A 56,633-nucleotide genomic window follows, 5' to 3' on the forward strand; every position below is an offset into this window, starting at 1 on the left:
GCGGTCGCCGGCCGGCGGCGCTGCTCCGCCGTACGCCTTGTCGCCGAAGTCGTTGCGGACGTGGAATGCCCCTGCGGGCAGGTCCGTCCCGTCGCCGGCTCCTTCGGGCAGCGACGTCACGTCGGCGGGGATCCCGAGCAGCAGCCAGTGCCAGAAGCCGGACGGTGTCGGCGCGTCCGGGTCGAAACAGGTCACGACGTAACCGGCGGTGCCCTCCGGAGCATTACTCCAGGACAGCTGGGGTGACTTGTTGCCACCGGTGAATCCCCAGTCGTTGTAGACCTGTTGGTCCGGCAGCGGGTCGCCGTCGGCGAAGGATTCACTGGTCACCGTCAGCGACGGGACGCTCGGCAACAGCGAGTAGGGGTCGGGGGCTTCGGGGCGTTCCAGATTCATGGTCCCCAAGTTACCCGGCAGCGCGAGCAGCCTCCATGATGAGCGTGTATGACGCCCGCCGCTCGGACGGGTCGTGCACGTTGGTGGTGATCATCAACTCGTCCGCACCGCAGGCCTCCGCTCGGGCCTTGATCCCTGCGTACACCTCCGCGCCGGTGCCCGCCGTCACGAAACGTCCGAGTCCGTCGACGAGGTGCTGTTCTGCCGCGGTCCACTCGTGGGCGGCGGCTTCCTCCGGCGTCGGGAGCGGGCCCGGACGGTTCTGCCGGAGCCGGACCGTCGACAACGCTGCCGCGCGCTCGAGCTCGGTTGCCCGTTGGCGACTTTCGGCCGCGATCGCCGACACGGCAAGCATGCTGTGCGGTTCGGCGGGACTGTCCGGACGACCGTTCGGCTGGAACGAGTTGCGGTAGGCGTCGAACGCGTCCCTGGGATCGACGCTGCCGAAATGGCCCGCGAAGGCGAAATTCGTGCCGAGCAGCCCCGCCGCCTGGGCGCCATACATGCTGGACCCGAGGATCCAGATCGGCGGCAACGGCACGTCGGCAGGCTGCGCGCTGATCGGCGCGAACGGATGGTCGTGGGGGAATCCGTCGACATACGCACGCAATTCGGCGTACTGCTGTGGGAAGTCGTCCGCGATCAGCGCCTCCTTGCTGCGGCGCAACGCGAAAGCGGTGAGCTGGTCGGTGCCCGGCGCACGGCCCAGGCCGAGATCGATGCGACCGGGGTGCAGCGCTTCCAGCACCCGGAACGTTTCGGCCACCTGGAGCGGCGCGTGGTTCGGCAGCATGATGCCGCCGGCGCCCACCCGGATGCGGTGGGTGGCGGCGGCAACCGTGGCGATCATCACGACCGGCGAGGAGCTTGCGACGCTCGGCAGGTTGTGATGCTCGGCGACCCAGAACCGTTGATAGCCGAGTGATTCGGTGTGTCGGGCGAGGGCGATGGTCTCCTGCAGCGCGCTGGCGGCCGAGCGCCCGGCGGCGATGGGGGAGAGGTCGAGCACGGACAGCGGTATCGCGGCATCAGTCACGGCACCTGCAACGTCCCCGCCGGTGGCCGGCATTCCGGACGAGTCCGGCCCCCTACCGGCCGGTACTGTTCGCGCATGGAACCGATCTACTCCGGCGTCATCACCTTCGCGCGCGGTGTCTTCGCCGTGCAGGGACTGAGGTTCGAACGCACCGGGTCCGACCTCATTCCGCGCACCGGCGGCGCGGTGATCGCAATGAATCACATCGGCTACTTCGACTTCGCGTATGCCGGTTACTCCGCGCTGGATGTCGGTCGCAAGGTGCGCTTCATGGCCAAGAAAGACGTGTTCGAGCATCGGGTGTCGGGTCCGCTGATGCGCGGCATGAAGCACATCCCGGTCGACCGGTCGGCGGGCGCCGACGCCTACCGGGCAGCCGTGGAGGCGCTGCGGGCCGGCGAGCTGATCGGGGTGTTCCCGGAGACGACGATCTCGCAGTCCTTCGAGTTGCGGCCGTTCAAGTCGGGCGCGGTGCGGATGGCCCAGGAGGCCGGAGTACCGGTGATCCCGATGGTGCTGTGGGGTTCGCAGCGGGTCTGGACCAAGCGTCTGCCGCGGAAGCTGTGGCGGCCCAAGGTCCCGATCCGGATCGACGTCGGCGCACCGATGCCGATCGCTCGGGACGCGGACGTCGAGGCAGAGACCGTCGCCCTGCGCACGCGGATGGAACAGATGCTGCACGCCGTGCAGGAGACCTACGAGCCACTGACCGGCGCCGACCTGAAATACCTGCCGGCCCGCCTCGGTGGCACCGCGCCGGCTCCCGAGGACGTCGAGCGTCGTGCCAGCGTCGAAGGAAATCGGCCTGACCGACGGCGTTGTCGGTGCCCACTCGCAGACTGACACCATGACCTCCGTGGCAGCTCCGACGATCGAATCCGTCGCCGACGACGTGCTCGCCGTGCTGGCCGGGCCCGGTGCCCGACTGCGCGACGGGCAGCTGGACGCGTTACGCGCCCTGGCGCAACCAGGCTCGCGCGTGCTGGTGGTCCAGGCCACCGGGTGGGGAAAATCGGCGGTCTACTGGATCGCGACGTCCTGGCTGCGCGCACAAGGCCGCGGGCCGACGCTGGTCATCTCGCCGCTGCTCTCGCTGATGCGCGACCAGGTGGCCGCTGCCGCGCGCGCCGGGTTGCGTGCGGCAACGCTCAACAGCTCCAACATCGGTGACTGGCAGGACATCGAGGCGGAGCTCGCCGCGGGCGACCTCGACGTGCTGCTGGTCTCGCCGGAGCGGCTGGCCAACCCCACCTTCGGCGCTCGGGTGATGGAGTCGCTCACCGGCGCACTCGGCCTCGTCGTGGTCGACGAGGCGCACTCGGTGTCCGATTGGGGCCACGACTTCCGGCCGGATTACCGCCGGGTCACCGACGTGCTGCGTCGGCTCAACCCGGACACCCCCGTGCTGGCCACCACCGCGACGGCCAACGCACGTGTCGTCGAGGACATCGCCGCACAGTTCGGTGACGGCACCCTCGTGCTGCGCGGCCCGCTCGCCCGGGCAAGCCTGCAACTCGCGGTGCTGCCCCAGCTGGACCCGCTGCAGCGCTTCGCCTGGGTCGTCGACCGCCTGCCGCGGTTGCCCGGCTCGGGCATCGTCTACACGCTGACGGTCGCCGACGCCCAGCGGCTCGCCGAGGCGTTGCGCAGCCGGTATGGCGAGCAGCTGCCGGTCGCCGCCTACACCGGCCAGCTCGACTCCGACACGCGGGAGGAGCTGGAGGAGAGCCTCCGCGCCAACCGGGTGAAGGCACTGGTCGCGACCTCGGCGCTCGGGATGGGCTACGACAAGCCGGACCTCGGATTCGTCATACACGTCGGTGCGCCGCCGTCGCCGGTGTCCTACTACCAGCAGGTCGGCCGCGCCGGCCGGGCGATCGACCACGCGCTCGTGGCGTTGCTGCCGTCGGCCGGTGATGACGGAGTCTGGGACTACTTCGCCACGGCGACCATCCCGAAGGAGCCGCAGGTCCGGCGGCTGCTGGAGGTGCTGAGCGCCGCCGACGACGCGATGTCGGTCCCGCAGCTCGAGGCGGAGACCGGTCTGCGGCGCACCAAGGTCGACCTGCTGCTCAAACAGCTCGCGGTCGACGGCATCACCGAGCGCACAGCGTCGGGATGGAGCGCCACAGGGGCGCCGTGGAGCTACGACCAGGAGCACTACGACAGCGTGCTGGCCGTGCGACAACGCGAGGCCGACATCATGCGGCGCTACATCCGCGGGGAGCAATGCCTGATGCAGTTGCTGCAGCAGTCCCTGGACGACCCGCAGGCGCAACCCTGCGGCCGCTGTTCCGTGTGCCTGGGCCGGTTGCCGGAGCCGCTCGGTCCTACGGCGTCACCGGAGACCGTCGCGCAGGTCCGCCACGTGCTGCGCACCGAGCAGCATGTGCTGGAGCCGCGAAAGATGTGGCCCGGCGGCGAGTTCGGGCGTCGCGGGCGCATCCCACCCGCAGCGGCCGCCGAGGAGGGCCGGGTGATCGTCCATGCCGACGCCGTCGAGTGGGCCGACCTGCTCGCGGGCCCCTTGCGCGAGGACGGTCCGCCGCCGCCGGACCTTCTCGAGGCATGTGTGCGCACGCTTGCGCAGTGGTCCTGGCCCAGCCGGCCGGATGTCATCGCCGGACTGAGCGTCGCCGGGCACCCCCGGCTGGTCGACGGCGTCGTGGCGGCGCTGGGCGCTGCCGGCCGGCTTCCGTCCGTGGGCTGGCAGGTACGGGGGACGCCACCGGACGACGCCACCTCTGTCGACGAGGCGATCCACTGGCGGGATGCGATCGCGGACAGTGCGCTCCCCGAGGTCGAAGGTGCCGCCGTGCTGCTGGTCGTCGACCGCTCGTCGTCCGGGTGGGCCGTCACACTGGCAGCGGCTGCGTTGCGGGCTGCCGGCGCCCGCATGGTGCTGCCGCTGCTGCTGCACCGCTCGATCGGCTGACGCCTGCACTCCACCGGGCGTTCGCCGGCGCCTCACCGACGTCCGGTAGCTTCGCTGCATGCGAGCTCTCACCGTCATCCCGGGACATGCCGACAGCCTGAGCGTGCAGGACGTTCCAGAGCCGGAGGAGGCCCTGGGCGACGTGCTCGTCGACGGCCTGGCCGTGGGTGTCTGTGGGACCGACCACGAGCTGGCCGAGGGCCTGTACGGCTGGGCGCCGGAGGGCGCGGACCGGTTGATCATCGGGCACGAGTCGCTCGGCCGGGTGCGCGAGGCACCGGCCGACAGCGGCTTCGCTGCCGGCGACCTCATCGTCGGTGTCGTCCGTATGCCGGACCCGGTGCCGTGCGGTGCCTGCGCCCATGGCGAGTGGGACATGTGCCGCAACGGTCAATACACCGAGCACGGGATCAAGCAGCTGGACGGCTTCGCCGCCGAGCGCTGGCGGGTGCACGCCGCGCACGCCGTCAAGCTGGACGCGGCGCTGGAGCCGGTCGGCATGCTGATGGAGCCCACGACCATCGTCGCGAAGGCCTGGGAGCAGGTGGACCGCATCGGCGGCCGCGGATGGTTCGATCCGAAATCGGTCCTCATCACCGGTGCCGGTCCGGTCGGTCTGCTCGCCGCGCTCATCGGGAGGCAACGCGGTCTCGACGTGCACGTGCTCGACCGGGTTGCCGACGGTCCCAAGCCGCAGCTGGTGCGGGACCTCGGCGCCACCTATCACAGCGGCCCGCCGACGGACGTGGTTGCGCAGCTTGCCCCGGACGTCGTCATCGAGGGCACCGGGGCAGTGCCGGTGATCGAGGCGGCGATCGCCAACGCCAAGCCCTACGCGATCACCGTGCTGACCGGCATCTCCAATCCCGGCACGACGGAAGCGGTCGACCTGGGCGCGATCAACCGCGCAGCCGTCCTCGGCAACACCGTCGTCGTCGGCTCGGTCAACGCGAACCTGCGTCACTACCAGGCGGCCGCGCACTGCCTCGCAGCCGCCGACCTCACGTGGCTGGAGCGCCTCGTCGCCCGCCGGGTGCCGCTGGAGCAGTATGCCGATGCGTTCGCGCCCCAGCCGGACGACGTGAAGGTCGCGCTGACCCTTTGCTGACGCCCTGGCGCCGAGTGTCACAGCCGTCCGGAACAATGGCCCGGTGCGTTCCACGGCCAGCATCATGCATCTGGACCTCGACGCATTCTTCGCGGCAGTCGAGCAGCGCGACAAGCCGTCGCTGCGCGGTAAACCGGTGTGTGTCGGGGGAGTCGGCGCGCGAGGTGTCGTCGCCACCGCGTCATACGAGGCCCGACGCTTCGGCGCCCGTTCGGCGATGCCGACCGCGGAGGCCCGTCGGCGCTGTCCGCCTGGCACCGCCTTCCTCCATCCGCGCGGCGACGCCTACCGGGCGTCGAGCCGGGTCGTCATGGACCTCTTGCGGCAGCTGTCGCCGTTGGTGGAGCAGGTCAGTGTCGACGAGGCGTACGTCGACCTCGCGGCCGGTGACGGCATCGACCTGAGCACCGAGGGAGTGCGCGGTGCGGTCAGCGCGTTGCTGGCCGAGATCACCGTGGCCACTGGCGGGTTGACCGCGTCGGCCGGCATCGCCAGCTCGAAGATGCTCGCGAAGATCGGCTCGGATCTGGAGAAGCCCGCGGGGCTGGTGGTCGTGCCGCCCGGACACGAGTTGGAACTCCTGGGGCCGCTCTCGGTCCGGGTGGTGAGCGGCATCGGCCCGGCGACCGAGGCCCGGCTGCGCAGCTTCGGCGTGGAGACGGTGGCCGACCTGCAGCGAATGGAGCGGGCCGACCTGGTCAGCATCTTCGGTGCCGCGCACGGTGGCAGCCTCTACGAGCTGGCGCGCGCTCGCGACGACCGTGAGGTGGTCGTCGAGCGGGAGGCGAAGAGCGTGTCGGCGGAGGAGACCTTCGAGCACGACGTCGTCGATCGTGCTGTGCTCGACGCGGAGTTGGCGAGCCTCGCACGTCGCGCCGCGGCCCGGCTCGGCAAGTCGGCGGCCTTCGCGCGGACCGTCACGATCAAGGTGCGGCAGCACGATTTCGCCACCTCGACGCGCTCGGAGACGTTGCTGCACCCCACGGGCGACGCCGGGGTGATCCTCGATGTCGCCCGGCGGCTGCTCGAGGGCGTGGACGTCTCGAACGGCTTGCGATTGCTCGGTGTCGGCGTTTCCGGGCTCAGCGCTCACGCGCAGGAACAGCTGCACTTCGAAGGGTCCGGCGACTTCACAGCCGCCCAGCTTGCCGTGGACGCAGCGGACAGCCCGGACGACGACGTTCCTGCCACCCCGGCCGGTGACGTTCGCCGTACCCCCGGTCCCGCGGCATACCCGACCGAGCCGGCACCGGAGTGGTGGCCGGGGCAGGACGTCGAACACGCCCAGCACGGCGCGGGTTGGGTGTGGGGCAGCGGACTCGGCCGGGTCACCGTCCGGTTCGAGGGCCCGACCACTGGCCCGGGGCCGGTGCGCACCTTCCGGACCGACGACCCGGAGCTGCGGAAGACCGATCCGCCGCGCTGGTGAGCGGCCGGCGAATTCCGGTTGACCGGGACGGCAGCATGGAGCCATGCGTTCGTATGACGAGCTGATCGACGAAGCGACTGCCGTCGACGTGTCGGGGTGGGACTTCTCCTGGCTGGACGGCCGAGCCACCGAGGAGCGACCCGGGTGGGGCTACGCCCGCCTGCTGGCCAGCACGCTCGGGCAGGTCAACAGTGCGCTCGACCTGCAGACCGGCGGCGGAGAGGTGCTGGACGCCGCGCCGCAGCTGCCGCCGCGGATGGCCGTCACCGAGGGCTGGCCGCCGAATGTGCACGTCGCGCGGAATCGCCTGGAGCGCAAAGGAGTCGAGGTCGTCGAGGTCGGCGTCGACGGCCCATTGCCCTGGCCGGACGACAGTTTCGAGCTGGTGTCGTCGCGCCACCCGGTGAGCACGCCGTGGCCGGAGATCGCCCGCGTCCTGCGTCCCGGTGGGCGCTATCTCGCCCAGCACGTCGGGCCGAGTTCGGCATTCGAACTCATCGAATGGTTCCTCGGACCACTGCCCGCAGCGGTGCACGACGGCCGGCACCCGCGACACGATCGCGCAGGCGCGCGCGCCGCAGGCCTCGTTGTGGACGAGATCCGCAGCGCCCGCTGCCGGATGGAGTTCTTCGACGTCGGAGCGGTCGTCTACATCCTCCGCAAGTGCGTGTGGTGGGTCCCGGACTTCACGCCCGCGCGGTATGACGCCCACCTGCGTGAGCTGGATGTTCGCATCCGCCGGGAGGGGTCGTTCGTCGCGCACTCCACCCGGCTGCTCGTGCGGGCGCATCTCCCCGGCTGAGCCGGCAGCGTACACAAGTCACGACGGTTGCGAGTTGGGTGCAGGTTTGCGCCGGCGAGCGTACACAAGTCGCGACGGTCGCGGGTTGTGTGCAGGTGCACCTCAGGCTGACGTCGGCGATGCGTCCAGGAACCAGCCGCGCACCATGCCGTCCGGGCGGCCACGCTCCAGGAAGTATTCGGTGCCGAACGCCGACGCGAAGACCTCCGGCGGCATCGCCATGAACATGCCGATGTCGGACACCTGGCTGCTGTGTGACTGCATGGCTGCCCGGATGCGGTCCAGATAGTCCGAAACGTCGACAGCCCAGTGAAGTTCGGCCTCCGGCAGCCCCATCGGGTTGCCGTCGTCCATCGGTCCGTCCGGGTCGAACGGCACCTCCATGCCGGTGTCCCGGGCTGCCTGGAGCTGCGCTCGCATGACGTCGCGGTTCATCGTCTCCTCGAGCACGCGCGGGGGGCGTGCGGCCAGCTCTGCGGCGGCGTAGGTCACCGCGTGCACCTTCACGTGGTCCGGATGCCCGTAACTGCCGTGCCAGTCGTAGCCGACGAGCACGTCGGCGTCCTCCTCGTCCAGGATCGCGGCCAGCCGCGCGGCCGCTTCGTCGACGGGCGCCTGGTGGAAGGACTGCGGGTCGGAGTTCTGCTCCCAGCCGGTCATGCCGGAGTCGTGGTAGCCGAGCCAGGCGACCCGCGAGGTGCCGGTGATCTTCGCCGAGGCCTCCGCCTCGGCCCGGCGCCGGTCGGCCAGCGTCTCGCCGGCCGCGAGGTCGGCCGGCAGCTCGCCGTGCTCACCGCCGGTCGCGTAGACGACGACCACGCGGTGGCCCTCGTCGGAGGCACGGGACATCGAGCCAGCGGTCTGCGAGCTCTCGTCGTCGGGGTGCGCGTGAAAGAAGACGATGGTCGCCATTCGACGAATTTTGGCAGGAGGCACCGACAGCCGGTACAAGAGGTGAGTGATCACCCCACGAAGTTCTCCCCCGCTTCGCTCCTCCGATACTTCGCGGGGGCCCCGATGACCGACGCGCATCCGATGACCGGGCAGCACTTCGAGTCGCCGGTGCCGCCCGGGAGTGGGTGGCCGGGTGACCGGGCGACCGGCGAGACGCCTGTGGCCCATACCGCTGCCGGGGTGCGTCGACTCGCGCGGTCGGCGCAGACGATCGACGCACTGGACGCCCTGGTGTCGGTGTGCCGGGCCTGCCCGCGTCTGGTGGCGTGGCGCGAAGAAGTTGCGACCAGCGGCCGGCGCCGATCGTTCGCGGGCGAGCCCTACTGGGGACGTCCGGTGCCGGCGTTCGGCGATCCTGCCGCGACGCGGCTGATCGTCGGTCTTGCTCCGGCGGCGAACGGGGCGAACCGCACGGGGCGAATGTTCACCGGAGATCGGTCCGGAGACTGGCTCTACGCGGCGCTCTACCGGATGGGTTTCGCCACCCGGGGGATTGCCGTGTCGGCCGGAGACGGCCTGCAGCTGCACGGCATTCGCATCACCGCACCGGTCCATTGCGCTCCGCCGGCGAACAAGCCGACGACCGCCGAAAAGGTGACCTGCGCCCCCTGGCTGGAGCGCGAGCTGCAGCTGTCCGAGGGAACGGTGCGCGTCATACTCACCCTCGGCGGAATCGGTTGGGACGCCACGATTTCCACCGCCCGGTCGCTCGGTTGGGAGATCCCGCGGCCCAAGCCGAAGTTCGGCCACGGCGCACGTGCGACCCTGCAGTCGCCGGGCGGTCCGGTGGAGCTGGTCGGCTGCTACCACGTCAGCCAGCAGAACACCTTCACCGGACGTCTCACCGAGCCGATGCTCGACGAGGTGCTGGCGACGGTGCGCGAGCTCGGCTGAGAGGCGTTACCGCGCCGGTAAGACGTCGGCGAAGACGAAACCGTCCCGGGTCACCACCTCGCCGACCTCGACGTCGATCGGGCGGGCGAAGCCCGGCGCGTCCCAGACGAAGGTGTGGAACTCGCCGTGCTCACCGCACGGGTCGACGCCGGCGGGCAGGTCCCGCAGGAGAGCTTCGTCGAAGGACCGGCCCACGAACGACGGGTCGAGCTGCGCCGGGTCGACGCAGGTGAGGACCGCACGCAGGCCGGCGGCAACCATGTCGTGTGCCAGCTGCTCGGTCGGCCTGCCCCAGAGCGGGAACAGCGGCTCGATCCCGGTCCCCGCCATCGCGTGCTCCCGGTAGGCGCGGACGTCGGCCAGGAAGAGGTCTCCGAACACGACCGCTTCCACCTGGTCCGCGCGCGCCGCGGCAAGCGCCTCGGACATCTTCGTCTCGTAGACGTCGTTGGGACAGGGCGACGGGATCTCCACGACGTGCACCGGCAGGCCGATGCGCTCGGCCTGGGCGTGGAGCAACGACCGGCGTACGGCGTGCATGGCGACCCGGTCCGCCGCGGCGTTGACCGTCACCAGCAGGCCCACCACCTCGATCTCCGGGTCGGCTCGCACGACCTCGAGCGCCGTCGCGCTGTCCTTGCCGCTGCTCCAGCTCAGCCATGCGCGTTTCGTCACGGGGTCGAGACTAGGGCGCGACCATCAGGCAGAACTCGGTGCCGTCCGGACCCGACGCCGTGCTCGGCGAGGGGGCCGACCACGCGGCCGTCGTCCCGCCATACGTCGAGCAACACCTCGACCGCGGCGTGACAAGCCGCATCGGACCCCGGTGCGGCCCCGTACGGCGAGTCGTGCAGCAGGACGGTGCCACCCCGACCGCCGCCATCGCGCAGCCGGCTGACGATCAGCGATGGTTCGGGTGCTTCCCAGTCGCGCGCCCACGCGGTCCACAAGACGGGTCGCAGGCCGGCCCGGCGGGACGCCCAGAGCGCGGTCCCGCTGAGGGCGCCGTACGGCGGGCGGAACCACAACGGCCGATGCCCGGTCAGCTCCCGGAGGAGCGCCGCAGTGTACTCAACCTCCTGCGCCGCAGCAGCGGGAGTGAGCCGGAGGAAGTCGATGTGCGACCAGCCGTGCACCGCGAGTTCATGTCCTTCCGAATGAATTTCGTCGATGAGTCCGGGGTGGCGCCGTGCTCGTTCACCGACCACGAAGAACGTTGCGTGCACACCGTGCGCGCCGAGGAGTTCGAGCAACGCCGGCGTCGTGGCCGGGTCCGGACCGTCGTCGATGGTCAGCGCCACGTGCTCGGGGATGCCGCGCCCCGCGAGAGCCGGGAAGAGGCGCCGGACCGTGGGCAGCCAGGTCGCCGCGGGCAGCGCCTGCGCGAGCCCGAGCGCCACCGGCATGGCCAGTGCCGCTGTTGTATGACGGGCCGCTCCCGAAGGCATGGGATCCATGACGTCCGGGTACCCACATTTCCGTGACGCACATCTTGGTGCTGACCGCGAGCATGGGCGGCGGTCACAACGGAGTCGCCGGGGAGTTGGCACGACGGCTCCGGGACGACGGACACGACGTCGACGTGGTCGACCTGCTCACCGTCTTCCCGTGGCGCCTCGGGCATGGCATGCGGGCCGGCTACCGCGGCATGCTGCAGGTCGCGCCCTGGCTCTACGAAGCGATCTACCGCGGGTTCTTCGTGCCTCGTGACGGAGCCGGTCCCGACGCGTCACCGGCCGTGCATCTTGCGGCGAACGGGCTGCGGTCGGTCGTCGCGGCGGATCCGCCGGACGTCGTGGTGAGCACGTTCCACCTCGCCGGGCAGGCCGCGAACCAGTTGCGCCGCGAGGGCAGTTTGCAGGCGCCGAGTGTCGTTCTGGTGACCGAGGCCGAGGCGCATGCCATGTGGCGCGACCCGACAACCGACCTCTACCTGTGCGTCTACCCGGGTCAGGCCGACCAGTTGCGCCGCGAGCTCGGCGTCGATGCGCGCCACGTGCAGCCCGTGGTGCGGCCGGAGTTCCGGCGCGGCGCGTTGCACAGTCGTCCGTGGTCGATCGCCGGGCGGGACCGGTCCCGAGTATTGGTCTCGACCGGTTCGTGGGGTGTCGGCCACCCGGGGCGCGTCGCGCACATTCTGGCCAGCACGGGTCGTTACCGGCCGGCGGTGCTCTGTGGTCACAACGACCACCTTCGACGTCGGTTGACGCGCGATCTCCGGGACTGCGAGGTGCTCGGCTGGGTCACCGACATGGCGTCCCTGATGGCCCAGTCATCGGTGCTGGTGGAGAACGCCGGCGGGGGGCTGACCTGCTGGGAGGCTTTCGCGGACGGCCTTCCTGTCGTGACGTTCGATCCGATTGCCGGGCACGGGCGAGTCGGCGCGGCGCGATTGCAGGAGGCCGGACTGTCCGTATTGGCTTCTGCTCCTTCGGAACTCGTGTCGGTGCTCGATCAACTGAACTCGTCGGCTGCCGGAACGCGGCAACGGCTCTGTGCAGCCGGGGCGGCGATGTTCGACGACGGAAGTCCGCACGCCGCGGAGGTCGTGGCCGAGCTGGCACGGTCGCACGCGCACAGCACGCCCGGCTGAGCCGGTCGACGGTCAGGGCTGATCCGGGTCGTCGTCACCGGCGACCAGGGGCGAGCGGGCGAGTTCGACACTGCCGGCGACGATGGCGGCGACGCCGAACACCTCGAGCACCAGCCACACGCCGAGCCGGACTTGCTCGTGGAAGAGCAGGACGCCCAGGACGACGCCGGTCACCGGATCCGTGAAGGTCACCGCCGGCTGCGCCGCGACGAGGGTGCCGCTCTGCAGCGCGTTCTGCAGCAGGAAGAGACTGAACACACCGGCGGCGACCATCACCCACAGCTGCCAGGAGGCGAAGACCGCACCGAGACCTTGGGGGAGGTACGCCGTTGCCGACTTCATCAACGCGGCCGTCATACCGAAGCCGAGGCCGGCGGCCGCACCCAGGAGGCAGGCACCGGTCGCCCCTCCGACCCGGCTCAGCACGATCAGCGTCAGGGTGACCGCGACAGCTGCGGCGCCGGCGATGACCCAGCGGATCCAGTGCACCTGGGCGGTGCCCGACGCCGGCGCCAGGCCGATGAGGAACGCCGCCAGGCCGGCCGCCATCACGACGGCGCCCAGTCGTGCTCGTCCGCCGGTCGGCCGGTGGAACACCCGGCCGGCGATGATCAGCGTCAGCGGAAGTTCCACCGCGAGCACCGGCTGCACGATGGCAAGGTCACCCCCGCTGAGCGCGGCCGCCTGGAAGCCGAACCCGGCGATCAGCGCGCCGATCCCGGCGAGCCAGACCGGTCGGCGGACCAGGTCAAGCACCAGCGCGAACCGGAATCGTTCCGTGGCCGGCGCTTCTCGTGCGGCCCGGCGTTGCAGGACAGTGGCCACCGCGTTGCTGACCGCCGCGCAGAGCGCGAGCACCACCGTGATCATGACCCTCCCTCCTGGTCCTCGGTAGGTCGTTCGCCGACCGCCTGCGCGAGCAGGTCCGACGTCGCGATCACATAGACACCGGCGACCATGGCCACCAGGCCGCCCAGCTCCAGTGCCACCGCCCAGGGCGCCGCACGGATGTGGTCGCCGAGCGCGACGATGCCGAAGACGACGCCCGCGATCGGCTCGCCCACTGTCACCGCGGGAAGCGTGTCACGCAGCGGCGCGACCTCGAAGGCGCTCTGCTGCAACAGGATCACCACCACGGCGACGGCCACGACGGCATACGGCTCCCAGGCGTGGACCGCTCCTGGCAGCCCGTGCTGGAGACGCAGCACCGACATCCGGGTCAGGCCGTCCTGCAGCCCAGCAAGACACCCGGCGGCGCCGGCCAGGAGCGTGCCCTCTTGCAACTTCGGCTGTCCCCGCCCGACCGCGACGAGCACGCCCGCGACGGCGCAAATCCCGCCGACCGCGCTCCAGCGGCGCGGACCGGCAAGCCAACCGCTGCCGGCGGCGGGGGCCCCCGCCGCGAGGAACGCGGCGAGCCCGGAGCCCAGCACGAGGCAGCCGAGCCAGTCGGTGCGGCGCAGGCGCGACCGGGTCACCGCACTGGAGAGCAGCAGCGCGATCAGCAGGTTGGTGGCGAGCAGCGGCTCGACGATCGAGATACTGGCCTGGCCGAGCGCGATCGCACTGACGATCTGGCCGCAGACCATCGACGCCATACCGCCCAGCCACTGTCGCGAATGCGCAAGATCCCAGAGCAGCCGCAACTTCAGCACGTCTGCCTGCGGTGCCCGTGATGCAGCCCGTTGTTGCAGCACGAAGCCCACGCCCAGCAAGAAGGCGGCGACGAGGGGGAGAGCGATGACCATGTCTCCCACTCAGTACCCTGCGAAGGTGAACTTGCCACACGACGACATCGACCCGGACGGCCTGCTGGAGTATTCGGTCGTCTTCACCGACCGCTCGCTCAACCACATGTCGCAACGTTTCGTGCGGGTGATGCAGGACATCATCGACGTGCTGCGCACCACCTACAGCGCCCACACCGTGGCGATCGTCCCCGGCGGCGGTTCCTACGGGATGGAGGCGATCGCCCGGCAGCTCGCCAACGGCAAACGGGCCCTCGTCATCCGCAATGGCGCCTTCTCCTATCGCTGGTCGCAGATCTTCGACGCCGGGCACATCACCGACGACATCACGATCTGTGCTGCCCGCCCGCTGACTGACGAGCACCAGGCGCCGTGGCAGCCGGCGCCCGTCGACGACGTTGTCGCCGAGATCCGTGCGAACCGACCGGAATTCGTGTTCGCCCCGCACGTCGAGACGGCGTCGGGGATCGTCCTGCCGGACGACTACGTGCGTGCGGTGGCGGCCGCGGTGCACGAGGTGGGCGGCCTGTTCGTGCTCGACTGCGTGGCCTCCGGTGCGTTGTGGGTCGACATGACCGACCTGGGCGTCGACGTGCTCCTCACCGCGCCGCAGAAGGGCTGGAGCGGCACCCCCTGCGCCGGCTACGTGATGCTCAACGAGGCGGCCCGTGCCGCGGTCGAGGCGAGCACGTCGACCAGCTTCGCGATGGATCTGAAGAAGTGGCTCTTCATCACCGAGTCGTATGTCGAGGGCCAGACGCCCTACCACGCGACCATGCCGACCGACGGTCTCGCGCACAACGCCGAGCTGATGCTCGAGGCCCGCGAGATCGGACTGGACACCTTGCGCGCGGCGCAGCTCGACCTCGGGACGAACGTCCGCGCCGCTCTGGCGGAGGCCGGGTTCCGGTCGGTCGCGGCGGACGAATTCGCCTCTTCCAGCGTGGTTGTCGTGTACACCGACGATCCGGAGCTGAAGACGGGTGCGAAGTTCAAGCAGGTCGGTCTGCAGGTCGCGGCGGGTGTGCCGTTGTACTGCGGCGAGCCGTCCGACTTCTCGTCGTTCCGGATCGGACTGTTCGGGCTGGACAAGCTCACCGACGTGGACGGCACCGTCGAGCGCTTCACAGCCGCTCTCGACAAACTGGGTGCCTGAGATCCGGTGGCTCGGATCGGGCGCCGGAGCAGGAACAGCCGTAGTTGTAGCAGTTGATCGATGCGGCGGTGACCCCGCGACCCGCGACAACCCGCGCGACGCAGTCAGGCCGGCAGAGAGCCGGTGAGATGCACGACGCTGCCCATCACGATCGTTGCGACGACGGGTGCTGCTGCCAGCTCGTCCGGGTCCGCGGACAGCGGGTCGACCGCGAACGCCGTCAGCGAGGCGCGTGAACCTGGAGCGATGACGCCGGCGACGCCCTGCTCGCCCCGGGTGATGGCGGGCTGGGTGGTGTAGCCCCCCAGCGCCATACGGGCGGACAGTGCTTGGTCGGGCAGGATCGGTGTTTCCTCCGGGTGACCGGCACGGCGGCGCAACCGGGCTGCCGCGAGGATCGCCCGCGGATCGTATGGCGCAACCGGCCAGTCAGAGCCGAGGACGACCACTCCGCCCGCGCGCCGGATGTCGCCGAACCGGAAAGCTCGTGCCGCCCGGACCGGACCGAGCCGCTGGGACCATGCGTCCGAGCCGTCCGCAGCGCTGAAATCGGTGCAGTGCGTCGGCTGCATGCTGGCGACGATGCTGGTCTCGGCGAAGCGGGGGATCAGGTCGTCGGGCACGGTCTCGATGTGTTCGATCCGGTGCCGTGCGCCGGAGGGGAGGGGCGGCGTGGCTGCGAGCGTCTCGAGCGCGCAGCGGACGGCGGCGTCGCCGATCGCATGCGTGGCGGTGGGCACGCCCCGTTGCGCCAGGAAGTGCACCGCCTCGCGGTATTCGGCCGGGTCACGCCAGTTCGGCGCGGTGCACTCGCCGCACCCGTCCGGCTCGGCCAGCCACGCGGTGCCGCCCTCGACAGTGCCGTCCAGGAAGAACTTGGCACCGTCGACCGTCCAGCGGCGGCCACCGCGGCGCTGCTTCTCCAGGACCGCCTGCCATGCGGCGAGGCCCTGTCCCGGCTCGACCCACGGGTGACAGCGGATCCGCATCGGCAGCTCGCCGACGTCCTCGGCGGCCGCGAACAGCTCACCGGCATCGCCGTTGAAATCCATCGCGTCACCGTCGGTGATCCCGACCGCCGCCATGGCCGCGAGCACGGTGCGCAGCCGGTCGCGACGGGTCTCGAACGGCTCGGCCGGCATGACCGATTCGACCAGGTCGATCGCCTCGAACTCCCGCAACTGGCCGGTGGGGCGCCCGTCGTCACCGCAGACGATGCCACCGCCCGCGGCGAACTCCCGCGGTCCGGTGATGCCCGCGGCCGCCAGTGCCGCCGGACTGGCGATCACCGAGTGCGCGTCGAACAGGCGCACCACCGCGGGGACCTCCGCGCCGAAGGCCGCGCGCAGCGGAGCGTCGGTGATCGGCGCCCGGCCGAAGGCGTTCGGATCCAGCCCCCAGCCCCTCACCCATTCCCCGTCGCGGCGCGCCGCCCGGAGGGTGGCGACCACCTCGTCGAGGGAGTGCGCCGCGCTCAGGTCGACCCCTGCCGTCAGGTCCGTGCCGAGCACCGGGTGGAAGTGTCCGTCGATGAGTCCCGGTGTCAGCGTGGCGGATCCGAGATCCAGCACCTCGGCGCCGCGGAACTCGTCGAGCAGTGAGTCGTCGCCCACGGCGAGGACGGTGCCGTCCGCGATCGCCACGGTCGTGGCCGGAGCGTCCGCCTCGGTCATCGTGTGGACCCGTGCGGCCCGCACGAGCAGTTGTGCCGATGTCATGGCTGGATCACCCTTCCGCGGTTCAGTCCGCCGCACGGGATCCGACGACGGCATACACCTCGGGCTTGGTCCGGCGCAGTTGCCAGCACGCGAGGACACCGAGCACGATCGCCCCAGGGGTGACTGCCAGGATCGCGATGTTCACTCCGCTGCCGAACGGCACGGATCCGGTCAGCAGGGTGATGTTCTCGGTCACCAGGAAGATCGCGACGATCATCAGTACGCTGCCGGCGATCGGGGCGACCACGACCCGCCAGACGCTGTGGCCCTGACGATCGCGCCAGAAGTAGCGCACCACCGACACCCCGACGAGAGCCTGCAGCAGCAGGATGCCGAAGATCCCCGGGGTGTTGACCCAGATCAGCAGCTGGTTGAGCGGGTCGCGCCCGGCGACTGCGAAGGCGATCACGACGACTGCGGCCAGCGCGCTCTGCCACATGCTCGCGATGTAGGGCCCGTCGTACTTCGGGTGCAGCTTGCCGAAGTGGCGCGGGATGACCTGCTCGCGGGAGAGCGCGTAGGCATAGCGGGTGATCGCATTGTGGAAGGCCAGCAGGCTGGCCAGGATGCTGGTGATGATCAGCAGATCCATCAGGTCCTCCGCCCAGGTGCCCACATAGCTCTGCATGGCGTCGAAGAACATCCCGCCGGCGAGCTGGTTCGCCTTCGCCTGCGCGGCGCCGGGTCCGTACGCCTGCACGATCACCCAGATCATGAAGGCGTAGAAGATGCCGAGGAACGCCACTGCCGCGTATGTCGCACGCGGTATGGCGCGGTCGGGGTTCCGCGCCTCCTCACGATAGAGAGCCGTGCTCTCGAAGCCCATGAAGGCCGCGAACGCGAACGCGAGCACGGCACCGAGCTGACCGGTCACCACGTGCGCCGGCGTGAACGAGGTGAAGGTGATCCCGTGCCGGTGCTGGACGAGCACGGCGATCGCCAGCAGCAACAGGACGGCGGTCTCCAGACTGAGCAGGATGACGAGGAACTTGGCGTCGACGTCGATCGAGTGCGAGCCGAGGAACCACACGATCAGCACGCCGATCAGTGCCCAGCACCACTACGGGAGATTGACGTGCAACAGGTTGTTCAGAGTGTCGTGGGTGAAGTAGCCGAGCGCGCCGAACATGCCGATCTCCAGCACGTTGTAGGACACCAGCGCCACGACGGAGGAGACCACGGCTGCGCCGGCGCCGAGGCCCTTGGCGATGTAGGCGTAGAACGCACCGGCGTTGCGCACGTGCTTGGTCATCGCGGTGAAACCGACGGCGAAGATCCCCAGCGAGACACCCGCGAAGAGGTAACCCGCCGCGGCACCGATGCCGCCGATGCCGACGGCGAGAGCGCCCACCACGGCCATCACGAAGAGCGGAGCGGCTGCGGCGACCACCAGGAAGGCGATCGCCGAAGCCGACAGGGAGCCGGTCAGCTTCTGCTCCGCGGGTGCTTGAGTTGTCTCGATCATCAGAACCACCACGGGATTTCGTCGTGTCCGGAGTCGTGGAAGGTGCCGAAACGTCCGGCGTTGAAGAGCAGCGCGTTGCCGTCGCGGTACCGGAGGTTCGCCACCTCCCCGAAGACCACCGTGTGATCGCCGATCACCGTGGTGTCGTGCACACGGCACTCCGCCTGCACCAGCGCGTCCTTGATCAGCGGCATACCGAACTCGCCGAGGTCGTACTCGATGTTCTCGTAGCGAGAACCACCGCGCGTGGCGAAGTGCCGTGCGACCGCCTCCTGGCGGCAGGACAGGATCGAGACGGTGAATCCGCCTGCCTGCTCGACGATGTCGGTCGTACGCGAGCCGTGGGTCAGCGAGATCATCAGGACCGATGGGTCCAGGCTGATCGAGGTGAGTGAGCTGATCGTCATACCGCACCAGTTCTCTCGGGAGACACCGGAGCTCACCACCGCGACCCCGGTGACGAAGCGGCCCATGCTGGCCCGCATGTCACCGGGAGTGACACGTGCGAAGTCGGGGAGTGTCATGACGATCGACCTACTTCGCGCCGTATCTGACTTCGAAGGTCGTGACGCCCTCGTCGCTGCGCCACGGACCGTGCGGCATGCCCGGCGGGCGGCATGCGTACTCACCCGCCCGGAAGGTCTGGTTCAGGGTCAGGTCGACGAAGGATCCGTCGAGGATGTAGACCTCTTCCCAGAAGTCGTGCTTCAGCTGCCCCATCGGGGTGGAGTCGGCTCCCGGCTCGTAGCGCAGGATGCGGGAGGCGAAGCCGGTCTCGGGATCCCGTGACAGGATGCGCTCCTTGATCAGCGGGTTGCCGCCGTCGCAGACCGTGTAGTCGACGTCGGTGACCGGGAAGAATTCGTACTCGGGCTTCGGCATGGCTCAATCTCCTTCAGTGAACGAGGGTTTCGACGTTCTCCCCGTCGAGGGAGTAGCTGTCCAGGAAGCCCTGCACGGCTTGCAGGGCACCGTCGTAGTCGTAGTTCCGGTAGGTGTAGACCCCCTTCACCACGAATGGTGCGCCGGCGTAGAACATCTCGTACTGCTGGTGGCGGCCGGCGAATTCCGAGCCGAGGATGTCCCAGGCCAGCTTGAAGAGTTTGACCCGCTCGACCGAGGGGACGCCGGGGGACTGCACGTAGCGCTCGATGTCGGCGCGGCTCGTCTCGCTGGTCAGGTCGTGGACGCTGGACGGCAGTTGCAGCACGCCGCCCCCGACCAGGTCACGGAGTATGGCGAGCACCCGGGGATAGGTCTCGGACTGCAGGCCCATCGAGGCGTAGAGCAGCGATCGGTTCGGCAGCCACTGGCCCTGCTCGTCCGGTGCGGCGGTGTATTCGGCTGCGAGCACTGCGGATTCGACAGCGCTGACCACGGCTGCCAGCTCGCCCAGCTTCTCCTGCACTGACGGGATCTTGTCCACGCCGTTGACCTGGGTCACTCGGCGTGCGACACCGGCGATGAACTTCAGCTTGGTGGCGAATCGGATCTGCGCCTGCCAGTTGCCGAGCACGTGCGCGCCGGTGTCGAAGAACTGCTGTCGCACCTTGGTGGTGTCGCGGTCGACGAACACCCGGTCCCAGGGGATCAGCACGTCGTCGAAGACCAGCAGTGCGTCGGACTCGTCATACCGTGTGGTGAGCGGGTAGTCGAACGAGCTCGTCGCGCCGGTGATGTAGGGCCGCCGGCAGTAGAGCTTGAGACCGTCGGCGTTGGTCGGTACCAGGAAACCGACCGCGAAGTCCTGGTCGTCGGGTCCGAGCGGCTTGATGCAGGAGACGAAGATCTCGTCGGCGACGGCGCCGCCGGTGGCCAGCATCTGGGAGCCGCGGATGACCAGACCCTCCGGCGTCTCCTCGACCACGCCGGCCTGGAGGTATTCGCCTTCCCAGCCGGACGCGGTGGTGGCCCGAGAGACCTGCGGCGGGATGATCGCGTAGGAGAGGTAGAGGTTGTCGTCCAAGAGGCGCTGGTAGTGGGTGCGGACGTTGCTCGCAAAGTCGTGGTCGCTGCCGTCGACCGCGAAGACCTGGCTGTTGGCGGCGAACGACGCCATGAAGGTGCCGACGTGGTCAGGACTGCGGCCGACCCAGCCGTGGGTGTGCTTGGCCCAGGTCTCGATGGCCTTGCGACGCGCCACGAGCTCGTCCTGCGAACGCGGTACGGCGAAGGTGCGGTTGGCGATCCGACCCGTCTCCGGGGCGGTGTACTGCATCACCTCGGGCTGCTCGTTCGCGATGTCGAAGAGTTCGGCGATGGTCCTGGCCATCGGCGCGAACGCCGGATGGGACGAGACGTCGCCGACCTCTTCTCCGTCCAGGATCACGGTCCGGCCGTCGTTGAGCGAGGCCACATATTCGGCTCCGGTGCGCATCGGGTTCCTTTCGCAGTGCTTGTCGCGGGGGGCCAGGGATTTGTTCAGGACTCGACGGTGACGGTGTAGGAGTGGGTCAGCTCGGTGCCGTCGGGGAGAGTGATCGTCAGGCCCCAGACAGCCCCGGGGACGAATGCTCCGTCGATGAGGGGGAGGGTGCCGCCGTAGACGACCAGATCACCGGCCGCCAGCTCGTCGTCGCGGTCGATCAGGATCTTCAGCAGCTCGTCCGGCCGGCGCAGTCCGGCCAGCGAGCCTTTCTGGTAGATCGCGTCGTCCACGGTGCAGGTCGCCTGGCAGGCGTCGTAGTCGAAGGCCGCCCAGTCGGCGACTGCCGTCACCCGGGAGCCGATCGGCTTGGGGCAAGCCCGCTTCGACTCGCCGATGTCAACGGTCTCCAGCGTGCGGTCCGTGTGGTCGGAGCCCACGCCGAGGAACCACTGGCCGGCGTGCCGGACGAAGACCGGCTCGACCTCGCCGGAGGTGTTGTCGCCGGTGACGGTCAGCGTTTGGGACGTGGTCAACAGCTCGGGCGGCATCGGGTAGACCATCGGGACCTGCGGCGGCGGCGCGACACCGATCGCAGCGAGTTCGTCGATGTGGTGGTGGACCTGGGCCTCGTCGCGACCGGTGTAACCGGCCACGATCACCTGGATATCGGGGTCGAGGGTGAAGGGTGTTCCGCCGATGGGCGTGAGAGTGACTGTCATGGGGTGGTGCCTTTCTCGGTATGTCGGGGGCGGTCAGTCGAGAACGCTGTAGTCCGCGAGTCGGTTTGCCAACACGGGGAATTCGGCGCGCGTGCGTCGTACCAGGGCCGGGTCGATGTCGACGGTGGTGATGCCCTCGTCGGTGCCGGCCTCGACCACCACCGCGCCCCAGGGCTCGACGATCCGGCTGTGCCCGGCGAGCTCGACCCCGGCCTGCGTGCCCACCGCGTTGCACGAGATGACGAAGACCTGGTTGTCGACGGCCCGGGCGGCCGTCAAGAGTTGCCAGTGCGCCAGGCGAGCAGCCGGCCATGCGGCGGGGACGATCACGAGTTCGGCGCCGGCGTCGACCAACCGGTTCCACAGACCGGGGAAGCGCAGGTCGTAGCAGGTGGTGCCGGCCAGCTGCCCGAACGGCGTCCGCACACTCCGTGCTCGGGTGCCCGGGGTGAGCAGCTCGGTCTCGCGGGACTGGTAGCCGAAGATGTGCACCTTGTCGAAGCTGTGGACCAGCGAGCCATCAGGGCCGAGCAGGACACCGCTGTTGCGCAGCACGTCGCCGTCCTGATGCACGAAGCTGCCGGCGTGGATGAAGCAGGAGCGCTCCGCGGCGATCCGCGAAAAACTGGAAACGGTTGCCCCGTCGAGGGATTCGGCTTCTGACCGGTAGTCGTCGAAGTGGTTGAAACCCACTCCCCACAGCTCCGGGAGCACGATGAGGTCCGGCGCGCCGTCCACGGTCGCGACCGTCTCGGCCACCCGTTCGCGGCGGCCAGCGGCCGACTCACCGTCGGGGCTGGCGACCTGGACCAGTGAAATCTTCATGAGGAGGATTCCTTCGTCGTATGTCGCGCGGCTCAGGCCAGTGGTCGCAGGGGCAGCACGACGCGCCCGAACTGGTGGTTGATGACTTCGGCCGCCGCGATGTACCAGACGACCAGTGCCAGGGCGATCCCCGCCCACCCGCCGAGGTGAACGGCGGTTTCGTTGCCGGTGGCGTCGCCGATGATCGCCGGCAGCAGCGTGCACTCGACCAGCACGAAGGCGATGAAGATCGCGACGTTCGTCCTCAGTGAGCCGATCAGCATGTACAGCGTGAAGATCGCCCAGGGCGTCAGGAAGAGTGCGGTCGCATGCCCGCGCTCGGCCGCCGGAATGTTGCCGGCATAGATCGTGGCGAAGAGCGCGAACGACACCCAGAACGCGCCGAACGCTCCGAAGGTCACTGCCGGGAAGAGGTGGTTGTCGCGCAGCAGCCAGAACGCGACGAGGATCTGGATGACGCCGCCGAAAATCCAGCCCGTCGCCGCCGCCGTGCCGAGGAGGCTCTCGTGTGCGAAGCCGGCGTTGACCCAGCTGAGGAGGAACGTCGTGCCGGCGAACGCGCTGAACGCCAGCGCCGACGGGTTGACCGGCAAGTGAGCGGGTGCCGTGTTGTTGACCGGCGAATGAGTGTGGGCGCTGTCGATGGCCATGGGGATTCCTTCCAGGTCTGTGCGCGGGTAGGCCGCGTGCGAGGCACCTCTGGCGGTCCGAGAAGCGGTGTCCCTTGAGCCAGCACCGCCTGTGGTGTGCGTCACTGCTGAAGTGATGACTTCATGGTGAGGCCGGATCTACCATGCTGTCGAATGCCTGTTTTGCACCGACTCGATGCCTATAGGGCATGTTGGAAGGTGGTCCGCGCGGCGGTGGGACACCCGCTCACGTCGTGCCGCGGGTGACCAGCCGGTGGCGCACGATCAGTTCCTGTGGCGGAACGGCGTTCGTGGGGCTGTAGATCCGGTCGGCGAGGCACTGGAGCGACTGCTCGCTGATCTGTCTCTTGTCCGGCGCGATGGTGGTCAGGGGCGGATGGCTGTAGCGACCGTCCTCGATGTCGTCGAACCCGACGATCGCAATGTCCTGCGGCACCCGCAGCCCGCGTTCGTGGGCGACGTGGAGCGCACCCAGGGCGAGTTCGTCGCTGAAGGCGAACACCGCGTCCGGGTCGGCGGAGCCGTCGAGCAGTTCCGCCATCGCGCGGGCACCGTCCTGGCGGTGCAGCGCCGCCACGGAGCGTTGAGCCTCTGGTGGGTGGGGGAGTGCGGCGCGATCCAGGGCACGTGCGTAGCCCTCGGCGCGGAACGCGGCGGTGCCGTTGTTCAGGTGCGGCTGAAGTCCGATGGCGGCGATGCGGCGTCTGCCCCGGTCGACCAGATGGCTGGTGGCGTCGTCGGCGGCCGAGACGTTGTCGACAGCCACGTGGTCGGTCGCTCCGTGGGTGCCGCGTTCGCCGAGTATGACCACCGGGACGGTGGGGGCCGTCGCGGTCAACTCGAGCGGGTCCAATGCCCAGGGGCTGATGATGAGGCCGTCGACGACGCGGCCGCCCGCCCGCGTGAGCAGGCGGTGTTCGGCGTCGGCGTCGCCGCCGGTCTGGTCGATGACGACGGTCCACGAACGACGTTGCGCGTCATTCACCAGGAGACCCGCGAGTTCGCTGAAGTAGGGCGAATGCAGCTCCGGAATCGCCAATCCGATGATGCCGGTGCGCCCGGCCCGCAGGCTGCGCGCGGCGAGGTTGGGCCGGTAGCCGAGTTCATCGATCGCTGCCTGCACTCGTTGGCGCGTCTCCGGCGCGACAGCACCGGACCCGCTGACGACGTTGGACACCGTGCGGGCGGACACGCCCGCGCGTGCGGCGACGTCCTTGAGGCGACTGGTCACCGACGCATCCTTTCGTGAACCCGCGGAACAGGTTGATCGATTTCGACGGTTGCAACGTTGAATGCATCGATGCAACCATGTCCACGGTTCCAATTCAAGGAGGAGACATGACTACATCGGAGACCCGTGGCGATCAGGGCGTCGACGTCACAGAGGAGGTGGCGCACCTGCAGGTCGACGGCATCACGGCCCGTAGGGGCGCCTTCACCACCGAGTGGGTCGACCAGCTGCGCGAGGACATCGAAGCCGCCTTCGACGAGGCGCGCTCGCGGCCGGGCGGTGCCGTGGGGCGGGGCCCGCACCGCTATTACGTGGAGATCCACCCCGAGCAACTGCGCGGGTTCGTCGATCTCGTCGACCATCCTTGGGTCCGGTCGGTGGCCACGGCCGTTCTCGGCCCGGATTACCGCATCGTCGAAGTCGGCTTCGACGTGCCGCTCGAGGGTGCCGTGAACCAGCCGTGGCACCGCGACTTCCCGATGCCCGACGAAACACGGACCGAGCGACGGCTGACCTCACTGGCCTTCAACGTCACCGCGGTCGACACCGCGGAAGACATGGGTCCGTTCGAGATAGCACCCGGCACCCAGTGGGACGACGGACGCGACTTCGAGCACGGAATGTTCCCGCCCCGGGAGTGCTACTCGCGCTACGAGCAGCTCGCGGTGCGCAAGTATCCGCAGCGCGGCGACATCTCGGCCCGCAGCGCGCTGACCATTCACCGTGGCACCAAGAACGAGTCGACGAAGGCGCGGCCGGTTCTCGTGCTCGGCGTCGACGGGCCCGATGCGAACAACGGCGAGCGCCATGACCTGGCCGTCACCCGGAAGTTCTGGGAGTCGCTCTCGCATCGGATGCGTCACCACCTCGACTGTCCGGTCGTCGACGAGCTGACGCCGATCACCCAGAAGCACACCATCGAAGGTCTCGTCATGGGCGATGCCTGAGCCCGGTCGCGTCGATCCCACCTCGGTCGTGTCGTCGGCGAACTCGTCGATCGCGGAAGGCGATGGCTCCGAGCTGTTGAAACTCTGCGCCATCCAGTGCACTCTGGGGACACCGTGCTCGAAGATGCATGGTTATGCACGATTTCGGTCGTGTTCTCGCCATCACTGAATCGGAAGGGCGGACGCCCGTGATCCCTGCGGAACGACAAGCAGCAATCCTCGAGCTGGTGCGCACTCGGGGTGTGGTGTCCTTGCGCGAACTCGTCGAGACGACGGGATCGTCGGAGGTGACGATCCGGCGTGACCTCGGGGCGCTCGAGAAGCAGAACCTGGTCGACCGACGGCATGGCGGTGCGGTCCTTCCCGGTGGTCTGTCCCACGAGCTGACCTACGTCCAGAAGGCGCGCGTGGCCGCGGAGGAGAAGTCCGCGATCGCCTCGGTGGCCGTCGGACTGGTCGACGAGGGTGACGCGATCCTGCTCGGCGCGGGAAGTACGACGCAGGCGATGGCGCAACGTTTGTCGACCTTCCGCGACCTGACCGTTGTGACGAATTCCCTTCTTGTTGCTCAAGAATTGGCGGAGAGCACGGTTGAGGTGGTGCTGACCGGCGGCACGCTGCGTGGCTCGACCTTCGCCCTCGTCGGCGCCGCGACCGAGCGGAGCCTGGCCGACCTGCGGCTGCACCGCGCCTTCATCTCGGGCAACGGGCTGAGCGTCGAACACGGGTTGTCGACGCCCAACATGCAGGTCGCCAGCTCCGACACAGCCATCGTCCGAGCCGCCTCCGAAACGGTCGTGCTCGCCGACCACACCAAGCTCGGCGTCGACACGATGTGCCGCACGGTTCCGACGGACCAGATCGACCACCTGGTGACCGATTGGAACGCCGACCAGCAGATGGTCAAGGCGTTCCGGGAGCGCGGTGTAGTGGTGCACGTTGCCGAGCAGGGAGCCAGCCACGGCTGTCCGAATGAGTCAGTATTTGATCGGAAATGATCGAAACTATTGACAGTGGTGTGGATCACTAGTTGACTTCCTGCGATGACCGACCCGCCGGGCCGGCACGCATCTGACGGAGGGTCCACATGGCCGCAGCACCGCTCACCAACTCCTCCGGGTCCGCGGGTGCCACCCGACGTGCCTTCCTGCAGCTGACGGCGGTCGCCGGCGTCGGCGCGTTCGGTGTGCTGGGAGCGCCGGGCCGCGCGGTGGCCGCGACGTCGTCGAAGACGCCGACCTTCACGCCCGTCCGGCCGCCCGCGATCCCGTTGGCGGTGCGCTCGCCATACCTCAGCACCTGGCTGCGTGCCGACAACCCGTCGGGCACCTGGCCGACGTTCTGGACGGGGCACATCACCGCCTTCACCGCCATCGCGCGGGTCGACGGGTCGTCATACGTGCTGATGGGGAGCCCGGCGCTGCCGAACACCACCTTTCCCGCGTTCCGGGAGATCGGCTTCGAGCTGACACCGACGCATTCGAACTTCACCCTTCAGCAGGCGGGCGTCCAGATCGTCCTGTCGTTCTTCTCCCCGGTCGAGCCCGGTGACCTCCGGCGGCAGTCGATGCCCCTGAGCTACCTGAGCGCAACCGCGAGCAGCACCGACGGTAAGGCCCACTCGGTGCAGCTGTACTTCGACATCTCCGGGGAGTGGGCGCACGGGGACACCGGCACTGCCATCACGTGGGATGAGGAGACGTACTCCGCGTCGGGCGCAGCGGTGAACACGCTCACGTGTCAACCGGCTTCACCGCAGGTGCTCAGCGAGTTCGGCGACATGGCGTCGTGGGGATCAGTCGTGTGGACGGCTCCCGACATCCCCGCGGCCAGCTGGCAGACCGGTCAGGACAGCACTGTCCGGCAGCAGTTCGTGTCCCACGGCTCGCTCACCGGTGTCAACGACACCGACCAGCCGCGAGCGATCAGTGATCGCTGGCCCGTCTTCGCGCACGCCGTCGACCTCGGCTCCGTCCGGGCCGCGACCGCGCCGTTCGTGCTGAGCATCGGCCACGTCCGCACACCCGCCGTGAGCTACCTCGGCCAGCCGCTGCCGCCGTTGTGGGAGACCTACTATGCCTCGACCCATGAGCTGATCGGAGCCTTCCACGCCGATGCCGCGGCAGCGGAGGCGCGGGCCAAGCAGCTGGACAACCGGATCACGGCTGCGGCCACGAAGGCCGGCGGCGCGCACTACGCGGCGCTCTGCGCACTCGCCCTGCGGCAGGCGTACGGCGGCACGGAACTCGTCAGCAACAACGGCAAGCCCTGGGCGTTCTGCAAGGAGATCTCCAGCGACGGCAACATGTCGACCGTCGACATCCTCTACCCGGCGTTCCCGGTCTTCTCCTACCTCGACCCGGCATTCCTGGCCCTTCTGCTGGAGCCGGTCCTCGACTACGCGGAAACCGGTGGCTGGCCAAAGGAGTTCGCACCCCACGACCTCGGCAGCAGCTATCCGAACGCCACCGGGCACAACGACGGGAACGAAGAGGACATGCCGGTCGAGGAATCGGCCAACATGCTGCTGATGGTCGCGGCGGCCCTGCAGGGCGACGGCGTCGCCGACAAGCAGGCATACGCCGGCAGCCACTACCGGATCCTGCGCCAGTGGGCGGAGTACCTCGTCCAGAACGCGCTGGACCCCGGCTTCCAGAACCAGACCGACGACTTCACCGGCTTCATCGCGCACAGCGTGAACCTTGCGCTCAAGGGCATCCTCGCCATCGGTGCCATGTCCCAGATCGCGACGGTCGCCGGCAACACCGCCGACGCCGCTCGCTACACCCAGATCTCGAAGGACTACATCGGGCAGTGGGTCACCAAGAGCATGGACAGCTCGGGCAAGCACCTGAAACTCGCCTACGACCAGGACGGTACGTGGAGCCTGAAGTACAACGGCTTCCCGGATCAGCTGCTCGGCCTGGGCCTGATCCCGGCGTCGGTCCAGAAGCTGGAGGCCGCGTGGTACATCTCGCACGCGAACACGTATGGCGTGCCGCTCGATCCGCGGCACACCTACACCAAGGCCGACTGGGAGATGTGGACCGCCGGGTGGCTGGCATCCGACAAGACGGTGCGCGGCAACCTCGTCGAGAGCCTCTACCAGTTCGCGAACACCACGGGCAGCCGAGTGCCGATGACGGACTGGTACGACACGTTGAGTGATTCCGCGGTGGGGTTCCAGGCGCGGCCGGTGGTCGGCGGGTTCTTCGCGCTGCTCGCACTCGGCTGACGGATGTCACCGGCGGCTCCCGGCCCGGGTTGGCCCGTCGTGGCTCGAGGAGGTCCGACGAATGAGTACGTCGAGATCCGTTCAAGGATCTCGCCCAAGCGAATGATCCGGCACAGCACAGAGAAAGAAGGTTCACCATGAATAGCCGAGCAAGTTCGAGGACGGTGAAGGCGCTCAGCGTTGGAGTGATCGCGATGTTCGCGGTTGCGGGCTGTGCCAACAGCGGTGGCGGCACCAAGTCGTCGAGCAATGCGGGCGGTGGCGGAGGCGGCGCCTCGACCAGCGTGTCCGGCGGCAGCGGCGGTGGCGGCACCCAGCAGGCGACCGTCGCGGCGGGCACCTGCACGTACAAGAGGTATGACGGTGGTGTTCCCAAGCTCGACCTGAAGTCCGCCACGGTCGGCTTCTCGCAGTCGGAGTCGACCAGCAACCCGTTCCGCGAGACGGAGACCAAGTCGATCACCAGCGAGGCGAAGAAGCTGGGCATCAAGCTGATCCAGACCAACGCCGGCGGCGACGTCTCCAAGCAGAACAACGACATCGAGTCGCTCATCGCGCAGGGTGCCAAGGTGCTGATCGTCGCGCCGGAGAACAACACCGGCGTCGCCTCGGCCCTCGCACACGCCAAGGCCAAGAAGATCCCGGTCCTGACGATCGACCGCACCGCGGGCACCGCCGCGTGCAAGGACTTCATCTCCTTCATCGGCTCGGACTTCACCGGCCAGGCGAAGATCGCCGCGGACGACCTCGGCGCGGCGCTCGGCGGCAAGGGCAACATCGCCGTGCTCCAGGGAACGCCGGGCAACAACGTCGCGCAGGAACGCACCAGCGGGTTCACCGACGAGTTGAAGGCGAAGTACCCGGGCATCAAGATCGTCGCGATGCAGACGGCGAACTTCGACCAGCCGACCGGCCAGAAAGTCATGGCGCAGATGCTGCAGGCGCACCCGAACATCAGCGGGCTGTACGCCGAGAACGACGGCATGGCACTCGGTGCGTTGCAGTCGATCCGGCAGGCCGGAAAGGTGCCCGGAAAAGACATCAAGGTGGTCAGCATCGACGGCACCAGCGACATCGTGAAGTTGGTCGCCAGCGGTCAGGTCGTCTCCGACATCGAGACCAATCCGCGGTTCGGTCCGCTTGCCTTCGAGGTGCTCACCAAGCTGTATGACGGCACCGGCGTGCCGGACACGGTGATCATCAAGGACCACCACTTCACCAAGGCCAACGCGCAGCAGGCGTTGTCCAGCGGAGACGTCTACTGAGCCCCGGTTGATGCGTTCCGAAGGTCGTCCGACGCACTCCGCGACCCGCCCGCATGTGTGGCCGGACGGGTCGCGGGGTCGTCGGCGTTCTGGCCGCGTGGACCTGATTGGTGGTCAACTGCCCGCCATACCAACGGCGTTCGGTTGTCCGGAAGATACTTCACGGCTGCGGAGCACCGCAGCATGAACGAAAGGGGAGTTGCGTGACCGACGACGCGGTCGCAACGGAACCCGTACTTCAGGGTCGTGGCCTCAGCAAGTCCTGGCCCGGGGTCAAGGCGCTCAAGAGTGTCGATTTCACTCTCTTTCCCGGTGAGGTCAACGCGCTGATCGGTGAGAACGGTGCCGGCAAGTCGACACTGATCAAGACGATGACGGGGGTCTACGCCCCGGACGCGGGCGAGGTCGTGCTCGAGCGGTCGACGGTCGACTTCCACTCGCCGCTGGAGGCGCAGCACGCCGGTATCTCGACCATCTACCAAGAGGTCAACCTGGTGCCGCTGATGAGCGTGGCGCGCAACCTCTTCCTCGGGCGGGAGCCCAAGCGGTTCGGGCTGATCGACAACCGCACCATGAACAAACAGGCGCGGGAGATCCTGCGCGAGTACGGCGTCGACGTGAACCCCGCACAGCCGCTGAACACCCTCGGACTGGGCGCCCAGCAGATGGTCGCGATCGCGCGTGCCGTCCAGGTGCGAGCTCGTGTGGTGATCATGGACGAGCCGACCTCATCGCTCGAACAGCGGGAAGTACAAACGCTTTTCGAGGTGATCGCGCGCTTGAAGGCGCAGGGGATCGGGATCGTCTACGTCAGCCACCGATTGGAGGAGCTGTATGCCGTCTGCGATCGGGTCACCATCATGCGGGACGGTGCCGTGGTCCATGTCGGGCCGCTGGCCGAGTTGTCCCGGCTGGAGCTGGTCTCGCACATGATCGGCCGGGACGCCAAGGACCTGAAGCTCTCGGCGATCTCGGAGACGGCCACCAGCCATGACGGTCCGCCGGTCCTGTCCGCGCAGGGACTCACCGCCCGGCACCGCATCGACGAGGTCTCGGTCGATGTCTGGCCCGGCGAGATCGTCGGCCTCGGCGGCCTGCTCGGCGCCGGTCGTAGCGAGACCGCGAAGGCGATCGTCGGGGCATTACACACCGAGCGGGGCGGCATCAAGGTGAAGGACAAACCGGTGCGCCGCAACTCGATCGCGGCGTCGATCAAGGCCGGCGTGGTGATGCTGCCCGAGGACCGCAAGGCCGAGGGCATCATCCCCAATTTGTCGGTGCGCGAGAACATCGTGCTCGCCGCACTGCCCCGGATCTCCCGGTTCGGGCTGATCAACACGGCCAAGCAGGACGAGGTCGTCCGCGAGTACATGGACCGGTTGAAGATCAAGGCGTCGAGTCCTGATCAGAAGGTCAGCGAGCTGTCCGGTGGCAACCAGCAGAAGGTGCTGTTGGCGCGGTGGCTGTGCCTGCATCCGGAGGTGCTGCTGCTGGACGAACCGACCCGGGGCATCGACGTCGGGGCGCGCGCCGAGGTGACTGGTGTCATCGAAGAACTCGCGCACGACGGATTGGGCGTGGTGATGATCTCCTCGGACATCGACGAACTCGTCGGTGGTGTCGAACGCCTCGTCGTGCTCAAGGACGGCAAGGTGATCGACGAGCTGCGCGGTGCGCAGATCAGCGCCGACGCGCTGATGAACTCCCTTGCCAAGGCGCCCACCACCGAGGGTCTGGTCGGTGCCGGCGAGGAGATCCCGCTCGACACACCGAGCGGTGAGCAGGGCGACACGGTGGGTGCCGACCATGACTGAGCTGACGATGCGCGACCGACGGGTCGACACCGGGGCGGTGCTCGAGTGGGCGCGGCGGTACGGCGTCTACGCGGCCACCGTGCTGTTGTTCGTCTTCAACGTCTTCTACACCCAGAATTTCCTGAACACCGCCAACCTGCGCGTGCAGCTGCTGCAGGTGACGCCGATCATCATCGTGGCCCTCGGTATGGCGCTGGTGATCGGCACCGAGGGCGTCGACCTGTCCGTCGGTGCCATCATTGCGCTGGCCGGGGCGCTCGTCCCGCTCTACATCGGCTACGGCCCGCTCATCGCGATCCTGGTGTGCGTCATCGCGGGCGCGGTCTGCGGTGTCATCTCCGGAGGTCTGGTGGCGTTCCTGCGGATTCAGCCGATCGTCGCCACGCTCGCCCTGATGATCGGCATCCGCGGGCTGGCGGTGATGATCAACGGCTCGGGGCCGAAGCAGATCACCGACGCGATGCTGCTCGACCTGGGCAGCGCCGACTGGGCCGGCATACCGGAGATGACCTGGGTCGCGGTGGTGATCGTCGGGATCGTCGGGTTCCTGATGTCGCGGACGACCTTCGGGCGACAGCTGATGTCCATCGGTGACAGCCGGGTCGCGAGTGCGCTGTCCGGACTGCCGGTGAACCGGGTCCTCATCTCGGTCTACGTGATCTCGGGAGTGCTCTCGGCGGTCGCGGGCGTGATCATGGCGGGCAACGCGGCATACCCCGACCCGTCCCAGCTCGGCCTGCAGTTCGAGCTCTTCGCGATCACGGCGGTCGTCGTCGGCGGCACGCCGCTCTCGGGCGGTCGCGTCGCGGTGCTGGGCACCGTCGTCGGCGCGATCTTCATGCAGCTGGTGCTCGCCACGTTGAAATTGAACGGCGTCCAGGACTCCTGGCAGTACCTCGTCCAGGCGGTGATCATCGTCGCCGCGATCTTCATCACTCGTGCAAGGAGCGGCCGATGACCCTGAAGCCGACGACCGCCGGCCCGGTGGAGTCCGACGACGTCGTGGTCGCGGGCCTCAACCGGGACCAGTTCATCCTGCTCGTCCAGCGGCAGGGCGCGTTGGTGGTGCTGGTGCTGGTGTCACTCGTGGCGTCGTTCACGGTGAGCGGCTTCGCTGACACCGGCAATCTCAACCAGATGCTGGTCGCCGCCTCGCTGCAGAGCCTGATGGCACTCGGTATGACGTTCGTGATCATCGCCGGCGGCATCGACCTGTCGGTCGGATCCGTCTTCGCGCTCGGTGCCGTGCTCGCCGCGTGGGGCGCCCAGGAGGGCGGTGTGCTGCTCGGCGTCCTGGTGCCGCTGGTCGTGTGCGGGGCCTTCGGAGCCGTGCAGGGAGTGCTCATCGCGCGCGGCCGGCTCGCACCGTTCATCGTGACGCTGGCCGGCATGCTGGGCGCCCGCGGCCTGCAGCAGTTGTTCTCCAGCAACGGAAACGCGGCGTACCGGGTCAATTCCGGGTTCAGCTCGCTCATCGACGGCAGCCTGAAACCGCTGCTGGTGGTGGCGGTGATCTTCGTGCTCGGGGGCGTGCTGCTGGCGCGGACCGGGTTCGGCCAGTCGATCTTCGCCGTCGGTGGCAGCGAACAGGCCGCGTCGTTGATGGGCCTGCCCGTCATACGGGTGAAGGTGCTGGTGTACGTCCTGTCGGCGATGCTCGCCGGGGCATCCGGGATGCTCACCACAGCGCGCTCCTTCCCGGGCGCGGCGGCGTCGACAGGGGTCGGTTACGAGCTCGTCGCCATCGCGACCGTCGTCATCGGCGGCACCCTGCTCACCGGCGGCGCCGGGTCGGTGTTCGGCACAGCGGTGGGCGTGTTGTTGCTGGCCGTCATACAGAACCTGATCCAGTTGCTGAATCTCTCCCAGAGCAGTTCGCTCTCCGACGTCGTCAACGGGGCGTTCCTGCTCGTGGTCGTCGTCATCCAAGCGGTCCTGACCCGCCGTCGTCAGTAGCTACTGGGAACCGGTGGCCCCGCCACCGCCCCCTTCTCGAGGCATCGCCCGCGCCCGGTGTCTTCCTTCACCGACCCCGCAAAGCCCATCCAAAGATCGAAGGAGTGTCATGTCAGTCTCCTCAACGAGAAAACGCAGAACGCGTTGGGCGGTGCCCGGCGTCATGGCGGTGGTCGTCGCCGTCGTGTCGATGCTGTGCGTACAGCTCGCCCCGACGGCGAGGGCCGACGCATCATCACCACGTCCCGGCCTGCGCGCGGACTACTACCGCGTGCCGGACACGAACAACACGGACAACACGCCCGGGCCGACCTTCCCGCCGTCGGGTGCGCCCAGCGCGACGATCGTGGACCCGAACATCGACTCCAGCGACCTGACCGGATCGCTCGCCCAGGTGACCGGATCCTCCGACGACGCCGGCATCCAATGGACGGGAAACATCACCGTGCCGACGACCGGGTCGTACACCTTCAACTACTACGGCGACAACGGTTTCCGGATGTGGATCGACGGCACGAGCGTCATCGACAACTGGGTCAACAACTGGAACGTCAACGTGCCCGGACAGGTGACCCTGACGGCGGGCACGCACACGTTCAAGGCCGACTATTACAACGCGGTCGGCGGTGCCTTCGCCCAGTTGTCGTGGCAGCCGCCGGGCACCTCCGGTCTGGTGACCGTCCCGCCGTCGGCATTCACGCTGCCGGACGGGTTCACCCCGACCGTGCAGAGCGGAACGCTCTCGAGCGACGGCACCACGATCCGACTGAGCTTCGGAAAGGCGCTCGGCGGCTGGGACTCGAGCGCCACCAGCCACCTCACCGTCGCCGGCCACCCGATCACCTCCGCCAGTATCGATCCGAGCGACTCCACGGTGCTGGTCGTGAAGCTGGCGAACCCGGTCTTCGAGAGCTGGGGAAACGTTGCCGTCCGGTATGACGGCAACGGTGGTGCGACATATGCGGACAACAGTGCGGTGCCGGCCTTCTACACCAACGTCGCGGACACCTCGACCGCCGCGATGACGACACCGTGGACGTCCAAGGTGGATCCCAACAACCCGTTGCCGGAGTATCCCCGGCCGCAACTGACCCGCACCAAGTGGCAGTCGCTCAACGGCAAGTGGGCGTTCAAGGGGCTGGGCTCCGACGGCGCCGACCAGATCACGACACCCCCGGCGGCGGACGCGAAGCTGGGTAGCTCGGTCGTCGTGCCCTACCCGATGGAGTCGACCCTGTCGGGAGTGCACAAGCACTACGACTACTCGTTCTACCGGCGTTCGTTCACCGTGCCGACCGACTGGCGCCAGTCCGACCGTCGGGTGATCCTCCACTTCGGCGCGGTCAACTATCACGCCACCGTGTGGGTCAACGGCAAGGTGGTTGCCACGCACACCGGGGGCTACCTGCCGTTCAGCGCGGACATCACCGATGCATTGTCGGCGACGGGCGCCCAGCAGGTGACCGTCGGTGTCACCAATACCGGTGCACCGAGCCAGCCCCAAGGCAAGCAGGTGCTGAACCCGAGCGGCATCTTCTACACCTCCAGCAGCGGCATCTGGCAGAGCGTGTGGATGGAGCCGACCCCGGCACAGAGGGTCGATCAGGTCGTCTTCACCCCGAAGCTGCCCAACGCGCCCAGCACCAAGGGTGCGTCCGTGACGGTGCAGGTGAACAGCAGCACGTCGGCGTCGGGCCGGGTCAACGTCCGCTTGTATGACGGCGACCAGCAGGTCGCGCAGGGGAGCGGGACCGCGAACTCGCCGTTCTCGATCGCCCTGCCGAACGCGCACCTGTGGTCACCCGACGATCCCTTCCTCTACCGGGCGAAGGTGACGTTGCAGGGCACGACCGGTACCGACCAGGTCGGGTCCTACTTCGGTGAGCGGACGGTCAGCACCGGCAAGGTCAACGGGGTGCCGAAGATCTTGCTGAACGGCAAGCCGACGTTCGTGAACGCGACGCTGGACCAGGGCTTCTGGCCGGACGGCGAGTACACCGCGCCGACCGACGCCGCGTTGAAGTGGGACATCACCGCCACCAAGGACCTCGGCTTCAACGCCATACGCAAGCACATCAAGGTGGAGCCGGCGCGGTGGTACTACGCGGCCGACACCACCGGGATGCTGGTGTTGCAGGACATGCCCTCGATGGAGTCCGGCCATACGGCGACACCGGCAGAGGACACGGAGTTCCGGTCCCAGCTGCACCAGATGGTGGAGGATCTCAAGGGCGAGACCTCGATCATCTCGTGGGAGCCCTACAACGAGGGCTGGGGCATGGACCGCAACGACGTCAGCAATGCCGTCAGTGAGGTGAAGTTGGCGGCGGCGCAGGTGGGCAAGGACGACCCGAGCCGACTCGTCGACGCCGAGTCCGGCTTCAACTGCTGCGGCTCCGTCAAGACCGACACCGGTGCCGGAGACATCATCGACTGGCACACCTACACCGGCCCCGCGCGGCCGCAGCCCGATGTGGCCGCAGGCCGTCCGGCGATCGACGGTGAACACGGTGGTTGGGGTCTGTCGATCCCGGCCCACGACTGGAACCCCGGCTTCATCAACTACGCCGGTGCGGCCGACTCGGAGCAGCTGACGCAGAAGTTCGAGACCACCCAGGCCGCCCTGGCCAAGGAGGCCTCGTGTCAGCTGTCCGGTGGTGTCTACACCCAGATCACCGATGTCGAGGGTGAGATCAACGGGTTGTACACCTACGACAGGAGGGTGCCCAAACTCGACGTGGCCCGAGCTCGCGCCGCGAACGAGAAGGTGATCGCCGCAGGTTCCACCGCCGGCAACTGCGGGTAAGTCTGCAGGCGAAGGTTCGACCGTTCTGGGCCGTCGGAGTGTTCCGGCGGCCCAGAACGCTGTCGGGTGCAATGCCGAGCAGGCTCTCGTGGGCGAGATGTGCCATGCTGTCCGACGGCTGTCTCAGACCAATCGGATGCCTAGGAGGCATGGTGGAGCTGCGGGTGATCCGCTACTTCCTGGCGGTGGTCGACACCGGCTCGATCACCGAAGGCGCGCGGAGGATGCACGTCTCACAGCCGAGCGTGTCACGTCAATTACGTTCGCTGGAAAAGGAGTTGGGCGCTGACCTGTTTCAGCGCGGGCAAGGGTCCGTCCGACTGACACATGCCGGGCGTCGCTTCGAGAAGGTGGCGCGGGACCTGGTGCTGCGCGAACGGCTGGCCCGTGAGGCGGTGAATCTCGAGGACGTCCGTGAGCTGCGCCTCACCGTCGTCGGCTCGTTCACGACTATCACCCGGGTGATGGCGCCGTTCGTGGCAGAGCACGGCGCCGAGTTGCCGTTGATCGATGCGCTCGAGGAGACACCGTCCCGGATCTTCGAGCGGGTCGTGGAGGCGGACGCTGACCTCGGCATCTCGACGACGCTCCCGCCGCCCGGCTGGCGCAGCAAGGCACTGCACTCGGCTGGCCTCACCCTGCAGGTCGGCCGCGGGCATCCACTGCACGGGAGGCCGCACATCGACCTCCATGACGTCATCGGTATGCCGCTGATCCTGATCGACCGGACCAACGCCGCGAGGACCGTCTTCGACGAGGCGCTGACCGAGGCCGGGCTGACCGCGACCGATGCCATCGAGCTCAACTCGGCGTATCTGGCGCAAGCGCATGCGGCAGCGGGCCGCGGCGCTGCGGTCGCGACCAACGCGCCCGCCTTCGGTCTGCATCCGGTCCGCATCATGAAGAACCGCAAGCAAGTTCGCGTGCATCTGGTGGCCGGATGGGACCCGGCACACTATGCGTCGGCAGTGATCGAGCAGTGGTCGGACGAGTTCGCCTCCTGGCTGCCCGGCGTGCCAGATCTCACGCCGTTGGATCTGTGATCACCACGTCGGCTGCTGCCGCCGAGCCGCGCACCAGCTCGGCGTTGCGCTCGTCGTTGCCGAGCGTCCACGACGCGGCCTCGTCGGCCGACTTGCCGAATGCCTGATGGCGCCGGATCAATCGGTCCTGGCGCGTGGTGCCGGGCAGGTCGAGGAACCACGTCTCGTCGACGAGGTCACGGACCGAACCCCACGGCTCCGCGTCGAGGAGGAGGTAATTTCCCTCGACGATGACCAGCGGCGTGTCTCGGGGCACGGCGATCGATCCGGCGACCGCTGTCTCCAGCTCTCGCCGGAAGTCCGGCGCGTAGACGACCGGTTCGGTGTTGTGCCGCAGCCGGGTCAGCAGGGAGAGGAACCCGTGCGCGTCGAAGGTCTCCGGTGCTCCCTTGCGGGCCGTGAGCCCGAGGTCGGCGAGCACCTCGTTCGCCAGATGGAAGCCGTCCAGCGGAACCAACGCCGCGCGGCCGGCCGGCAGCTGCCCGATGAGAGCGGCCGAGAGGGTGCTCTTGCCGGCACCGGGAGCTCCGGCGATGGCCAGCAGCCGGCGCGTGCCGGTCGCGCTCAACCGCTCGGCCCGAGCACGCAGTTGTGCGATGTCTGACGACGGGATGCGCTGCGAACGCTGCTGATCGATCACTGGTCGTGCTCCACGTCCGTGCAGCCGCAGGACTCCCGGCGATGAAACGTCGAGGACAACGCGTGCCGTTCGGTCGGTCCGGTGTAGCCGTCGATGCGGCGGAGCAGGAGCCGGGTGGCCATGCTGCCGATCGCGGGAATCGGTTGGGCGACGGTGGTCAGCCGAGGGGACATGAGGTCGGCCCACTCGAAGTCGTCGAAGGCACCCACCGCCACGTCGTCGGGAACGCGCAGGCTGAGGTCGCGCAAGCCCCGCAACATCCCCACTGTCATCGCGTTGTTGCCGCTCACCAGAGCGGTGGGCGGATGAGGGCCGCTCATCAGCGCCTTGACAGCGCGCCGGGCCGGACCGATCTCGGAGGCGCCGGCGCGCACCAGCCGGCGGTCGTAGGGCAGGCCGGACTGCTCGAGTCCGAGCTGGTAACCGGCCAGCCGCTCGACCGTCGTGGAGAGGCCGGGGCGACCGCTGATGAACCCGATGCGGGTGTGGCCGTGGCCGGCCAGGTGTTCGACAAGTTGAGCGGTCGGCTGCACGTTGTCCGCGCCGACCTCGTCGAACTCGCCGTCGGCGAGCCGGTCGACCAGCACGGTCGGTGTGCCGCTCGCTGCGAGCCGGCTGATGATCTGCTCGAGGTGCCGGGCGGCCGGCGCGATGATGATGCCGTCCACCCGCCGGTCGAGCATCACCTTGACCTGGGTCACTTCGTCGGTGGCGTTCTCGTGGTTCTCGGTGAGCAGCAAGGTGTAGCCGCGTCGGCGTGCGGTCCGGTCGATCTGGGTGACGAGGGGCGCGAAGAACGGGTTCGACAGGAACGACATCACGACGCCGATCAGCATGGTGCTCTGGGTGACGAGCGCGCGCGCGACGGTGTTGGGCGTGTAACCGGTTTCGTTGACGGCCTTGAAGACTCGCTGACGGAGCTCCTCACTGACCGGGCGAGTGTCGTTCAGGACGTGCGAGACGGTGGTGATCGACACTCCGGCGCTGAGCGCCACATCGGCCATCTTGACCATGCTCGCTACCTCCCAGTTCACAGGCTTTGATCAGGACCCTACGAAACGCCGTCCCGGCCGTGGCCTGCGACACATTTAACAGCGTGGCACGCGCGCGCGCAAACGCTTGCGAATTGCTCGCAAGCGCTTGCCAAAGCGTTTGCGGTGCCCGTAGCGTGTGGTGCGTCACACCCACACAGGTAGCTGTTCCGGAGGTTTTTTGACATGACCAGTCGCGGAAAGACGAGACCGCAGCGGCGGATGATGGCCGGCTTGCTCTGCATCGGCGCCGGGGCTCTCGCGCTGACGTCGTGCAGCAGCGGCGGGACCGCGTCCTCCAAGGGCGCCTCGGGAGGCAGCGGCGGCGGCAAGGTGAAGGTCGCGCTGATCCTCAAGGAGTTCACCAACCCGTATTGGATCTCCATGGAGAAGACCGCCAAGCAGGAGGCCGCCAAGAAAGGCATCCAGTTGCAGGTCACGGCCGGGAAGTCGGACGACGACACGACGTCGCAGATCACCCAGATCGAGCAGGCGATCGCTGCGGGTGACAAGGGCATCATCATCGCGCTGAACGGCGACGCGGTGAACAACGCGTTGCTCAAGGCCAAGAGTGCCGGCCTGATCGTCGTCGCAGTCGACACCCCGCCGATCCCGCCGACGGTCGCGAACGTGACCTATGCGACCGACAACACCCAGGCCGGATTGCTGGACGGCAAATGGGCCGCCGCCAAGCTGGGCGGCAAGTCCGCCGACATCGCCATGCTCGACGACCTCGCCGATCAGGTCATCACCGTCGACGTGGATCGTGACCACGGCTTTCTCCAGGGCATGGGGATACCCGTCGGAAACCCGAACGTCAACGGCAAGGAACCGAAGGCCGGGCACTACACGGGTGGCAAGGGCGGCAGCTACAAGATCGCCTGCCAGCAGCCCACGAACGGGTCGGTCACCGGTGGCCAGACCGCGATGGAGACCTGCCTTTCGAAGGACTCGAACATCAACGTCGTCTATGCCATCAACGAGCCGGCGTCACAGGGCGCCGCGCACGCGTTGAAGGCCGCCGGCAAGACCGGTGTGACGGTGGTGGCGATCGACGGCGGTTGCAGCAATCTGTCCTTCATCTCCAGCGGTCAGGTAGGAGCGACGGCCGGTCAGTTCCCGGGCAAGATGGCAGCTGACGGGGTGGACGCCATCGCGCAATACGTGAAGACCGGGAAGAAGCCGACCAACCAGCCGGGCAAGGACTTCTACAACACCGGCACCAAGCTCTACACCGACAGTCCGCAGTCCGGCGTCGCGAGCATCACCTCCAAGGCTGCCGCCAAGATGTGCTGGGGGTGAGGCACATGACACTCGACACGGCCAAAGCCACGGCGGATCCGCCACCCTCCGGTCTGGCAAAGCCCAGCGTCGGCAACCGCGTTCAGCACCTGTTGCACGCGCACCCGTCGCTCGGGCCGCTGATCGTCCTGGTCATCTCCGCGATCGTCTTCGACGTGATCAACGGCCGGTTCTTCAGTGCGGCCAACCTCTCGATCATGCTGCAAGAGGTGGCGGTGATCGGTCTGCTCGCACTGGGCCAGACGGTGATCATCCTCACCGCAGGCATCGACCTCGCGGTGGGTGCCGCGATGATCCTGGCGCAGATGGTGATGGCGGGCCTCGCCATCAACTCCGGCTGGCCGGTCGTGCCGGCGCTCGGCGTCGGTCTGCTGGTCGCGCTGGCCACCGGGCTGGTCGACGGTCTGCTCGTGACGCGGTTCAAGGTTCCACCGTTCATCGGCACCCTGGGCACCCTGGGCGTCTTCACCGCGCTGGGCTTGCTCTACGCCAACGGCCAAACCCTCAACCCCCTGCCCGGCAGTCTGCTGCTGTGGCCCGGCAACCTGATCAAGATCGGCTCGTTCTCCCTGATGACCGGCGTGATCGTCATGCTCGCGCTCTACGCCATCGTGGGATACGCGCTGGGTCGCACCGCGTGGGGCAAGCACGTGTATGCCGTCGGGGACGACCCGGAGGCCGCGCGGCTCGTCGGGATCAACGTCGGGCGGTTGCTGCTCAGCGTCTACGTGCTCGCCGGACTCATCTACGGCATCGCCGCATGGGTGCAGATCGGGCGGGTGGGAGACGCGAGCACCAACATCTCCTCGACGCTCAACCTGGACAGCATCACCGCTGCGGTCATCGGCGGTGTCAGCTTGTTCGGCGGCCGTGGCATCGTCCTCGGCACGCTGTTCGGGGCACTCATCGTGCAGGTGTTCCAGAACGGCCTGGCACTGGCCGGGGTGCAGGACCTCTATCAGCAACTCGCCGAAGGTCTGCTGGTGATTGCGGCCGTGGCGGTCGACCAATGGATTCGGAAGGTCCGGACATGAGTGACACCGAGCGCGAGGAGAGCCGCCGGCCGGTGCTTGCCGCCACCGGGCTCACCAAGTCCTACGGCCGGGTCGAGGCGCTGCGCGGCGCCGACTTCGAGCTGTTCCCCGGCGAGATCCTCGCCGTCATCGGCGACAACGGCGCGGGCAAATCGTCTCTGATCAAATGCCTTTCGGGCGCATCGACCCCGGACAGCGGTCAGATCTTCCTGGACGGCAAGGAGGTCCACTTCCGCACGCCGCAGGACGCGAAGGACGCCGGCATCGAGACCGTCTATCAGACGCTCGCGGTGGCGCCGGCGCTCGACATCGCCAGCAACCTCTATCTCGGCAGGGAGATCCGCAAACCCGGGCCGCTGGGGCAGGTCCTGCGGCACCTGGACATCGCCCGGATGCGTCGTGAGGCGCGTGATCACGTCAAGCGGTTGGGCATCGAGACGCTGCAGGACATCACTCAGGCCGTCGAGACGCTCTCGGGTGGACAACGGCAGGCGGTGGCGGTCGCGCGTGCGGCGGCATTCGGCAGCAAGGTCGTCATACTCGACGAACCCACGGCCGCGCTCGGTGTGCGTGAGTCCGCGCAGGTCGCCGCGATCATCAAGCAGTTGCGGGATCAGGGTTTGCCGATCGTGCTGATCAGTCACGACATGCCGAGCGTGTTCGACCTCGCCGACCGGATCCACGTCCAGCGGCTCGGCCGGCGCGCCGCCGTCATTTCGCCGGAGACGCACAGCATGGAGGACGCGGTCGCGATCATGACGGGTGCACGCGCCGCCTGATCGCGCAGCTCGGTGACCGATGCCGGAGCGTCGGTCACCGAGCTGAGCCGTCGGTCCGGCTCAACTCTCCCTCGGGACGCGGCCCATCAGATAGAACTCCTTGTTGGGCATCAGTCCGCTCCAGTGGACCAAGCGGTTGCTCATCGAGAAGAACGCGGTGATCGTCCCCACGTCGTAGATGTCCTCTTCCGACAGGCCGTGCCGCCGCAGCTCCGCCAGGTCTGCGTCCACGATCTCCCAGGGGCGGACGGCGAGCTTCACCGCGGCCGAGATGATGGCACGCTGCCGCGAGTCCAGGTCCGCCTTGCGCCAGTCGGTCGCCAACTGGTCCGAGATGTACGGGTTCTTGGCGCGGATGCGCGCAATCGCACCGTGCGCGACGACGCAGTAGAGACACGAGTTCTCGGCGCTGGTTGCGACGACGATCATCTCCCGGTCCGCCTTCGTCAGCCCCGGCGTCTCGCGGTCCATCAACGAATCGTGGAAGTCGAAGAACGCGCGCATCTCGTCCGGACGCTGCGCGATGCCGACGAACACATTGGGGATGAATCCGGACTTCTCGCTCACTGCCATGATGCGGTCCTGCAGGTCCTGTGGCAGGTCCTCCACGTCGACGACGGGGAAGCGCTTCAGGATCGTGGGGTCCATCCGACCGGGCATTGCTGTCTCCTTGTGCTCCACCGTTGTGCCAAGAGTGTGACTCCGCTGCAGCGAGGGTAATCCGAATGCGTTGCACCTGCCGATCGCGCTGCGAGGGGAGCGGGACCATGACCATGCGTGCGCGTTACGTGTATGCCATCACTCAGTCGATCCCCGACGTGCTGCTCGCCGGCGTGACGGGCATCGCGGGCGCTCCGGTCACCACGGTGCGAGAGCGCAACCTGATGGCCGTGGTGAGCGACGTGGACCTGCGGGAGTTCACCAAGGACTCGGTGCGCGCCAAGCTCGAAGAACTGGCCTGGCTGGAGGGTCTGGCCTGCGCCCATCGCCATGTCGTCGACGAGGTATCGGTGCTCGCACCGATCGCTCCGATGCGGCTCGTGACGACCTGTCTCGACGACGAGGCGGTGCGCGATCGGCTGGTCGGCTGGCACGATGAACTGGTGCGTGTGCTGGCGCAAGTGGAGGGCCGCCTGGAGTGGGGCGTGAAGGCGTTCCCTCCGCCTCCGGCGGACCGGGCGGCCCGCTGTCCGGCCGGTCCGCTGAACGGCGTCGACCATGTGCGTGACAAGAAGCTGCGCGCCGGGGCCCCCCGACCTCCCGGTCCGTCCTTCATCCCCGCAGCCGAGGTGCACCGAGCTCTCGCGGCGATCGCCGACGCAGACCGCCGCCTTCCGACACAGGATCCGGTGTGTGCGGAACGCGGTGCCGACAGGGTGCTCAACGCCGCGTATCTCGTGCCCCGGTCGGCGGGCAGCGCCTTCCAGGGGCGCGTGCAGACCCTCCGCGAGGAATACCCGGACCTGCGCATCGAGTGCGGGGGCCCTTGGCCGCCATACACTTTCGCGTTGCTGGACCACGACGGATGATTCGAAGCGCTCCGGGTGGGTAGGGCGTGGGGCATGCAGTCCACAGTCCGCCAGGATTCCGCAACCCGTCGGCGGATGCGTCGGGGAAAGGTCAAGCGCCCGCGTCGTCCCGGTGAACGCTTGTGGGCGATCATCACGACGACCGACCACAAGGTGATCGGAAACCTCTATCTCGGGACGTCGTTCGCGTTCTTCATGATCGGCGGCGTGCTCGCGCTGCTGATGCGGGCGGAGTTGTGGGCGCCGGGGCTGCAGATCGTCGACGACCCGGAGCAGTACAACCAGCTCTTCACCATCCACGGCACGATCATGCTGCTGCTCTTCGCGACGCCGCTCTTCGCCGGCTTCACCAACGCGATCATGCCGCTGCAGATCGGTGCGCCCGACGTCGCGTTCCCGCGGCTCAACGCCTTGTCGTACTGGATGTACCTGCTCGGTGGGATCGAAGTGATCTCCGGCTTCCTGACCCCGCAGGGCGCCGCCGCGTTCGGCTGGTTCGCCTACAACCCGTTGAGCGGCTCGACATACTCACCGCACGTCGGGGGCAACCTGTGGACGATGGGCCTGGTGCTGAGCGGTTTCAGCACGATCTTCGGCGCGGTCAACTTCATCACCACCGTGATCTGCATGCGGGCGCCCGGTATGACGATGTTCCGGATGCCGATCTTCACCTGGAACACGCTCATCACGTCCCTGATGGCGCTCATCGCGTTCCCGGTCCTGGCATCGGCGCTCTTCGGGTTGGCCGCGGACCGCGTCCTCGGCGCACACGTCTTCGACGCCGTCAACGGTGGCGCCATGCTCTGGCAGCACCTCTTCTGGTTCTTCGGGCACCCCGAGGTCTACATCGTCGCCCTGCCGTTCTTCGGGATCGTCACCGAGATCTTCCCGGTCTTCTCGCGCAAGCCGTTGTTCGGATACGTGACCCTGGTGTTCGCGACGATCGCGATCGCCGCGCTGTCGATGACGGTGTGGGCGCATCACATGTACGCCACGGGGCAGGTGTTGCTGCCGTTCTTCGCCATCATGACCATGCTGATCGCCATCCCGACCGGGGTGAAGTTCGTCAACTGGATCGGCACGATGTGGGGCGGGTCCCTGACGTTCGAGACACCGATGTTGTGGTCGATCGGCTTCCTGGTGACGTTCCTCTTCGGCGGGCTCACCGGGGTCATCCTGGCCAGCCCGGCGCTCGACTTCGAGGTGACCGACTCCTACTTCGTGGTGGCGCACATGCACTACGTGCTGTTCGGCACCGTCGTCTTCGCCATGTTCGCCGGGTTCTACTTCTGGTGGCCGAAGCTCACCGGCAAGATGCTGGGCGAAACGCTCGGGAAGATCCATTTCTGGTTGCTCTTCATCGGTTTTCAGACGACCTTCCTGATCCAGCACTGGCTCGGCGTGGAAGGTATGCCGCGCCGCTACGCCGACTACCTCCCGTCCGACCACTTCCAGTGGATGAACGACGTCTCCTCGGTCGGTGCGCTCATCCTGGCCATCTCCATGCTGCCGTTCTTCCTCAACGTCTGGGTCACCTGGCGCACGGCGCCGAAGGTGGAGATGGACGACCCGTGGGGATACGGCTGCTCGCTGGAGTGGGCAACCTCGTGTCCGCCGCCGCGGCACAACTTCGACTCGCTGCCCCGGATCCGGGGCATTCGGCCGGCGTTCGACCTGCACCATCCGGAGGCGAGCACGGTGCCGCAGGTACGGACGCAGTGGCTCGAGCAACACGATGAGCAGGAGCAGCACGATGCGACCTGATGCGCTGCGGACCGAGACCAAGATCTTCGCGTTCTGGACGCTCTTCTTCGCGGCGGTTGCCATCATCTACGCCTGGTTCACCTATGGGGACGAGCCGGCGGGCGCGGCGGCGCTGGGCGTGACCACACTCATCTCCGGGGGCCTGACCTTCTACCTGTGGTGGACCGGCCGGCGCATCGACGAGCGACCCGAGGATGACCCGGGCGGTGAAATCGACGAGGTGGAAGGCGATTACGGCTACTTCGCACCGCGCAGCATCTGGCCGCCGCTGGTCGCCCTCAGTGCCTCGATCGCCGCGTTCGGGATCGCGCTCGGCTGGTGGCTGGTGATGCTGGACATCCCGATCGCGTTCTTCGCGATCGTCGGGTGGACCTTCGAGCACTTCAGGGACTGAGCGCAGATGGAGCACGGAATGCCAGCAACCACGTCGCCCCACCGTCGGGGCGACGTCGCCGACGCCGTGGTGATCGGCGCCGGTCCGAACGGGCTCGTGGCGGCCAACGCGCTGGTCGACGCTGGCTGGGACGTCGTGGTGGTGGAGGCCGAAGACCAGGTCGGCGGCGCGGTGCGCAGTGCGGAGATCTTCCCCGGCTACACCACCGATCTGTTCAGTGCGTTCTACCCGTTGGCGGCGGCGAGCCCGGTCATCCAGGATCTGGACCTGCAGGACCACGGCCTCGTCTGGCGTCGTTCACCGTCGCCGGTCGCGCATGTCCTCGCGCCGGACAGCGCAGCGGTGCTCTGGTCGGACGTCGACGAAACGGCCCGCGGCCTGGACGAGTTCGCCGCTGGGGACGGCGAGGCATGGTCCGCCATGTTCGCGACATACCAGGGCGTGCGCTCCACCGTGCTCGACGCACTGTTCACGGTGTTTCCCCCCGTGCGGGCGATCATGTCGTTCGTCCGCCGGTCCCGCATCGCGGGGGCTGCCGAACTGGCCCGGCTGGCAATCACGCCGGCGCACCGAGTGGGGGAGGAGAACTTCCGTGGCGACGGCGGCCGGGTGCTGCTCACCGGCAATGCGATGCACAGCGACCTCGGTCCGAACGGCGCCGGCGGCGGCTTCATGGGCTGGCTGCTCGCGATGCTCGCGCAGGATGTCGGCTTCCCGGTGCCCGAGGGCGGCGCCGGCCGACTGGCCGAGTCCCTGCGCGGCCGGGCAGAGGCAGGCGGCGCGCAGTTCCGCTGTGGGACGGTCGTCGACGGGGTGGAGGTCGAGCACGGGCGCGTCACCGGAGTGCGGCTCGCCGACGGCACCCGGCTCGGCGCGCGGCGGGCGGTCCTGGCGGACGTCTCCGCGCCGGCGTTGTACGGCGACCTGGTGGACAGGTCACACCTGCCGGCCCGGATGACGCGGGAACTGCGCCGGTTCGCCTGGGACCACTCGACGGTGAAGCTGAACTGGGCGCTCGACCGGCCGATCCCATGGCAGCACAGCACTCTCGGCAACGCGGGCACTGTCCACCTCAGCGGGTCCAGTTCGACGCTGCTGCGCTCGGGTCTGCAACTCCAGGCCGGCGATCTGCCGGACCGACCGTTCATCGTGCTCGGCCAGATGGCGCGCCCTGACCCGACTCGGGCACCGAAAGGATGCGAATCTGCGTGGGCCTACACCCATCTGCCCCAGTCGATGGCGGACGACGCCGAGGCGGTCGAGACCGTCATCCGCCGGGCGCGGGCCGCGGTCGAGGAGGCCGCACCCGGGTTCGGCGACGCGGTGGTCGGGGAGATGGTGCAGCGGCCGGCCGACCTCGAGGCGATGGATCGCAACCTCGTCGGCGGTGCCATCAACGGCGGGACCTCGGCGCTCTATCAGCAGCTGTTCTTCCGACCGACCCCCGGCCTCGGCCGCCCCGAGACCCCGATCACCGATCTCTACCTGGCGAGCGCGTCGGCGCATCCCGGCGGAGGGGTGCACGGTGCGTGCGGCTGGAACGCGGCCCGGGCCGCGCTCGCCGCGCACGGACGGCTCGGTACGGTGCACCGCGCGCTGGTGCGCACGGCATGGAATCGTCTGCTGCGCAGTGATTCCTGAGGCGCCAGCCCTGCTACGACCGGCCTTCTGCGATGAAGGCGAGCCGTCGTAGGCACTCGCCGTTGCGGTGACCGAGGACAAGCTGCCGCGCGGCGCGGGGCAGTGCCCGGGCTGGGCCCGAGGTGACGTCCTCGGTCATCGTCACCACGCTTCCTCCGTCGCGTTCGTCGAGCGTGATGCGCAGTTCGGCCCGACCCCAAGGCATCGCGCGGGGCGCCAGCACCAACTCGGCACGCGGCGTGCACTCCAGGACGTCGGTGTGGTCGTGGAGCAGCAGCGGCCAGGCTCCCACCGAGTGGTGCAGCCGGGAGCCCACCGCCGGCCAGTCTTCGTCCACGTCACGGATGCGGGCACTGCCGACCACCCAGGAGGCGTACGACCAACCGTCTCGGAGCACGTCCCATACGGCGTCGACGGGTGCTTCGATGGTGCGGACCGCCGACCGAAGGGCCGCAGCGTTTCGGATGTCCATTGGTGACCTCGCGTGCAGATGCCGGGAACCCTCGCACTACCCCAGGGCCGAGGGACCGAACCCGTGTGCAGCTCCGCAGGTCGGGTAATGGGCCGCTGTGAAAGTGGTGGTGACCGGCGCGACCGGCAACATCGGCACGGCGCTCGTGCCGCGGCTGCTCGCAGCCGGGCATGACGTGCACGGCGTGGTCCGGCGCCCCGCTCCCGGTTGGCCGCGCCCTGCAGCGGTGCGGTGGACGACCCTCGACCTGGCGGACGACGAGGCCGGCGAACCTTTCCGGCGGGTGTGCGCGGGCGCGGACGCGGTCGTGCATCTGGCGTGGGGGTTCCAGCCGATGCGCCGCCCGGATCGGCTCGCCGCATCCGGTCCGGAGGCCGCCGGTCGGTGCCTCGACGCCGCGTTCGCGACCGGCGTCGGCCGGGTGGTGCAGCTTTCCTCGGTGGCGGCATACCGCGCCCGCACCTCGCTCGACCCGGCCGACGAGGGGCACCCCCTCGGTGGGATCCGGTCGTGCACCTACAGCCGGGACAAGGTGCGTGCCGAGGAGCAGGGCCGAGCCGCCGCCGCCCGGTACGACGCCTCCGAGCACCTCACCCTGCTGCGCCCGTGCATGATCGGCCAACGTGCCGCGGGCGGGATGATGCTGCGCTGTTCCTTGCCGGCCGTCGTGCCGTCGTGCGCGGTGGACCGGTTGCTGTTACTGCCGGTCGACCCTGCGTTCCGAATGCAGATCATTCACGCCGACGACGTGGCGCTCGCCATCGTGCGGTGCCTCGAGCGGGACATCGGTGGCGCGTTCAACCTCGCGGCCGACGAGCTGCTGACCGGTACGGACATGGCGAAAGCGTTGCAGGCTATGCCCATCCGCGACGTGCGGCCCGGCATCCGCGGGCTGGTCGCCGGTGCCTGGGCCGCTCATCTGCACTCACTGGAGCCGGGCTGGGTCGACATGGCGAACCGCGCCCCAATGGTCAGCTGTGCACGGGCGCGCGCGGCACTCGCCTGGCGGCCGCGGCACGCCGCCCATGACGTGCTGCGGGAGTTGATCAGCGGTATGGCGGACGGGTGCGGCGCGGCCACGCCGGCACTTCGCCCGCGCACCATCCGGGACGGCCTGCGACGCTTCGTGCGGGAAGGCACCGTTGCCCGGCGGACGATGACGTGACCTCACTCTTCGTCGTCGAACAGCGGGAGTGTCTCGCCGCGGCGGGGAACTGTGATACTGCGGGCGAGGCCGTTCAGTCGTGCCCGAGCGATGAGGGCCGAGACGGGAGAACGGAACACGCGGTAGTCGTCATGGTGCACGGGGAGCACTCGTTTGAGCGGGAGCCGGTGGATTGCGTCGACCGCCTGCACGTCGTCCATGGTGACTGTGCGCAGCAGGATCCTCGTGCCTCCGCAGTGCAGGATGCCCGCGTCGATCCTGGGGTGTCGTTCTGCGATGGCGTCCAGGTGCGGCCCGGTCAAGGTGTCTCCGCTGACGTAGAGGTGGCGATCCGGTTTCCCGGCGACCCGATGCGTCAGCAGGCTGCCCATGACCGCCGGTAGCATCCGCCCGAGCAGACCGGTCGCGTGGACAGCGGGGAGCGACTCGACGACGAGTTGCTCGCCGTCGCGCTCGAGCGTCGTCGTTTGCCAGGTCTGCAGCCCTTCGGTCGCGAATCCGCTCCTGCCCAGGCGCTTGGCCGCTTGCGGCGTGGTCACCAGCGGGACGTCCTTGTCGAGTTGTCGTCGGGCGATCCGGTCGAAGTGGTCGCCGTGCAGATGCGACAGGACGACTGCGTCCAGCGGCGGCAGTTGCGATGGCCGGAGCGCCGGATCCACCAGTCGTCGAGACACCAGACCCCAGCCGAGGTAGGCGAACTGGCCACGGTGCAGGAAATTCGGATCGGTCAGGACGGTGAAGGATCCGATGCGTAGGACGCTTGTCGCGTTGCCGACGAAGGTCATCGTGTCGCGGTGCATCGGCAAGCCCTACCCGGAGCCCGGTGCGGTCACACCACGGTTTGCGGCGAAGAGCCCCGGGTAGTTGGTCGTCGTTATGCCATCCCGATGCTCGAGGAGGCGCATGATGGCTACGACCGTCGCGGACTATCTGCTCCAGCGGCTGCGCGAATGGGGCGTGCAGAAGGTCTTCGGTTATCCCGGCGACGGCATCAATGGGCTGCTGGCGGCCTGGGCACGCGCGGAGAACGACCCGAAGTTCGTGCAGTCCCGGCACGAGGAGATGAGTGCCTTCGAGGCCGTCGGCTGTGCGAAGTTCACCGGTTCCTTCGCGGTCTGTGCGGCGACGTCGGGGCCTGGCGCCATACACCTCCTCAACGGGCTGTATGACGCCAAGCTCGACCACGTGCCCGTGGTCGCGATCGTGGGGCAGACGAGCCGGTCGGCGATGGGTGGCTCGTATCAGCAGGAGGTGGACCTGCTGTCGCTCTACAAGGACGTCGCGAGCGAGTACGTGCAGATGGTGACGGTCCCGGAGCAGCTGCCGAACGTGGTGGATCGGGCGATCAGGATCGCCCTGGCCGAGCGGGCGCCGACCGCGATCATCATCCCCTCGGACGTCCAGGAGCTCGAATACGTAGCACCGACCCACGCTTTCAAGATGGTTCCGTCGAGCCTGGGCATCGACCGACCGCGTCCGGCGGCGGATGACGAGGGCATCGCCCGCGCCGCAGAGATACTCAACGCGGGCAAGCGGGTCGCCATACTCGCCGGTCAGGGGGCACGCGGCGCGCGTGAGGACCTCATGCGTGTTGCCGACGTGCTCGGTGCCGGCGTCGCGAAGCCGTTGCTCGGCAAGGACGTGCTCTCCGACGACCTGCCGTACGTGACGGGGTCGATCGGGCTGCTCGGCACTAGGCCCAGCTACGAGATGATGCGCGACTGCGACACGCTGCTGGCCGTCGGCTCGAACTTCCCCTATTCGCAGTTCCTCCCGAAGTTCGGGCAGGCGCGTGCCGTGCAGATCGACATCGACGGCAAGTTCATCGGGATGCGGTATCCCTACGAGGTGAACCTCGTCGGCGATGCCGCCGCGACCTTGCAGGCCCTGCTGCCCAGGCTGGAGCGCAAGGGGGACCGGTCCTGGCGCGAGCAGATCGAGTCGAACGTCACCGACTGGTGGGAGACCATGGACCGGGAGGCGGAGGTCGCCGCTGACCCGATCAACCCGATGCTGCTCTTCACCGAGTTCTCGGCACGCCTGCCGCACAACGCCATGGTGACGGCGGACTCCGGTTCGGCCGCCAACTGGTATGCCCGCAACGTGCGTTTCCGCGGCGACGTGCGCGGCTCGCTGTCCGGGACGCTTGCGACCATGGGCCCGGGGGTTCCGTACGCGATCGGTGCCAAGTTCGGCTGTCCTGACCGGCCGGCGATCGCGTTTGTCGGTGACGGTGCCATGCAGATGAACGGTATGGCGGAGCTGATCACCGTTGCGAAGTACTGGCAGGAGTGGTCCGATCCGCGGCTGGTCGTGGCGGTCCTCCACAACAATGACCTCAACCAGGTGACCTGGGAGATGCGGGCGATGGAGAAGTCGCCGAAATTCGTGGAGTCCCAGTCGCTTCCGAGCGTGGACTATGCCAGCGTGGCGCGCGGTTTCGGACTGGGTGCCGTCACGGTGACCCGTCCGGAGGAGCTGGGCGCCGCATGGGACGAGGCGCTCAACGCCGACCGGCCGACGGTTCTGGACGTGCACACGGATCCCAATGTGCCGCCGATCCCGCCGCACGCGACCTACGAAGAGGTGAAGTCGATGGTCGAAGCGGTGGCGAAGGGCGATGAGAACGCCTGGGACTTCATCAAGGAGGGCGTCAAGACGAAGGCCCAGGAACTCTTCTCCTGACCACCACACTTCTGAACCTGCGAAGCCGAGGAGCAGTCATGCAACTTCATTCATGGCACCACTTCGACCTGGCCGGGCGACGTTTCGCCACCGTCGCGCTCGACACCACCCGGGACAGCCCGGGTGCCGCGCACCGCATCGAGTTGCGGTGGGCATCCGCTCGGGAACGATTGTCGGCACTGGGTGTTCCGGCTCGTACGGTGGAGCTGATCGGGGAGCGCATCGGCGTGATGGACGGGCGTTCGGGAGAGGTCGGGCGTTACGTGGTCGCGTCCCAGCCGGCGAACGACGAGGGCGACGCCGAGATCGTTCTCGACGTCCCGTTGCCGGAGATCCCGCAGGAAACCGTGTCGTATGCCGCCGTGCCGGACCTGCTGCCGCTGCTCCGTGCCGGGCAACGCCATCCGACCTACCTGCAGGTCGACATCGACCGCACCGGCGCGGACATCATCGTGCGCGGCCCGGTCGACGAGGAGATCGACAGCAAGACGGTCAGTGGCGATCACGATGTCATCCACAAGGTGCGCGCCGGCGACGCGTCCGAGCAGCGGCTGCACCGCCGCGCCGAGGACTCCTGGGAGCGGAATGCGACCGAGGTGGCGCGTCACCTGGACGACCTGACCCGCCGACACCGGCCTGCCGTGATCGCCGTCGCGGGCGACGACCGTGCGACGAGCGCTCTGCGGGACCACGCGTCCGAGGAGGTGCTGTCCAGGCTGGTCGTGCTGGACTCCGGCGGCCGGGCGGCGGGGGTGGACGAGGGGGCCGAGGACAGCGCGCTCCGCACCGCTCTGGACGGCGCCGTCGCTCGTGAGGTGGAGGATGCCACCGCGCGGCTGCTGGAGGCCGAAGGACGGCAGGACCGTGCCGCGCAGGGCTGTGACAACCTGGTGACGGCGTTCGGGCGTGGCCAGGTGGACACCTTGCTGCTGACCGACCCGCCGCCCGGCGAGGCCGTCCTGGTGGGTGAGGACGGGATGCCACGCAGCGAGGGACCCGGTGAAAAGCTGGATGCAGCAATGGCATTCGCGGCGGCGGCACTCGCCACCGACGCGGATGTGGTGCTCCTGCCCGCCGAGGTGACGCTCCCGGACGGGGCGGCGGCCGTGTTGCGCTGGGCGGACGCCGCGACACCGCACGACTCCGGCCCCAGCATGCCCGGCCACGGCGAACAGCCCGGCTGGCAGACGTGACCGCGGTCGAGACCCGCGGCGCGCCCGACCTCGATCTCGACCGCCTGGAAGCCGAACTCCGGGCCGGTGTCGATGGTGAGGTGCGTTTCGACGACGGCACGCGAGCCGCCTACTCGACGGACAGTTCCAACTTCCGTCAGGTGCCGATCGCCGTGGTCGTGCCGCACACCGTGGAGGCGGGGGCCGACGCGGTCGCGATCTGTCACCGCAACCGCGTGCCGATCGTTTCCCGCGGGGGCGGCACGAGTCTCGCGGGCCAGGGCACCAACACCGCCGTACTGATCGACTGGGCAAAACACTGTCACCGCCTGCTCGACGTCGACCCGGAACGCCGCACCTGCGTCGTCGAGCCCGGCATCGTGCTGGACGACCTGAATCGCCAATTAGCGGAGTATTCCTTGCGGTTCGGGCCCGAGCCGGCCACTCATCCGAACTGCACGCTCGGCGGGATGATCGGCAACAACTCCTGCGGTGCGACCGCGCAACGCACCGGCAAGGTCGTCGACAACGTCGCCCGACTCGAGGTTCTGCTCGTCGACGGCACCCGTTTCTGGTGCGGAGAAGTGTCCGACGAGGAGTATGCGGAGATCGAGCGGCACGGTGACCGCCGAGCGGCCATCTACCGGGCGTTGCGTCACCTGCGGGACGAGTATGCCGACGACATCAGGGAGCGCTATCCCGACATACCGCGCCGGGTCTCCGGCTACAACCTGGACTCGCTGCTGCCCGAGCACGGGTTCGACGTCGCCGGGTTGCTGGTGGGCAGTGAGTCGACCCTGGTCACCGTGTTGCGGGCCGAGCTCGAGCTCCTGCCGGTGCTGCCGGAACGCACCCTGGTGGTGCTCGGGTTCGATTCCGTCGCGGACGCGGCCGACGCGGTGCCGGAGATCCTGCCCTACCAGCCGATCGCTCTGGAAGGCTTCGACGAGCGGCTGATTCACGACGAACAGCTCGAGCACCTGAACGACGCGGCCCGACGGAAGATGCCCGACGGCTCGGCGTTCCTGATGGTCCAGTTCGGTGCCCAGGAGAAGCAGCAGGCGGACGACGATGCCGACCGCATGCTGCGCGGGCTGGGCCTCGCGAGGGACGACCCCCACGTGGCGGTGGTGTCCGATCCCATCCTGGAAGGCGATTTCTGGGCCGTGCGCGAAGCCGGACTCGGAGCGTCCGCCCACGTCCCCGGCGAGCCGGACGCGTGGTCCGGCTGGGAGGATTCGGCCGTCGCACCGGACAAACTGGGCGACTACCTGCGTGACCTGGAGGCACTCTTCCACGAATTCGACTACGCCAGCGACGCGGTGCCCAGCATCTACGGCCATTTCGGCCAAGGCTGCATTCACACCCGCATCCCGTTCCGGCTCACCGACCCGGCTGGCATCGCGACCTACCGACGGTTCATGGAGATGGCTGCCGACCTGGTGGTGCGGTATGGCGGGTCGTTCTCCGGAGAGCACGGCGACGGACAGTCGCGGGCCGAGCTGCTGCCGAAGATGTTCGGCGACCGCATCATGACCGCGTTCGCGGAGCTGAAGGCCACGTTCGATCCGGAGAACCTGATGAACCCCGGAAAGCTCGTGGCCCCAGCCAGATTGGACGAGCACCTCCGGCTCGGCGCGTCCTGGGCGCCGCACCTCGATGGCGCGACGGCCTTCGCTTACCCCGATGACGGGACGTTCGCCCAGGCGGCGAACCGGTGTGTCGGCGTGGGCCTCTGCCGCGCGCCGCAACCGAAGGACGACGACGTGATGTGCCCGTCATACCGCGCGACCCGGGAGGAGATTCACTCCACCCGGGGCCGGGCCCGGTTGCTCTTCGAGATGCTGCACGGGCACGCGGACGGCACCATCACCGACGGCTGGCGGTCGGAGGCGGTCCTGGGTGCGCTCGACCTGTGTCTCTCGTGCAAGGGGTGCGCGAGCGACTGTCCGGTCAACGTCGACATGGCGACCTACAAGGCCGAGTTCCTCTATCACCACTACCGGCACCGGGTGCGGCCCCGGGCGCATTACGTGCTCGGCTGGCTCCCGCTCCTCGCACGCGGCATCACTGCCACCCGCAGTGCGCGGCTGGCCAACGCGCTCGCCGCCGCACCGGCGGTCCGGCGGCTGGGTGCGCGAGCCGCCGGCGTCGCGGACCGGCAGGTCCCGAGGTTCGCCACGCGCACCCTGCAGGACTGGTGGCTGTCGCACACGGCGCACGGCTCGGGCGACCGCGGCCCGGTGCTGCTGTGGCCAGACACTTTCACCAACCACTTCGCCCCGCAGATCGGTCGCGCGGCGGTCGCCGTCCTGGAGGACGCCGGCTACCGGGTGCAATTGCCGACCGGACCGGTCTGCTGCGGGCTGACGTGGACCTCGACGGGTCAGCTGGACGTCGCCCGCCGCGTGCTGCGGCGCACGGTGGCGAACGTGGCACCGGCGCTGCACGACGGGGTGCCGATCGTCGGGCTGGAACCCAGTTGCACGGCGATGCTGCGTTCGGACGCACCGCGCCTGCTGCCGGCTGACCTGGACGTCCGCCGGATGGCGGCGCAGACGACGACGCTCGCCGGGTTGCTGCACGACCACAGCGACGGCTGGCGGCCGCCACAGTTGGGCGTCGAGCGGGCGCTGGTGCAGGTGCACTGCCACCAGCATGCCGACGACGGCTGGCACGCGGATCGGGCGCTCCTCGAGGACGCAGGGGTGGACGCGCAGAGCATCGGCGGATGTTGCGGTCTGGCGGGCAATTTCGGCTTCGAGGCCGGTCACCTCGCGGTCAGCCGGGCGTGTGCGGAAGACCGGCTGCTGCCGGCGCTGCGAGACGCGGACCCGGGCACCGCGGTGCTCGCCGACGGCTTCAGCTGCCGGACCCAGATCGCCGAGTTCGACGACACCGGCGCGCAACCCCTGCACCTGGCCGAGCTGCTGGCACTGGGGCTGGCGCCTGATCGCTCCCGGTGACCCCGCTCAGCCGGCGGTGTCGGTCGACTCGTCCGGCGCGTTCGCCGCGTGCGGCGACTCGTAGGCGTTGGCGTCCGACATCGCCCCGGCCAGGACGCGTTCTTCACAGATGATCGTCACGAAGCCGCCCGCGTTGCGGAAGATCTCCTGCCACTTGGCGACGATCGTCTCCGGGTAGTAGACGCCGAACCGGTCGTTGACCTCGACGATGGAAGCCGTCATCTGGTCGGCGTCCGCGTCCCGGTCCTGCGCCACGCTCCACAACGCTTGCGCGTAGTCGGTGGCGGAGTCGCCCAGCTGCGTCACGAGTTCGGTGGACAGCGGTAGTTGCGAAGCGGGATGTCCGGTCTCGCCCATCCCCCTGCTGGAGTCCATCTCCTGCTTTTCGCCCTGATAGCTGCTCTCGTCATTCATGGCGTTTCCCTCGATGACATCGTGTCGGGCGGGTCGGAGCTGATGTCCGCCAGCACCGAGGCCGGGTCGCGGGCGATTGCGAGATCACCGAGCGAGATGATGCCGATCGGGCTGCGGTTCTCCAGCACGACGATCCGACGGACGGCCTCCTGGCGGGCGACACCGACCACCCGGTCGATCGAGTCGTCGCCGTCGACGGTGACCAGTGTCGTGCTCGCCACCTCACCGGCGGTGCACTGGTCGGGGTCGAGATCGCCGGCCAGGACCCGCACGACCAGGTCGCGGTCGGTGAGTATGCCGGACACCCCACCTGCTTCGTCGCTCACCAGCACGTCGCCGATGTCGTGATCGGCCATCTGCTTGGCGGCCTCTCGGACGGTGCTGGATGCGGTGACGGAAATGATCCCCGGGGACGCGAGATCGGCTGCAGTCTGTGCCATGGTGCCTCCTTCTCCATGTCGAACTGTGGCCCTACCCCCGGTGGCGAGCACCGAATCACCGTGCAGTGGGCAGCAGATCGGGCGTCGTGAGGAGGTCGCCCACCGCCGAGGA

The 56,633-nt window shown here is 68.5% G+C and carries 53 protein-coding genes (1 of these 53 running past the window's edge); 28 read left to right on the top strand and 25 right to left on the bottom strand.

Features of this window, described 5'->3' with window-relative positions:
* Together ACN8HC_RS10595 and ACN8HC_RS10600 are read right to left on the bottom strand one after the other, a co-directional pair.
* On the bottom strand, positions 1-396 hold a 396-nt coding region (locus ACN8HC_RS10595; protein WP_490074799.1), incomplete at its 3' end, for a YbhB/YbcL family Raf kinase inhibitor-like protein.
* Between the two features lie 10 nt (positions 397-406).
* Positions 407-1,432: an LLM class flavin-dependent oxidoreductase gene (locus tag ACN8HC_RS10600; RefSeq protein ID WP_490074800.1), complete on the bottom strand. Its 1,026-nt coding sequence runs from the start codon at positions 1,430-1,432 to the stop codon at positions 407-409.
* A gap of 75 nt (positions 1,433-1,507) precedes the next feature.
* Between ACN8HC_RS10600 and ACN8HC_RS10605 the strand changes: the two genes are divergently transcribed.
* The 5 genes from ACN8HC_RS10605 to ACN8HC_RS10625 are packed head-to-tail and all read left to right on the top strand — an operon-like array spanning position 1,508 to position 7,706.
* Positions 1,508-2,275, top strand: coding sequence for a lysophospholipid acyltransferase family protein (locus ACN8HC_RS10605; protein WP_490074801.1), 768 nt, complete (start codon positions 1,508-1,510; stop codon positions 2,273-2,275).
* Positions 2,276-2,279: 4 nt separating this feature from the next.
* A complete protein-coding gene (locus ACN8HC_RS10610) occupies positions 2,280-4,367 on the top strand; it encodes a RecQ family ATP-dependent DNA helicase (RefSeq protein WP_490074802.1) in 2,088 nt (695 codons plus the stop codon).
* 58 nt (positions 4,368-4,425) lie between these two features.
* A complete protein-coding gene (locus ACN8HC_RS10615; protein WP_490074803.1) occupies positions 4,426-5,475 on the top strand; it encodes a glucose 1-dehydrogenase in 1,050 nt (349 codons plus the stop codon).
* Positions 5,476-5,518: 43 nt separating this feature from the next.
* Positions 5,519-6,904 (top strand): DNA polymerase IV, encoded by a 1,386-nt coding sequence (locus tag ACN8HC_RS10620; RefSeq protein ID WP_490074804.1) that lies wholly within the window; start codon positions 5,519-5,521, stop codon positions 6,902-6,904.
* A 43-nt stretch (positions 6,905-6,947) separates the two neighbouring features.
* On the top strand, positions 6,948-7,706 hold the full coding sequence (locus ACN8HC_RS10625; protein WP_490074805.1) for a class I SAM-dependent methyltransferase: 759 nt from the start codon (positions 6,948-6,950) through the stop codon (positions 7,704-7,706).
* A gap of 102 nt (positions 7,707-7,808) precedes the next feature.
* Here ACN8HC_RS10625 and ACN8HC_RS10630 read toward each other — a convergent pair whose 3' ends face one another.
* Positions 7,809-8,618, bottom strand: a complete 810-nt coding sequence (locus ACN8HC_RS10630) for a PIG-L family deacetylase (protein WP_490074806.1) — start codon at positions 8,616-8,618, stop codon at positions 7,809-7,811.
* A gap of 105 nt (positions 8,619-8,723) precedes the next feature.
* On the opposite strand from ACN8HC_RS10630, the gene ACN8HC_RS10635 reads away from it, so the two are divergent.
* Positions 8,724-9,554 (top strand): uracil-DNA glycosylase, encoded by an 831-nt coding sequence (locus tag ACN8HC_RS10635; RefSeq protein ID WP_490074807.1) that lies wholly within the window; start codon positions 8,724-8,726, stop codon positions 9,552-9,554.
* Positions 9,555-9,560: 6 nt separating this feature from the next.
* On the opposite strand, the gene ACN8HC_RS10640 is transcribed toward ACN8HC_RS10635, so the two are convergent.
* Both ACN8HC_RS10640 and ACN8HC_RS10645 read right to left on the bottom strand, forming a co-directional pair.
* On the bottom strand, positions 9,561-10,229 hold the full coding sequence (locus ACN8HC_RS10640; protein WP_490074808.1) for a Dph6-related ATP pyrophosphatase: 669 nt from the start codon (positions 10,227-10,229) through the stop codon (positions 9,561-9,563).
* A complete protein-coding gene (locus tag ACN8HC_RS10645) occupies positions 10,226-11,002 on the bottom strand; it encodes a polysaccharide deacetylase family protein (protein ID WP_490074809.1) in 777 nt (258 codons plus the stop codon). The genes ACN8HC_RS10640 and ACN8HC_RS10645 overlap by 4 nt, the downstream gene beginning before the upstream one ends.
* A gap of 32 nt (positions 11,003-11,034) precedes the next feature.
* Here ACN8HC_RS10645 and ACN8HC_RS10650 point away from each other — a divergent pair, with 32 nt between their 5' ends.
* Positions 11,035-12,147 carry an MGDG synthase family glycosyltransferase gene (locus tag ACN8HC_RS10650; RefSeq protein WP_490074810.1) on the top strand — a complete coding sequence of 371 codons (1,113 nt, stop codon included), beginning with the start codon at positions 11,035-11,037 and terminating at the stop codon, positions 12,145-12,147.
* Between the two features lie 12 nt (positions 12,148-12,159).
* On the opposite strand, the gene ACN8HC_RS10655 is transcribed toward ACN8HC_RS10650, so the two are convergent.
* The gene (locus ACN8HC_RS10655; protein WP_490074811.1) at positions 12,160-13,017 is read right to left on the bottom strand and encodes a DMT family transporter; all 858 of its coding nucleotides are present in this window, start codon (positions 13,015-13,017) and stop codon (positions 12,160-12,162) included.
* Positions 13,014-13,895: a DMT family transporter gene (locus ACN8HC_RS10660; protein WP_490074812.1), complete on the bottom strand. Its 882-nt coding sequence runs from the start codon at positions 13,893-13,895 to the stop codon at positions 13,014-13,016. Before ACN8HC_RS10660 ends, ACN8HC_RS10655 begins: the two co-directional genes overlap by 4 nt.
* Before the next feature lie 25 nt (positions 13,896-13,920).
* Between ACN8HC_RS10660 and ACN8HC_RS10665 the strand changes: the two genes are divergently transcribed.
* Positions 13,921-15,051 (top strand): aminotransferase class V-fold PLP-dependent enzyme, encoded by a 1,131-nt coding sequence (locus tag ACN8HC_RS10665; protein WP_490074813.1) that lies wholly within the window; start codon positions 13,921-13,923, stop codon positions 15,049-15,051.
* Positions 15,052-15,155: 104 nt separating this feature from the next.
* On the opposite strand, the gene ACN8HC_RS10670 is transcribed toward ACN8HC_RS10665, so the two are convergent.
* The 10 genes from ACN8HC_RS10670 to ACN8HC_RS10715 form a co-directional block, all read right to left on the bottom strand.
* On the bottom strand, positions 15,156-16,769 hold the full coding sequence (locus ACN8HC_RS10670) for an amidohydrolase (RefSeq protein WP_490074814.1): 1,614 nt from the start codon (positions 16,767-16,769) through the stop codon (positions 15,156-15,158).
* A 22-nt stretch (positions 16,770-16,791) separates the two neighbouring features.
* On the bottom strand, positions 16,792-17,817 hold the full coding sequence (locus tag ACN8HC_RS10675; protein ID WP_490074986.1) for an APC family permease: 1,026 nt from the start codon (positions 17,815-17,817) through the stop codon (positions 16,792-16,794).
* Positions 17,818-17,829: 12 nt separating this feature from the next.
* Positions 17,830-18,234: a hypothetical protein gene (locus tag ACN8HC_RS10680; RefSeq protein WP_490074815.1), complete on the bottom strand. Its 405-nt coding sequence runs from the start codon at positions 18,232-18,234 to the stop codon at positions 17,830-17,832.
* Entirely contained in the window at positions 18,234-18,758 is a 525-nt protein-coding gene (locus ACN8HC_RS10685; protein ID WP_490074816.1) for a flavin reductase family protein, read from the bottom strand. Before ACN8HC_RS10685 ends, ACN8HC_RS10680 begins: the two co-directional genes overlap by 1 nt.
* Before the next feature lie 10 nt (positions 18,759-18,768).
* The gene (locus ACN8HC_RS10690) at positions 18,769-19,116 is read right to left on the bottom strand and encodes a cupin domain-containing protein (protein ID WP_490074817.1); all 348 of its coding nucleotides are present in this window, start codon (positions 19,114-19,116) and stop codon (positions 18,769-18,771) included.
* A gap of 13 nt (positions 19,117-19,129) precedes the next feature.
* A complete protein-coding gene (locus tag ACN8HC_RS10695; protein WP_490074818.1) occupies positions 19,130-20,611 on the bottom strand; it encodes a 4-hydroxyphenylacetate 3-hydroxylase family protein in 1,482 nt (493 codons plus the stop codon).
* A gap of 44 nt (positions 20,612-20,655) precedes the next feature.
* Positions 20,656-21,321, bottom strand: coding sequence for a DUF2848 family protein (locus ACN8HC_RS10700; RefSeq protein WP_490074819.1), 666 nt, complete (start codon positions 21,319-21,321; stop codon positions 20,656-20,658).
* A gap of 33 nt (positions 21,322-21,354) precedes the next feature.
* Positions 21,355-22,146: a carbon-nitrogen family hydrolase gene (locus ACN8HC_RS10705; RefSeq protein ID WP_490074820.1), complete on the bottom strand. Its 792-nt coding sequence runs from the start codon at positions 22,144-22,146 to the stop codon at positions 21,355-21,357.
* Between the two features lie 32 nt (positions 22,147-22,178).
* Positions 22,179-22,796, bottom strand: coding sequence for an acetate uptake transporter (locus tag ACN8HC_RS10710; protein WP_490074821.1), 618 nt, complete (start codon positions 22,794-22,796; stop codon positions 22,179-22,181).
* Between the two features lie 226 nt (positions 22,797-23,022).
* On the bottom strand, positions 23,023-24,027 hold the full coding sequence (locus ACN8HC_RS10715) for a LacI family DNA-binding transcriptional regulator (RefSeq protein WP_490074822.1): 1,005 nt from the start codon (positions 24,025-24,027) through the stop codon (positions 23,023-23,025).
* A 107-nt stretch (positions 24,028-24,134) separates the two neighbouring features.
* On the opposite strand from ACN8HC_RS10715, the gene ACN8HC_RS10720 reads away from it, so the two are divergent.
* From ACN8HC_RS10720 to ACN8HC_RS10760, 9 genes are all read left to right on the top strand, one after another.
* Complete coding sequence (locus ACN8HC_RS10720; RefSeq protein ID WP_490074823.1) at positions 24,135-24,974, top strand: phytanoyl-CoA dioxygenase family protein; 840 nt, start codon at positions 24,135-24,137, stop codon at positions 24,972-24,974.
* A gap of 134 nt (positions 24,975-25,108) precedes the next feature.
* The gene (locus ACN8HC_RS10725; RefSeq protein WP_490074824.1) at positions 25,109-25,972 is read left to right on the top strand and encodes a DeoR/GlpR family DNA-binding transcription regulator; all 864 of its coding nucleotides are present in this window, start codon (positions 25,109-25,111) and stop codon (positions 25,970-25,972) included.
* 89 nt (positions 25,973-26,061) lie between these two features.
* On the top strand, positions 26,062-28,209 hold the full coding sequence (locus ACN8HC_RS10730) for a glutaminase family protein (RefSeq protein WP_490074825.1): 2,148 nt from the start codon (positions 26,062-26,064) through the stop codon (positions 28,207-28,209).
* Between the two features lie 137 nt (positions 28,210-28,346).
* Positions 28,347-29,474: an ABC transporter substrate-binding protein gene (locus ACN8HC_RS10735; protein ID WP_490074826.1), complete on the top strand. Its 1,128-nt coding sequence runs from the start codon at positions 28,347-28,349 to the stop codon at positions 29,472-29,474.
* A 203-nt stretch (positions 29,475-29,677) separates the two neighbouring features.
* The gene (locus ACN8HC_RS10740; RefSeq protein WP_490074827.1) at positions 29,678-31,288 is read left to right on the top strand and encodes a sugar ABC transporter ATP-binding protein; all 1,611 of its coding nucleotides are present in this window, start codon (positions 29,678-29,680) and stop codon (positions 31,286-31,288) included.
* Positions 31,281-32,246, top strand: coding sequence for an ABC transporter permease (locus tag ACN8HC_RS10745; protein ID WP_490074828.1), 966 nt, complete (start codon positions 31,281-31,283; stop codon positions 32,244-32,246). The genes ACN8HC_RS10740 and ACN8HC_RS10745 overlap by 8 nt, the downstream gene beginning before the upstream one ends.
* Positions 32,243-33,244 carry an ABC transporter permease gene (locus tag ACN8HC_RS10750; RefSeq protein ID WP_490074829.1) on the top strand — a complete coding sequence of 334 codons (1,002 nt, stop codon included), beginning with the start codon at positions 32,243-32,245 and terminating at the stop codon, positions 33,242-33,244. Before ACN8HC_RS10745 ends, ACN8HC_RS10750 begins: the two co-directional genes overlap by 4 nt.
* A gap of 109 nt (positions 33,245-33,353) precedes the next feature.
* Complete coding sequence (locus ACN8HC_RS10755; protein WP_490074830.1) at positions 33,354-36,050, top strand: PA14 domain-containing protein; 2,697 nt, start codon at positions 33,354-33,356, stop codon at positions 36,048-36,050.
* A gap of 149 nt (positions 36,051-36,199) precedes the next feature.
* The gene (locus tag ACN8HC_RS10760; protein ID WP_490074831.1) at positions 36,200-37,093 is read left to right on the top strand and encodes a LysR family transcriptional regulator; all 894 of its coding nucleotides are present in this window, start codon (positions 36,200-36,202) and stop codon (positions 37,091-37,093) included.
* On the opposite strand, the gene ACN8HC_RS10765 is transcribed toward ACN8HC_RS10760, so the two are convergent.
* Together ACN8HC_RS10765 and ACN8HC_RS10770 are read right to left on the bottom strand one after the other, a co-directional pair.
* Entirely contained in the window at positions 37,074-37,733 is a 660-nt protein-coding gene (locus ACN8HC_RS10765) for a nucleoside/nucleotide kinase family protein (protein ID WP_490074832.1), read from the bottom strand. The genes ACN8HC_RS10760 and ACN8HC_RS10765 overlap by 20 nt on opposite strands.
* Complete coding sequence (locus tag ACN8HC_RS10770; protein ID WP_490074833.1) at positions 37,730-38,746, bottom strand: LacI family DNA-binding transcriptional regulator; 1,017 nt, start codon at positions 38,744-38,746, stop codon at positions 37,730-37,732. Before ACN8HC_RS10770 ends, ACN8HC_RS10765 begins: the two co-directional genes overlap by 4 nt.
* A 204-nt stretch (positions 38,747-38,950) precedes the next feature.
* On the opposite strand from ACN8HC_RS10770, the gene ACN8HC_RS10775 reads away from it, so the two are divergent.
* Genes ACN8HC_RS10775 through ACN8HC_RS10785 form a run of 3 tightly spaced genes read left to right on the top strand, consistent with a single transcriptional unit; the run spans position 38,951 to position 41,879 of the window.
* Positions 38,951-40,066: a substrate-binding domain-containing protein gene (locus ACN8HC_RS10775; RefSeq protein ID WP_490074834.1), complete on the top strand. Its 1,116-nt coding sequence runs from the start codon at positions 38,951-38,953 to the stop codon at positions 40,064-40,066.
* 5 nt (positions 40,067-40,071) lie between these two features.
* Complete coding sequence (locus tag ACN8HC_RS10780; protein WP_490074835.1) at positions 40,072-41,100, top strand: ABC transporter permease; 1,029 nt, start codon at positions 40,072-40,074, stop codon at positions 41,098-41,100.
* A complete protein-coding gene (locus ACN8HC_RS10785) occupies positions 41,097-41,879 on the top strand; it encodes an ATP-binding cassette domain-containing protein (RefSeq protein ID WP_490074836.1) in 783 nt (260 codons plus the stop codon). The genes ACN8HC_RS10780 and ACN8HC_RS10785 overlap by 4 nt, the downstream gene beginning before the upstream one ends.
* Positions 41,880-41,939: 60 nt before the next feature.
* Here the strand turns inward: ACN8HC_RS10785 and ACN8HC_RS10790 are convergent, their stop codons facing one another.
* Complete coding sequence (locus ACN8HC_RS10790) at positions 41,940-42,539, bottom strand: peroxidase-related enzyme (RefSeq protein WP_490074837.1); 600 nt, start codon at positions 42,537-42,539, stop codon at positions 41,940-41,942.
* A gap of 107 nt (positions 42,540-42,646) precedes the next feature.
* Here ACN8HC_RS10790 and ACN8HC_RS10795 point away from each other — a divergent pair, with 107 nt between their 5' ends.
* From ACN8HC_RS10795 to ACN8HC_RS10810, 4 genes are all read left to right on the top strand, one after another.
* Entirely contained in the window at positions 42,647-43,408 is a 762-nt protein-coding gene (locus ACN8HC_RS10795; protein WP_490074838.1) for a GvpL/GvpF family gas vesicle protein, read from the top strand.
* Positions 43,409-43,483: 75 nt separating this feature from the next.
* Positions 43,484-45,172, top strand: coding sequence for an aa3-type cytochrome oxidase subunit I (gene ctaD, locus ACN8HC_RS10800; RefSeq protein WP_490074987.1), 1,689 nt, complete (start codon positions 43,484-43,486; stop codon positions 45,170-45,172).
* Positions 45,162-45,566: a cytochrome c oxidase subunit 4 gene (locus tag ACN8HC_RS10805; RefSeq protein WP_490074839.1), complete on the top strand. Its 405-nt coding sequence runs from the start codon at positions 45,162-45,164 to the stop codon at positions 45,564-45,566. Before ctaD ends, ACN8HC_RS10805 begins: the two co-directional genes overlap by 11 nt.
* An 18-nt stretch (positions 45,567-45,584) precedes the next feature.
* The gene (locus ACN8HC_RS10810) at positions 45,585-47,207 is read left to right on the top strand and encodes a phytoene desaturase family protein (RefSeq protein WP_490074840.1); all 1,623 of its coding nucleotides are present in this window, start codon (positions 45,585-45,587) and stop codon (positions 47,205-47,207) included.
* Positions 47,208-47,220: 13 nt separating this feature from the next.
* On the opposite strand, the gene ACN8HC_RS10815 is transcribed toward ACN8HC_RS10810, so the two are convergent.
* The gene (locus ACN8HC_RS10815; protein ID WP_490074841.1) at positions 47,221-47,679 is read right to left on the bottom strand and encodes an SRPBCC family protein; all 459 of its coding nucleotides are present in this window, start codon (positions 47,677-47,679) and stop codon (positions 47,221-47,223) included.
* 97 nt (positions 47,680-47,776) lie between these two features.
* On the opposite strand from ACN8HC_RS10815, the gene ACN8HC_RS10820 reads away from it, so the two are divergent.
* The gene (locus ACN8HC_RS10820; RefSeq protein WP_490074842.1) at positions 47,777-48,844 is read left to right on the top strand and encodes an NAD-dependent epimerase/dehydratase family protein; all 1,068 of its coding nucleotides are present in this window, start codon (positions 47,777-47,779) and stop codon (positions 48,842-48,844) included.
* A gap of 2 nt (positions 48,845-48,846) precedes the next feature.
* Here ACN8HC_RS10820 and ACN8HC_RS10825 read toward each other — a convergent pair whose 3' ends face one another.
* Positions 48,847-49,644 (bottom strand): MBL fold metallo-hydrolase, encoded by a 798-nt coding sequence (locus ACN8HC_RS10825; protein ID WP_490074843.1) that lies wholly within the window; start codon positions 49,642-49,644, stop codon positions 48,847-48,849.
* Between the two features lie 106 nt (positions 49,645-49,750).
* On the opposite strand from ACN8HC_RS10825, the gene ACN8HC_RS10830 reads away from it, so the two are divergent.
* Genes ACN8HC_RS10830 through ACN8HC_RS10840 form a run of 3 tightly spaced genes read left to right on the top strand, consistent with a single transcriptional unit; the run spans position 49,751 to position 55,667 of the window.
* Positions 49,751-51,529, top strand: coding sequence for a thiamine pyrophosphate-requiring protein (locus ACN8HC_RS10830; RefSeq protein WP_490074844.1), 1,779 nt, complete (start codon positions 49,751-49,753; stop codon positions 51,527-51,529).
* Positions 51,530-51,567: 38 nt separating this feature from the next.
* The gene (locus ACN8HC_RS10835; RefSeq protein ID WP_490074845.1) at positions 51,568-52,722 is read left to right on the top strand and encodes a baeRF2 domain-containing protein; all 1,155 of its coding nucleotides are present in this window, start codon (positions 51,568-51,570) and stop codon (positions 52,720-52,722) included.
* A complete protein-coding gene (locus ACN8HC_RS10840) occupies positions 52,719-55,667 on the top strand; it encodes an FAD-binding and (Fe-S)-binding domain-containing protein (RefSeq protein ID WP_490074846.1) in 2,949 nt (982 codons plus the stop codon). The genes ACN8HC_RS10835 and ACN8HC_RS10840 overlap by 4 nt, the downstream gene beginning before the upstream one ends.
* A gap of 6 nt (positions 55,668-55,673) precedes the next feature.
* Here the strand turns inward: ACN8HC_RS10840 and ACN8HC_RS10845 are convergent, their stop codons facing one another.
* The 3 genes in view from ACN8HC_RS10845 to ACN8HC_RS10855 are tightly spaced (at most 55 nt apart) and all read right to left on the bottom strand, a layout consistent with a single transcriptional unit that may run on beyond the window.
* The gene (locus ACN8HC_RS10845; RefSeq protein ID WP_490074847.1) at positions 55,674-56,081 is read right to left on the bottom strand and encodes a hypothetical protein; all 408 of its coding nucleotides are present in this window, start codon (positions 56,079-56,081) and stop codon (positions 55,674-55,676) included.
* Entirely contained in the window at positions 56,078-56,521 is a 444-nt protein-coding gene (locus ACN8HC_RS10850) for a CBS domain-containing protein (protein WP_490074848.1), read from the bottom strand. The genes ACN8HC_RS10845 and ACN8HC_RS10850 overlap by 4 nt, the downstream gene beginning before the upstream one ends.
* Before the next feature lie 55 nt (positions 56,522-56,576).
* Positions 56,577-56,633, bottom strand: the 3' end of a protein-coding gene (locus ACN8HC_RS10855) for a glycosyltransferase family 9 protein (protein ID WP_490074849.1). The gene runs 918 nt beyond the window's last position; the window shows 57 of its 975 coding nt (coding positions 919-975); its start codon lies off the right edge, out of view; it ends in the stop codon at positions 56,577-56,579.

Source organism: Flexivirga sp. YIM B11880, assembly GCF_058148645.1.

Excerpts from the sequence above, each read along its gene's own strand:
- ACN8HC_RS10645 (WP_490074809.1), bottom strand. The coding sequence starts at position 11,002 with ATGCCTTCGGGAGCGGCCCGTCATACAACAGCGGCACTGGCCATGCCG.
- ACN8HC_RS10780 (WP_490074835.1), top strand. The coding sequence starts at position 40,072 with ATGACACTCGACACGGCCAAAGCCACGGCGGATCCGCCACCCTCCGGT.
- ACN8HC_RS10830 (WP_490074844.1), top strand. The coding sequence starts at position 49,751 with ATGGCTACGACCGTCGCGGACTATCTGCTCCAGCGGCTGCGCGAATGG.
- ACN8HC_RS10750 (WP_490074829.1), top strand. The coding sequence starts at position 32,243 with ATGACCCTGAAGCCGACGACCGCCGGCCCGGTGGAGTCCGACGACGTC.
- ACN8HC_RS10605 (WP_490074801.1), top strand. The coding sequence starts at position 1,508 with ATGGAACCGATCTACTCCGGCGTCATCACCTTCGCGCGCGGTGTCTTC.
- ACN8HC_RS10695 (WP_490074818.1), bottom strand. The coding sequence starts at position 20,611 with ATGCGCACCGGAGCCGAATATGTGGCCTCGCTCAACGACGGCCGGACC.
- ACN8HC_RS10795 (WP_490074838.1), top strand. The coding sequence starts at position 42,647 with ATGACCATGCGTGCGCGTTACGTGTATGCCATCACTCAGTCGATCCCC.
- ACN8HC_RS10815 (WP_490074841.1), bottom strand. The coding sequence starts at position 47,679 with ATGGACATCCGAAACGCTGCGGCCCTTCGGTCGGCGGTCCGCACCATC.
- ACN8HC_RS10655 (WP_490074811.1), bottom strand. The coding sequence starts at position 13,017 with ATGATCACGGTGGTGCTCGCGCTCTGCGCGGCGGTCAGCAACGCGGTG.
- ctaD (WP_490074987.1), top strand. The coding sequence starts at position 43,484 with ATGCGTCGGGGAAAGGTCAAGCGCCCGCGTCGTCCCGGTGAACGCTTG.
- ACN8HC_RS10850 (WP_490074848.1), bottom strand. The coding sequence starts at position 56,521 with ATGGCACAGACTGCAGCCGATCTCGCGTCCCCGGGGATCATTTCCGTC.
- ACN8HC_RS10630 (WP_490074806.1), bottom strand. The coding sequence starts at position 8,618 with ATGGCGACCATCGTCTTCTTTCACGCGCACCCCGACGACGAGAGCTCG.
- ACN8HC_RS10700 (WP_490074819.1), bottom strand. The coding sequence starts at position 21,321 with ATGACAGTCACTCTCACGCCCATCGGCGGAACACCCTTCACCCTCGAC.
- ACN8HC_RS10610 (WP_490074802.1), top strand. The coding sequence starts at position 2,280 with ATGACCTCCGTGGCAGCTCCGACGATCGAATCCGTCGCCGACGACGTG.
- ACN8HC_RS10825 (WP_490074843.1), bottom strand. The coding sequence starts at position 49,644 with ATGCACCGCGACACGATGACCTTCGTCGGCAACGCGACAAGCGTCCTA.
- ACN8HC_RS10810 (WP_490074840.1), top strand. The coding sequence starts at position 45,585 with ATGCCAGCAACCACGTCGCCCCACCGTCGGGGCGACGTCGCCGACGCC.
- ACN8HC_RS10730 (WP_490074825.1), top strand. The coding sequence starts at position 26,062 with ATGGCCGCAGCACCGCTCACCAACTCCTCCGGGTCCGCGGGTGCCACC.
- ACN8HC_RS10680 (WP_490074815.1), bottom strand. The coding sequence starts at position 18,234 with ATGATCGAGACAACTCAAGCACCCGCGGAGCAGAAGCTGACCGGCTCC.
- ACN8HC_RS10745 (WP_490074828.1), top strand. The coding sequence starts at position 31,281 with ATGACTGAGCTGACGATGCGCGACCGACGGGTCGACACCGGGGCGGTG.
- ACN8HC_RS10635 (WP_490074807.1), top strand. The coding sequence starts at position 8,724 with ATGACCGACGCGCATCCGATGACCGGGCAGCACTTCGAGTCGCCGGTG.
- ACN8HC_RS10845 (WP_490074847.1), bottom strand. The coding sequence starts at position 56,081 with ATGAATGACGAGAGCAGCTATCAGGGCGAAAAGCAGGAGATGGACTCC.
- ACN8HC_RS10685 (WP_490074816.1), bottom strand. The coding sequence starts at position 18,758 with ATGACACTCCCCGACTTCGCACGTGTCACTCCCGGTGACATGCGGGCC.
- ACN8HC_RS10835 (WP_490074845.1), top strand. The coding sequence starts at position 51,568 with ATGCAACTTCATTCATGGCACCACTTCGACCTGGCCGGGCGACGTTTC.
- ACN8HC_RS10770 (WP_490074833.1), bottom strand. The coding sequence starts at position 38,746 with ATGGTCAAGATGGCCGATGTGGCGCTCAGCGCCGGAGTGTCGATCACC.
- ACN8HC_RS10785 (WP_490074836.1), top strand. The coding sequence starts at position 41,097 with ATGAGTGACACCGAGCGCGAGGAGAGCCGCCGGCCGGTGCTTGCCGCC.
- ACN8HC_RS10690 (WP_490074817.1), bottom strand. The coding sequence starts at position 19,116 with ATGCCGAAGCCCGAGTACGAATTCTTCCCGGTCACCGACGTCGACTAC.
- ACN8HC_RS10805 (WP_490074839.1), top strand. The coding sequence starts at position 45,162 with ATGCGACCTGATGCGCTGCGGACCGAGACCAAGATCTTCGCGTTCTGG.
- ACN8HC_RS10755 (WP_490074830.1), top strand. The coding sequence starts at position 33,354 with ATGTCAGTCTCCTCAACGAGAAAACGCAGAACGCGTTGGGCGGTGCCC.
- ACN8HC_RS10660 (WP_490074812.1), bottom strand. The coding sequence starts at position 13,895 with ATGGTCATCGCTCTCCCCCTCGTCGCCGCCTTCTTGCTGGGCGTGGGC.
- ACN8HC_RS10625 (WP_490074805.1), top strand. The coding sequence starts at position 6,948 with ATGCGTTCGTATGACGAGCTGATCGACGAAGCGACTGCCGTCGACGTG.
- ACN8HC_RS10760 (WP_490074831.1), top strand. The coding sequence starts at position 36,200 with ATGGTGGAGCTGCGGGTGATCCGCTACTTCCTGGCGGTGGTCGACACC.
- ACN8HC_RS10615 (WP_490074803.1), top strand. The coding sequence starts at position 4,426 with ATGCGAGCTCTCACCGTCATCCCGGGACATGCCGACAGCCTGAGCGTG.
- ACN8HC_RS10725 (WP_490074824.1), top strand. The coding sequence starts at position 25,109 with ATGCACGATTTCGGTCGTGTTCTCGCCATCACTGAATCGGAAGGGCGG.
- ACN8HC_RS10705 (WP_490074820.1), bottom strand. The coding sequence starts at position 22,146 with ATGAAGATTTCACTGGTCCAGGTCGCCAGCCCCGACGGTGAGTCGGCC.
- ACN8HC_RS10710 (WP_490074821.1), bottom strand. The coding sequence starts at position 22,796 with ATGGCCATCGACAGCGCCCACACTCATTCGCCGGTCAACAACACGGCA.
- ACN8HC_RS10790 (WP_490074837.1), bottom strand. The coding sequence starts at position 42,539 with ATGCCCGGTCGGATGGACCCCACGATCCTGAAGCGCTTCCCCGTCGTC.
- ACN8HC_RS10735 (WP_490074826.1), top strand. The coding sequence starts at position 28,347 with ATGAATAGCCGAGCAAGTTCGAGGACGGTGAAGGCGCTCAGCGTTGGA.
- ACN8HC_RS10775 (WP_490074834.1), top strand. The coding sequence starts at position 38,951 with ATGACCAGTCGCGGAAAGACGAGACCGCAGCGGCGGATGATGGCCGGC.
- ACN8HC_RS10720 (WP_490074823.1), top strand. The coding sequence starts at position 24,135 with ATGACTACATCGGAGACCCGTGGCGATCAGGGCGTCGACGTCACAGAG.
- ACN8HC_RS10670 (WP_490074814.1), bottom strand. The coding sequence starts at position 16,769 with ATGACATCGGCACAACTGCTCGTGCGGGCCGCACGGGTCCACACGATG.